This is a genomic window from Streptomyces sp. NPDC058579 (assembly GCF_042718575.1).
Classification (GTDB): Bacteria; Actinomycetota; Actinomycetes; order Streptomycetales; family Streptomycetaceae; genus Streptomyces.
Genome location: NZ_JBHXPI010000001.1, coordinates 589292 through 646962 on the forward strand (window position 1 = coordinate 589292; position 57671 = coordinate 646962).

The following is a 57671-nucleotide window of genomic DNA, read 5'->3' on the forward strand; positions in this document are numbered from 1 at the left end:
GGGGACGAGATCCCCGGCCTGGTCGCGGGCGAGGCGGACCGGTACTTCCCGCGCACCGCGCTCCCCGAGCACCAGGGCCGCATGCTGCTCGCCCACTCGCCGTACCGGGACAGCGAGGGCGCCCTGCGCCACCAGGAGACCTCGCTCTACCGCGCCCCGTCCGGGGCGTGGGTCTTCGCCTCGGGCACCTTCGCCTGGTCGCCCGCCCTGGACCGGCCGGGCCATGTCGACGAGCGGATCCAGCGCGCCACGGCGAACCTTCTGGACAGGATCTGCAAGCGGGACTGATCAGCCGAGGGACTGACCAGCGCGTTCCAGGGGCCGATGGTCCGGCGGCCGGGCGGGTGCGAGAGAATCGACCTGTTCCTGGATCAACCTACGCGGAGGAACCGTGTCCGGATTCGTAGAAAAGCCCGAGCCCGTTCAGGTCCCGGGCCTGACCCACCTCCACACGGGCAAGGTGCGCGACCTCTACCAGAACGAGGCCGGCGAGCTCGTGATGGTGGCCAGTGACCGCATGTCCGCGTACGACTGGGTCCTGCCGACCGAGATCCCCGACAAGGGGCGGGTGCTCACCCAGCTCTCCCTGTGGTGGTTCGACCTGCTCGACGACCTCGTCCCGAACCACGTCATCTCCACCGACGTCCCGGCCGGCGCCCCCGCCGACTGGGCGGGCCGCACCCTCGTCTGCAAGTCCCTGAAGATGGTGCCGGTCGAGTGCGTGGCTCGCGGCTATCTGGCCGGCTCCGGCCTGGTCGAGTACAAGGAGTCCCGTACGGTCTGCGGTCTCGCGCTCCCCGAGGGCCTCACCGACGGCTCCGAGCTGCCCGCGCCGATCTTCACCCCGGCCACCAAGGCCGCCGTCGGCGACCACGACGAGAACGTGTCGTACGAGGAGGTCGCCCGCCAGGTCGGCGCGGAGACCGCCGCCCTGCTGCGCCAGACGACGCTCGCCGTCTACGGCCGGGCCCGGGACATCGCCCGCGAGCGCGGGATCGTCCTCGCGGACACCAAGTTCGAGTTCGGCTTCGCGTCCACCGAGGAGGGCGAGCGGCTGATCCTCGCCGACGAGGTGCTCACCCCCGACTCGTCCCGCTTCTGGCCGGCCGACCAGTGGCAGCCGGGCCGCGCCCAGCCCTCGTACGACAAGCAGTTCGTGCGCGACTGGCTGACCTCCCCGGCCTCCGGCTGGGACCGTACGAGCGAGCAGCCGCCGCCCGCGCTCCCGCAGGAGATCGTGGACGCGACCCGCGCCAAGTACATCGAGGCGTACGAGCTCCTGACCGGCAACGCCTGGCGGTAGAAACCCGGAACGCACGAAGAAGCCCCCGGTCCGAGAGGACCGGGGGCTTCTTTCATGGAGCGGACGACGAGATTCGAACTCGCGACCCTCACCTTGGCAAGGTGATGCTCTACCAACTGAGCCACGTCCGCATGCGCCGTAGCGCGGGGCCAACTATACCCAACCTTTCTCGCGTGCGAGACGCACCGCCGTATGACGGTTCTCGGCACCGAGCTTCGCGGCGGCCGAGGAGAGGTAGTTCCGGACCGTCCCCTGCGAGAGCGAGGCCCGCTCGGCGATCTCCGCGACGGGCGCGCCGTCGGCCGCGAGTTCGAGGACCTCGGCCTCGCGCGCGGTCAGCGGGGAGTCCCCGGCGGCGATCGCGTCGGCCGCCAACTCCGGGTCCACGTAACGGTTTCCGGCGTGTACGGCACGGATGATCTCGGCAAGTCGCTGGGCGCTGACGGTCTTCGGCACGAAGCCCCGCACGCCGGCCGCGAGGGCCCGCTTGAGGTGGCCGGGGCGGCCGTGACTGGTGACGATCATGGTGCGGCAGTCGGGCAGTTCGTCCCGCAGGGCTGTGGCGACCCTCACACCGTCGAGGCCCGGCATCTGCAGATCGAGGACGGCGACATCGGGCCGGTGGGCGCGGGCCATGGCGAGCGCCTCGGGTCCCGTGGCGGCCTGGGCGACGACCGCGAGATCGTCCTCAAGGGCGAGCAGCGCGGCGAGCGCGCCCCGGATCAGATGCTCGTCGTCGGCGAGCAGCACGCGTACGGTCACGACTCCGCTCCCCGCCCCTGTACGGGGACTGGCACCAGCGCCGTCACCTGGAACGTGCCGCCGTCGTCCGGTCCCGCCTCCAGGGTCCCGTCCACCGCCGCGAGCCGCTCCCGCAGCCCCGCGAGGCCCGAGCCGCGCTCCATCACCGCCCCTTCCCGTACGCCGTCGTTCCGTACCGTCAGCAGCACCGAACCGTCCTTCTCCCGCAGCGAGATCGCGCACCGCCGCGCGTCGCCGTGCCGCAGCACGTTGGTCGTCGTCTCCCGCACCACCCAGCCGAGCACCGACTGGACGCCGGCCGGGAGTTCCATGGGCACCGGGTCGATCGCGCAGTCGATGCCGGCGGCCCCGAGCACCCCGCGCGCGCCCTCCAGTTCGACGCGCAGGTCCGCCTCCCGGTAGCCGCGCACCACGTCCCGTACCTCCCGCTGGGACTCCTGCGCGATCCGCTGCACCTCGATCATCTGGTCCACGGCCTCGGGCCGTTCGCGCCGCGCGAGCTGCACGGCGAGCTCGCTCTTGAGGGCGATCACCGAGAGGTTGCGGCCCATGACGTCGTGCAGGTCGCGGCCGAAGCGGAGCCGTTCCTCGGCGACCGCGAGCCGGGCCTTCAGATCGCGGGAGTTCTCGAGCTCCCAGACGATCTTCATCAGCCAGCCGGAGAACCCGCAGGCCGCGGCGAGGCCGCCCCCGCCCAGGATGATCGCGACGGCGTAGCCGAGGCCCTCGCCCGGGTGGATGCCCATCGCCACGACGGCGACGCCGGTCGCGAGCGCGCCGGCCGGGACGACGTACAGCATCCGGCGGGGCCTGCGGACGCAGAGCACGAGGCTGCCCATGGCGAAGGTGATCATGCCGGTGACGACGGCGGCGGCGACGGCGGGGTCGCGGAGCACGCCCGTGGCCCGCAGCGCGAGCACCGTCAGCGCGCCGCCGGCCGTCAGGACGACGACCGCGATCGCGAGCCGGACCGGCCGCTCGCGCCGGTCCAGGGCCCAGTCGAGGGCCCGCGAGGAGAGCACGGCGTTCAGCACGGCGTGCGCGCAGACGAGCAGCGTCAGCGCGAAGCCGAGGGGGGTGGTGAGCGGGTTGTACCTGGAGTCCGCGATCGGTACGAGACCGATGGCGGCGATCTCGATCAGCATGAAGAAGTGGAAGCTCCACCGGGTGTACAGCTCGACCTTGGCCGCACTGCCGCGCCCGCTCCACCACCCCGTCAGCCTGGACACGCGCCCGGCCTCCCTCTCTTGCCTTCTAGCGTCGCGGTTCCCAGCGGAACCACTTCTGGACAGCAAACACGGTGATCACGCCCCAGGCCAACGTGTTGAGCGTCGCGGTCAGCAGGTCCCGGGGTTCGCCGACGCCGAGCCAGCCGGCCCGGACGAACTCCATGACTCCGGTGAACGGCAGCAGTTCGGTGATGCTCGCGGCCAGGTCGGGGAGGACGTCGCGGGGCACCATGAGCCCCGAGCCCATGGCCGAGATGAGGAAGAACGGCAGCGTGGTGAGGCCCGCGCTCTCGACGTTCCGCGTGATGGCGGTGGTCGCGGCGGCGAGCCCGGCGAGCAGCAGGATCGCCGCGAGCAGCCCGAGCACGAGCAGGTCGGGCCTGCGCGGCGCGGGCACGTCGAGGACGAGGGCGCCGCCGACGGTGAGGACGGCGCACTGGAGCAGCGCGATGGCGGCGGACGGGAGCGCGGTGCCGCCGAGGATCTCCAGGTCGGTCGCCTCGCCGGTGCGCAGCCGCTTGAGGACCAGCTCCTCGCGCCGGGCCACGAGGGCGGAGACCAGGCCCATGTAGACGACGAGGACGAGGATCATCCCGGTGCCGCCGATGAGGGTGGTGCCCGCCATGCCGCCGGGCAGCTCGCCGGGCTCCATCTGTCCGAGCGAGGACCGCAGCACGAAGATCATCAGCAGCGGCATGAGCAGGGCGATGAAGAGGTTGTTCTTGTTCCGCCCGAGCAGGGTGAGTTCGGCCCGCCCGAGCGCGGTCATACGGCGTGCGGTGGCGTTCATCGGGCGGTCTCCAGGTCCACGTTCGGGTCGAGGGCGTCGGTGCGGGAGGCGATCTCCAGGAACGCCTCTTCGAGGGTGGCCGAGCGGGCGTCGAGCCCGTCGAGCCGTACGCCGGTCTCGCGGGCCCAGTCGAGGAGTTCGCCGAGCGCGTCCTGCAGCGCGTGCGTACGGATCTCCACGCGCCGCCCCTGCGCCGCGGCCTTGAGCCCGAGCGGGAGCCGGCCGGGCTCCACGCCCTCGGGGAGGGCGAAGCGGATGCGGGCTGGCCGGGCGGCGGTGACCTCGGCGGGGGTGCCGGAGAGCACGATCCGCCCCTTGTTCATGATCGCGAGCCGGTCGGCCAGGGACTCGGCCTCCTCCAGGTAGTGCGTGGTGAGGAGCACGGTCGTCCCCTCGTCGCGGAGCGCCCGGACCAGGTCCCAGGTGTCGCGCCGGCCCTCGGCGTCGAGGCCGGTGGTCGGCTCGTCGAGGAAGAGGACCTCGGGGCGGCCGAGGAGGGCGAGCGCGAGGTCGAGCCGCCTGCGCTCGCCGCCGGAGAGCTGTTTGATCCGCACCCGGTCGCGGGAGCCGAGGCCGACGGCCTCCAGGGCCTCGCCGGCCGGCCGGGCGCCGGTGGTGCAGCCCGCCCACATCCGTACGGTCTCGGCGACGGTCAGGTCGGACGGGAAGCCGCCCTCCTGGAGCATCACTCCGATCCGGGGCCGGACGGCGGCCCGTTCGCGGTACGGGTCGTGGCCGAGGACGCGGACGGTGCCGCCGCTCGGCGCGGCAAGTCCCTCCAGGAGCTCGACGGTGGAGGTCTTGCCGGCCCCGTTGGTGCCGAGCAGGGCGAAGATCTCGCCCTGGGGGACGGCGAAGGAGATTCCGTTGACGGCTTCGTAGCCGCCGGAGTAGGTCCGGCGGAGGCCCTCCGCCACGATCACATCGGTCATGGTTCAAGGCTCGCGGTCCGGCGGGCGGATCGGCAGTGCGCGCTGTCATCGCTGCGCATGACAAATGTCAGGCGCCGTACGGCAGATAGGACGAACCGCAGACGCGACGAACGGCAGATACGACGAAGGCCCGGTTCGTGAGAACCGGGCCTTCGATCAACGAGCGGACGACGAGATTCGAACTCGCGACCCTCACCTTGGCAAGGTGATGCTCTACCAACTGAGCCACGTCCGCATTGCTGCCGCTCAGCTCTCACTGGGCGGTGCGAGCACCACTGTACCCGATGCACCGGAGTGCTCGGTAATGCGATGCAGAGCGGGTGACAGGAATTGCACACTGCGCCTTCCCCCTGGAAGGGGGATGTTCTACTACTGAACTACACCCGCACGCTGCGTGAGGTTCGGCCCTGCGGCCTTGCCCCTCGGCGTGATCCAGACTCTAGCCGATCAGCGGGGGTGTAACGCAACTCGGTTCCCGGCGCGCGGCCCGGCGGGCCGGTCCGTGGGCTCAACTGGCCTCGCGGAAGGCTTCGTAGACGCGCTTCGGGATGCGGCCGCGTGCGGGCACGTCCATCTTGTTGGACTGGGCCCAGGCGCGGACCGCCGCCGGGGCGGGGGTGAGGGTGGTGTGCTTGTACGAAGCCACGGAGACGGGTGCGCCGCCGGCGCGGGCCGCGGCGGCCTTGCCGGTCAGCTTCCGGCCGGCCGCGAGGTAGGGCGCCAGCGCCTTGCGCAGTTTCTTTGCATTGGCGGGATTCAGGTCGATCTCGTACGACTTCCCGTCCAGGCCGAAGGCAACCGTTTCCGCTGCATCTCCGCCGTCGATGTCGTCGGAGAGAGTGACCACTACTCGTTGAGCCACGGATATCGGTCCTTTCTTGCGGCGTGCCGTGATCGTCTTGGCGGGTGTAGCGCCTCTGACGTGCGGCGACACCGACTTTACGGCTGCCCCGGGCCAATGCTGCTTTCCTCTGTATTCCTTTGTACAGCGGTAGGCGTCGCATTGTGAAGCCCAGCCAATTGCATCAGCGTGTCTCGCCGCAATGGCCCGCGCAATATTTCACTTGAATTTTCCGTGGGGATCTTCGGAGATCTTCGGGAGGCTTTGTAGGGTCCTCCAGTCCTCTACCCGCGTAGAATTTGGAGGCAGGTACGCTGAGGGAACCGCCCACGCAACACACCACCGGGAGTGCCAGTGGCACGCGTCGTAGTCGACGTCATGCTCAAGCCGGAGATCCTCGACCCCCAGGGCCAGGCCGTGCAGCGTGCACTGCCCCGCCTCGGATTCGAGGGAATCGCCGACGTCCGCCAGGGAAAGCGCTTCGAGCTGGAGGTGGAGGGACCGGTCGACGAGGCCGCCCTCGCCCGCATCCATGAGATGGCCGAAACCTTCCTCGCCAACACCGTGATCGAGGACTTCACCATCAAGGTGGAGTCCACGGAGACCGCCGGGGCCTCCTCGTGACCGCACGCATCGGCGTCGTCACGTTCCCCGGAACGCTCGACGACCAGGACGCGCTGCGCGCCGTCCGCCTCGCGGGCGCCGAGCCCGTCTCGCTCTGGCACCGCGACAAGGACCTCAAGCAGGTCGACGCCGTGGTCCTGGCCGGTGGCTTCTCCTACGGCGACTATCTGCGGGCCGGAGCCATCTCCCGCTTCTCGCCGGTCATGGAGCCGCTCATCGAGCAGGCGAAGGCGGGCATGCCCGTCCTCGGCATCTGCAACGGCTTCCAGATCCTCACCGAGGCCCATCTGCTGCCGGGCGCGATGCTGCGCAACAACCACCTGCACTTCATCTGCCGCGACCAGAAGCTGCGGGTGGAGAACGCGGAGACCGCCTGGACCGCCGACTACGAGCAGGGCCAGGAGATCCAGGTCCCGCTCAAGAACATGGACGGCCGGTACGTCGCCGACGAGCGGGTGCTCGACGAGCTGGAGGCCGAGGGGCGGGTGGCCTTCCGCTACCTGGACATGAACCCCAACGGCTCGCTCCGCGACATCGCGGGCATCACCAACGCCGCGGGCAACGTGGTCGGCCTCATGCCGCACCCCGAGCACGCCGTCGAGCCGCTGATCGGCACGGGCCGTACCGACGGCCTCGGTTTCTTCACCTCGATCCTCAAGAAGCTGGTCAACGCCTGATGAGCCTCGACACCGTCAAGCACGCCACCGAGACCCCGGACAGCGAGCAGCCCTGGAAGGAGCTCGGCCTCAAGGAGGACGAGTACGCGCGCGTCCGCGAGATCCTCGGCCGCCGTCCCACGGGTGCCGAGCTGGCCATGTACTCCGTCATGTGGTCCGAGCACTGCTCGTACAAGAGCAGCAAGGTCCACCTGAAGCAGTTCGGCGAGAAGGTCCCGGAGAACGACGCCATGCTCGTCGGCATCGGCGAGAACGCGGGCGTCGTGGACGTCGGCCAGGGCTACGCGGTCACCTTCAAGGTCGAGTCGCACAACCACCCCTCGTACATCGAGCCCTACCAGGGCGCGGCCACCGGCGTCGGCGGCATCGTCCGCGACATCCTCGCCATGGGCGCCCGCCCGGTCGCGGTCGTGGACCCGCTGCGCTTCGGCGCGGCCGACCACCCCGACACCAAGCGCGTGCTCCCGGGCGTCGTCGCGGGCATCGGTGGGTACGGCAACTGCCTGGGCCTGGCGAACATCGGCGGCGAGGTCGTCTTCGACGAGTGCTACCAGGGCAACCCGCTGGTCAACGCCGGCTGCATCGGCGTGATGAAGCACGAGGACATCCACCTGGCCAAGGCCTCGGGCCCCGGCAACAAGGTGATCCTCTACGGCGCCCGTACCGGTGGCGACGGCATCGGCGGTGTCTCGGTCCTCGCGTCCGAGACCTTCGACGACACGAAGCCGACCAAGCGCCCGGCGGTCCAGGTCGGCGACCCGTTCCAGGAGAAGCTCCTCATCGAGTGCACCCTGGAGATCTTCAAGGAGAAGCTGGTCGCCGGCATCCAGGACCTGGGTGGCGCCGGACTCTCCTGCGCGACCTCCGAGCTGGCCTCCGCCGGCTCCGGCGGCATGCGGGTCGACCTCGACCGGGTCCACCTGCGCGACGCGACGCTCTCGCCCGAGGAGATCCTCATGAGCGAGTCGCAGGAGCGCATGTGCGCGATCGTCGAGCCGCGGTACGTCGACCGCTTCCTGGAGATCTGCGAGAAGTGGGACGTCATCGCGGTCGTCATCGGTGAGGTCACCGACGGCGAGCGCCTGGAGATCTTCTGGCACGGCGAGCAGATCGTGGACGTCCCGCCGCGCACGGTCGCGCACGAGGGCCCGGTCTACCACCGGCCCTACGCCCGCCCCGAGTGGCAGGACGCGCTCCAGGCCGACGACGCGAACAAGCTGCCCCGGCCGCAGAACGGCGAGGAGCTGAAGGACCAGGTCCTGAAGCTGGTCTCCTCCCCGAACCAGGCGTCGAAGTCCTGGATCACGGACCAGTACGACCGGTTCGTGCAGGGCAACACCGTCCTCGCCCAGCCCGAGGACGCGGGCATGGTCCGCATCGACGAGGAGACCAACCTCGGCGTGGCCATGGCGACCGACGGCAACGGCCGGTACGCGAAGCTCGACCCGTACGCGGGCGCGCAGCTCGCGCTCGCGGAGTCGTACCGCAACGTGGCCGCCTCCGGCGCCAAGCCGCTGGCGATCTCCAACTGCCTCAACTTCGGTTCGCCCGAGGACCCGGCCGTGATGTGGCAGTTCGCCGAGGCCACCCGTGGTCTCGCGGACGGCTGCCTGCAGCTCGGCACTCCGGTGACCGGCGGCAACGTCTCGCTGTACAACCAGACGGGCGAGGTCGCCATCCACCCGACGCCGGTCGTGGCCGTGCTCGGTGTGATCGACGACGTCAACCGCCGTACGCCGATCGCCTTCGCGGAAGAGGGCCAGCTCCTCTACCTGCTCGGCGACACGCGTGAGGAGTTCGGCGGCTCGGCCTGGTCCGAGGTCATCCACCAGCACCTCGGCGGTCTGCCGCCGGCCGTGGACCTCGACCGGGAGAAGCTGCTCGGCGAGATCCTGATCTCGGCCTCCCGCGACGGCATGATCGACGCGGCGCACGACCTGTCCGACGGCGGTCTGGTCCAGGCGGTCGTCGAGTCCTGCCTGCGCGGCGGCACGGGCGCGCGCCTGGTCGTCCCGGAGGGCCTGGACGCCTTCACGTTCCTCTTCAGCGAGTCGGCCGGCCGCGCGGTCGTGGCCGTCCCGCGCAGCGAGGAGCTCCGCTTCACCGACATGTGCGGCGCGCGGGGTCTGCCGGCGGCGCGGATCGGTGTCGTGGACGGCGAAGAGATCGATGTGCAGGGCGAGTTCAGCATCGCGCTGAGCGAGCTGCGCACGGCGCACGAGGCGACGATCCCGGGCCTGCTGGCCTGACGGCTCGTACACGTACGCAGGGGGAGCCCCCGTCCGGACCTTCGGGTCCGGGCGGGGGCTTTCTCGTTCCCAGGTTGCCTGTGATTACGTAATTACGTAATCTACGAAACATGGAGCTTGAGGAGCGGGTCGCCGAGCTTGAACGGCGCATGGCGGAGCTGGAGGGGCGGGCGGATCACCCCGCGCCCGAGATCGCCGACGGGACGTTCTGGGCGCTGGAAGGGCTCAAGGCGGAGATCGCCCGGGCGGGCGCGCGGGGCGAGGACGGCGCGGTGCTGTTCACGGGCACGGTCCGGCTGCCGACCGAGGAGCGGTACGAGTGGCAGTTCGGCGCCTTCACCGAGCGGCTGCTCGACGAGGACTGGGCCGAGACCGCCGAGTCCTTCGCCGCGCTCGGCCACCCCGTACGGCTCCGGCTGCTGCGGGAGATCCTCGGCGGCCGGCGCACGGCGGCCGAACTGGCGGAACTCGAAGAGATCGGCACGACCGGCCAGATCTACCACCACCTGCGCCAACTGACCGGCGCGGGCTGGCTCCACACCACGGGACGGGGTCGCTACGAGGTGCCGGGAGCCCGGGTCGTCCCGCTCCTGGTGGTCCTCACCGCCGCCCGTCCGTAGTCACCGTCGCTCAGGAATCACCGTCGCTCAGGGGGAACGTTCATGTCCGCACGCAAGCTCGCGGTGGTCGCCCACCGCTCGCTCTGGCTGCTGTTCGTCGTCCAGGCCGTCGCCTCGGTCTTCGTCGAACCGCCGTATCCGTACTGGATGGGCTGGCTGCCCGCGCTCGCCGCCATGGCGGTCGGCGTCACCCTCTCCCGGACCGCCCGCCGGGAGGCCGCCGCCCCGCGCGCCGCGATCGAGGTGGACCCGCCCGTCACCGGCCGCTGGTCGGCCCTGAACAGCCCGGCGGACCGCACGCCCAGCCACGGCACCCACCAGTACGGCCAGACCTACGCCATCGACATCGTCGAGGAGGACGAGGACCGGCCCCGCCCGGCCTTCGCCCCGCTGTGGCCGGTGGTCCGGCCGAGCCGGGACTTCCCCGCCTTCGGCGCCCCGCTGCTCGCGGTCGCCGACGCGACCGTCGTGCACGCCGAGGACCGCCAGCGCGACCACCTCAGCCGCAACTCGCTGCCCGCCGTGGCCTATCTGATGCTGATCGAGTCGGCCGTCCGCGTCCTCGCCGGCGCGCGCCGCGTCACCGGCAACCACCTGGTCCTCGACCTCGGCGACGGTACGTACGCGATGTACGCGCACCTCGAGCGCGGCTCGCTCACCGTCCGCGCGGGCGACCGGGTGGCGGCGGGCCAGGAACTCGCCCGGTGCGGCAACTCCGGCAACTCCACCGAGCCGCACGTGCACTTCCAGCTGATGGACGGCCCGGACCTGGACACGGCCCGGGGCGTGCCGTTCACCTGGCGCGGGGTCGGTGTGCCGAAGAACGGCGAGACGTTCCTCGTGGGCTCTTCGTCCTACTCGCCCTGACCCCAGAAGGCGTCGGCCTCGTCGATGTCCTCCACGCACTCGTCGATGTCCGTGACCTTGCCGCCCATGATCGTGAAGAACAGGCCGCCCCTCATCTCGATGCCCCGGTCACCGCGGTCGCCGTGCCACTTGTGGACGGCCATCACATGACCCCGGCCGTCCGGGTACATGCCCTGCATCTCGGCGGTGAAGGTGTTGCCGGTCAGCTCCATGCACTTGGCGTACATGCCGAAGATCGCGTCGCGGCCCTTGAAGTGCCCCGATATCTGGCTGCTGCCCGGCACGTGGTGCGTGCAGTCGGACGTCATCATCGTGGCGAGCGCGTCCATGTCTCCTCTGGAGAACGCCTCGTAGCCCTTGCGCACGAGCGTCACGTCAGGGTGTTCGGCCATGGTCCTTCGCCCCTCTCGGAAGCCCTCTTCCAGTCTCCGACTACTCTCGCCCCCATGCCACCGGCCAAGAAGCGCACCCGCAGCTACGACTCCGCGAAGACCAGGGCCGCCGTGCTCGCCCAGTTCGAGAACGTGCGGAAGGCCGTGGAGGGGCTCACGCCCGAGCAGCTCGACGGGCCGACTCGGCTCGGGGAGTGGACCGTACGGGACCTGGCGGCGCACATGTCGATGGCGGTCGGCGCCGTCGCCCGCGCGCTCGGCGAGCCCGAGCCGGCCGAGCGCGAACTCGCCCTGCTCGACTGGCCCGCGCTCACGGCGACGGCCGCCGCGGGGATCGACGAGGACACCCGCGCGATCGACTCGGCCGACCTGGCGGGCCTGTTCGCGCGGACGGCCGCGCTGTACGAGGAGCGGATCGCGGGCGTCTCCGACGAGCGGCTCGTCCGGATGCGCTTCGGCGCGATGCGGCTCGCCGACTTCCTGGTGACCCGTGCCGTCGAACTCGTCGTCCACACCGACGACCTGAACGCGGCGACCGGCCTGGAGATCCCGTACGACCGGCAGGCCCTGGCCGCCTGTACGCGGCTGCTCGCCGACGCCCTCGCGGTGAAGGCGCCCGGCGGGGCGGTCGAGGTGCGGATCCCGCCCTTCGCGGTCGTCCAGTGTGTGGAGGGCCCCCGGCACACCCGCGGCACCCCGCCCAACGTCGTCGAGACCGACCCGCTCACCTGGATCCGGCTCGCGACCGGCCGGGCGCGGTGGGCCGAGGAGCTGGACGCGGCGCGGGTCGGCGCGAGCGGGGAGCGGGCGGACCTCGCCGCCCTGCTGCCGCTGATGGGGTGACTCCCCGGAGCCGTACGGAACCGTCCGTACCGTTCGCCCGTCCCATCCCCATGCTGAAGACACGCACCACCGCAGCCACTGCCGTCCTGGCCTCGCTCGTCGTGCTCTCGGCGTGCGGCACCCAGAAGTCCGGTTCCGATCCCGGTGCCGGAACCGTCGCCCCCGACGTGCCCGTCACCGGTGTCCACTGGAACTTCGAGACCGTGACGACGGAGGGCAAGGAGAGCCGGGCGCCCGACGGCGCCCACCTCGCGATCGCCGCGGACGGCAAGGCGTCGGGGAACAGCGGCTGCAACGGCTTCGGGGCCGATGTGTCCGTGCAGGGCGACACGGTCACCGTAAAGCAGGGCCAGGGCACCGAGATGGCGTGCCCCGGTGAGCGGGGCGCCTTCGAGGCGGTGCTCCAGAAGGTCCTCGACGGCTCGATGAAGGCCCGGGTCGAGGGCGACCGGCTCACCCTCACCTCGCTCGACGGCAAGAACGTCGTCGCCCTCACCTCCGAACCGCCGGCCCCGCTCAACGGCACGACCTGGACCGTCGACTCCCTGCTCTCCGGCGAGACGGCCTCCTCGGTGCCCCAGGGCAGCGAGGGCAAGGCCACGTTCGTCATCGACAAGGACGGCAAGGTCCGGGGGAACCTGGGCTGCAACCGGTTCACGGCCACCGCGAAGGTCACCGCCACCACGCTCACGGTCACCGGACCGGTCGCGACCACCCGGATGATCTGCTCGGGCCCGCAGATGCAGCTGGAGACCAAGCTGTACGAGCTCCTCGACGGACCGCTCTCGTACAAGCTCGGTCACCGCACGCTGACCCTCACGGGCGCCGACGGCGAAGGCTTCTCGGCGACGACGCCCGCACCCAAGAGCTAGCTCGGGTACGGCAGCAGCCCCGCGTCCGTCCGCTCCCACGCGGCCCGCAGCTCGGCCAGGCGCTCCTGGTCGAACGGCGCCCGGTCCGCCTGCTCGCGGGCGTCCTCGGTGAGGTGGAAGAGCTGGTCACGGCCGCTCTTGCCGCGGTAGTACTTCCAGTCGCCGCGGCGCAGCGCCCGCTCGCCCCGGACCCGCCAGAAGAGGTCCCGCTCGCGGACCCGCTCGCCCCGCAGCAGGTGCCCGGCGAGGCTCGTCCCGTCCAGCGGGTACGCCGGGTGGGGGCGGGCGCCGCCCAGTTCGAGGAGGGTCGCCGTCCAGTCGGGGGTGTAGACGGGCAGGTGGCTGACCTGGCCGCCGTCGATGCGGGCGGGCCAGCGCAGGATCGACGGGACGCGGATGCCGCCCTCCTGGAGCGAGCCCTTGTTGCCGGCCAGCGGCCAGTTGTAGGAGAAGCGCTCGCCGCCGTTGTCGCTGGCGAAGAAGACGAGCGTGTCCTCCTCCTGCCCGGACCGCTTCAGCGCGGTGAGGACCTTGCCGATCGAGCGGTCGAGGTCCTCGACCATCTCCTTGTACTTGGCTATGGAGCCGCCGTCCTGGTGCCAGAGCGCGCTCCGGTCGCCGGCCTTGATCCGCCGGACGATCTCGGCGCTCGCCTCCTCGTCGCCGTCGGCGATCCAGGGCCAGTGCGGGGTGGTGAAGTTCAGGTTGAGCAGCCAGGGCCTGTCGTGGTCCCTGGCCACGTACTCGCTCGCCCGCTCGGTCAGGATCCGGGTGTAGTAGCGCAGGTCCTTGTACTGCGCGTCGCCCTCGTAGAGGTCGTACTCGCCGCCGAGGCCGAGCTTGGAGTAGTACTCCAGGGCTCCGCCGAAGTTGCCGAAGAACTCGTCCCAGCCGGAGCGGGTGGGGGAGTAGTCGGGCAGGTAGCCGCAGTGCCACTTGCCGATCAGCGCGGTGGCGTAGCCGGTCTCGCGCAGCCGGGAGGCGAGCGTCGGGTGGGTGGGCTCCAGGCCGACGGACTTGTCGGCGATCGGCTCGGCGAGCCCGCCCTTCGTACGGCCGGGGAAGCGGCCCGTGTAGAGCGAGAAGCGGGTCGGGGAGCAGGTCGCGGAGCCGGAGTAGGCGTCGGTGAAGCGGACGCCCTGGCGGGCGAGGCGGTCGAGGTGGGGCGTACGGATGTGGGGGGAGCCGTACGAGGAGAGGTCGGCCCAGCCGAGGTCGTCGCCGAGGATGAAGAGGATGTTCGGCCGCCGGGAGCGCCGCCCGGTCGCGGCCCGGAACTCCCGCTCCTGCGCGGTCCCGGCCTGCGCGGTCCCGGCTCCGGCGCCGAGCGCGCCTACGGCGGCCGCTCCGACGGCGGCCCCGCCGAGGGCGCGTCGGGACAGGGGTGTCTTGGGCGTGGGCATGGAGGCTCCTTGGAAGGTGCGGGTACGCGTGAAGGGGGTGCGGGCCCGCGAGGGCGCGCGGCGGCGCGGCCCGACCCGGACGGGGGCCGTGGCTCGGCGCGGAGCTACAGAGCTGTGGTGCTCAGGAAGAAGCGCCCCTCAGCGGATGGGGGCCAGGAGTGGCCAGGAGTGGCTAGGCGCAGCGACAGAGCGCGCCGGCGACACGGACCAGGTCGACGTGTCGGCGCGCCACGAGGGTGACCGAGCGGTCACGCAGAGGCTGCATGGTGCTGGAGCCTGGCCGAACCGCCGTACCCCTGTCAACGCCCGTCCCGCTCCCTGGGACGGCCGTCTCACGAACGAGCGCCCCACGCGCCGAACGGCCGCAGTTCCATGCGTTCTCCGTCACACCCGGAGCCACCCGAGCCCGTTCCTACCCATCGGTAGCGCGGATCGCGGCCCTCGGCGCCGACCCCTCGGAGCCCTTCTGCCCCTTGGCTCCCGGGGGCCTCACGGGCGGCCCCACCAGGGCTTGTGGATCAGCTTGTGTGATCACACCAATCCGGGACCCCGCGCAATTCCCCAATTCGGACCAGTGGTCGACCTCCCCTACACTCGGGAACGTGCCACGTGGTGACGGTCGACTCAATCACGATCTGCTTCCCGGCGAGAAGGGCCCCCAGGACGCTTGCGGCGTCTTCGGTGTCTGGGCTCCGGGTGAAGAGGTCGCAAAGCTCACGTACTTCGGGCTCTACGCCCTCCAGCATCGGGGCCAGGAGTCCGCGGGTATCGCGGTCAGCAACGGCTCCCAGATCCTCGTCTTCAAGGACATGGGCCTGGTGTCCCAGGTCTTCGACGAGACCTCTCTCGGTTCCCTCCAAGGTCATATCGCGGTCGGTCACGCCCGCTACTCGACCACCGGTGCCTCCGTGTGGGAGAACGCGCAGCCGACGTTCCGGGCAACCGCCCACGGCTCCATCGCGCTCGGCCACAACGGCAACCTGGTGAACACGGCCCGGCTCGCGGAGATGGTCGCCGACCTCCCCAAGCAGGAGGGCCGGACCACCCGCGTCGCGGCCACCAACGACACCGACCTGCTCACGGCGCTCCTCGCCGCGCAGGTCGACGAGGACGGCAAGCCGCTCACCATCGAGCAGGGCGCCGCGAAGATCCTCCCCGAGTGCCGGGGCGCCTTCTCCCTCGTCTTCATGGACGAGCACACCCTCTACGCGGCCCGTGACCCGCAGGGCATCCGCCCGCTGGTCCTCGGCCGTCTGGAGCGTGGCTGGGTCGTCGCCTCCGAGTCCGCCGCCCTCGACATCTGCGGCGCCAGCTACGTCCGCGAGGTCGAGCCGGGCGAGCTGATCGCGATCGACGAGAACGGCATCCGTACGTCGCGATTCGCGGAAGCGAAGCCCAAGGGCTGTGTCTTCGAGTACGTGTACCTGGCCCGCCCCGACACGGACATCGCCGGCCGCAACGTCTACCTCTCCCGCGTCGAGATGGGCCGCCGCCTCGCCAAGGAGGCCCCCGTCGAGGCCGATCTGGTCATAGCGACGCCGGAGTCCGGCACGCCGGCCGCGATCGGATACGCGGAGGCCTCGGGCATCCCCTTCGGCGCCGGTCTGGTGAAGAACGCCTACGTCGGCCGGACCTTCATCCAGCCCTCGCAGACCATCCGCCAGCTGGGCATCCGGCTGAAGCTGAACCCCCTCAAGGACGTCATCAAGGGCAAGCGCCTGGTCGTCGTGGACGACTCGATCGTCCGCGGCAACACCCAGCGCGCCCTGGTCAAGATGCTCCGCGAGGCCGGCGCGGCCGAGATCCACATCCGGATCTCCTCGCCGCCGGTGAAGTGGCCCTGCTTCTTCGGTATCGACTTCGCGACCCGCGCGGAGCTCATCGCCAACGGCATGTCGATCGAGGAGATCGGCAAGTCGCTCGGCGCCGACTCGCTCTCGTACATCTCCATCGACGGGATGATCGAGGCGACCACCATCGACAAGCCGAACCTCTGCCGGGCCTGCTTCGACGGCGAGTACCCGATGGAGCTCCCGGACCCCGAACTGCTCGGCAAGCAGCTCCTGGAGACCGAAATCGCCGCCGGCCCCGCCGCCACCGCGGCCGCCGACGCGCTGCGCCGCCCGTAACACCCCCGTCGTAACGACACGAAAGCTCTGAACCCATGTCTCAGACCACCGGTGCCTCCTACGCTTCCGCGGGCGTCGACATCGAGGCGGGTGACCGCGCCGTCGAGCTCATGAAGCAGTGGGTCAAGAAGACCCAGCGCCCCGAGGTCCTCGGCGGCCTCGGCGGCTTCGCCGGCCTCTTCGACGCCTCCGCGCTCAAGCGCTACGAGCGTCCGCTGCTCGCCTCCGCCACCGACGGTGTCGGCACGAAGGTCGACATCGCCCGCCAGATGGGCGTCTACGACACCATCGGCCACGACCTGGTCGCGATGGTCATGGACGACATCGTCGTCTGCGGCGCCGAGCCGCTCTTCATGACCGACTACATCTGCGTCGGCAAGGTCCACCCCGAGCGGGTCGCCGCGATCGTCAAGGGCATCGCCGAGGGCTGCGTCCTCGCCGGCACCGCCCTCGTCGGCGGCGAGACCGCCGAGCACCCCGGTCTGCTCGGCCCGGACGACTTCGACGTCGCAGGCGCCGGTACGGGCGTGGTGGAGGCGGACCGTCTCCTCGGCCCCGATCGCATCCGTACGGGTGACGCCGTCATCGCGATGGAGTCCTCCGGCCTTCACTCCAACGGGTACTCGCTCGTCCGCCACGTCCTCTTCGACCGGGCGGGCATGAGCCTCGACCAGCGCGTCGAGGAGCTCGGCCGGACCCTGGGCGAGGAGCTCCTGGAGCCGACGAAGATCTACTCCCTGGACTGCCTGGCGCTCACCCGGACCACCGAGGTGCACGCCTTCAGCCACATCACGGGCGGCGGCCTGGCCGCCAACCTGGCGCGGGTGATCCCGGACGGGCTGCACGCCGTGGTCGACCGTGAGACCTGGGCCCCGGGCGCGATCTTCGACCTGGTCGGCAAGGCCGGACAGGTCGAGCGCCTCGAGCTGGAGAAGACCCTGAACATGGGCGTCGGCATGATGGCCGTCGTCCCGGCCGAGTCCGTGGAGGTGGCCCTGGCCACCCTGGAGGACCGGGGAGTCGAGGCCTGGGTCGCGGGCGAGATCACCGAGCGCGGCGAGCACACGACGGGCGCGGAGCTCATCGGCGACTACGCCGTCTGATCAGGCACGGCATCCGGCACGGTGGGTGGGCACCGCCCACCCACCGTCCGGTGAACGCGTCCCGCGCACGCGTCCCTGCACGCGTCTCGGAGACGCACAGAAACCCGGTCCGGGTATCCGGACCGGGTTCAGTGTGTTGAGCAGCGCTCTTTAAGAGGTCAAGCGCGACGCTGGGACGACGCGTCGGGACCGGACTCGTCGTCCTCGTCCTCGTCGTCCGTGTTGTAGAGATCCGCGTACTGCGCGTACGGGTCGTCTTCCTCGTCGTCGTCCTCGAACGGCTCGCCATTCGGCGGCTGGCTCGAAGTCGAAGCGCCCAGCTCGTTGGCCAGACGCGACAGGTCAGTCCCGCCGCTGCTGTACTTCAGCTGGCGGGCGACCTTGGTCTGCTTGGCCTTTGCCCGGCCGCGCCCCATGGCTCGACCCCCTCGGTGACGGGGCTCGGCGGCCCCAGAGTCTTGACACGCGTTCATGAGTCGGAACGGGCTCTCGGAGGAGAGACCGGTCCGTAGGGCTTCAACGGTACCTGCTTCCGTGGCCATACGGTACGCCGCACGCATCACATGCCTCGGTACAGAACCTGCGAGGAGCCCCGTCCTCGCTGGTCAATCGCGATTTTAACCTCTTCTTGAGGGCCGACCCGCCGACTGGGGTGAGTCATCTCTCGATTGGGGTGAACCTACAAAGTTCACCCCTCCGAGCCCCGCCCCGGCCCCGGCCGCGTCCCGAGCGTGTCCCGGCCGCGTCCCGGCGGACCGGCCCGTCAAGAATCGGCCATCGTTCAGCCTCGGCGGGCGTCCGCCATCCGCTGCTCGGCGATCCGGTCGGCGGCAGCGGCCGGCGGGATGCCGTCCGACTTCGCACGAGCGAAGATCTCGAGGGTGGTGTCGAAGATCTTCGTGGCCTTGGCCTTGCACCGGTCGAAGTCGAAGCCGTGCAGCTCGTCGGCGACCTGGATCACGCCACCGGCGTTGACCACGTAGTCGGGCGCGTAGAGGATCCCGCGGTCCGCGAGGTCCTTCTCGACGCCGGGGTGGGCGAGCTGGTTGTTGGCCGCGCCGCAGACGATCTTCGCCGTAAGGACCGGCACGGTCTCGTCGTTCAGGGCGCCGCCGAGGGCGCACGGGGCGTAGATCTCCAGGCCCTCGACGCGGATCAGGGCGTCGGTGTCCGCGACGACCTTGACCTGCGGGTGCTTGTCGGTGATCCGGCGCACCGACTCCTCGCGGACATCGGTGACGTACACCTCGGCGCCGTCCGCCAGGAGGTGCTCGACGAGGTAGTGGCCGACCTTGCCGACGCCCGCGACGCCGACCTTGCGGTCGCGGAGCGTGGGGTCGCCCCAGACGGTCTGGGCGGAGGCGCGCATGCCCTGGAAGACGCCGAAGGCGGTCAGGACGGAGGAGTCGCCGGCGCCGCCGTTCTCGGGGGAGCGACCGGTGGTCCAGGTGTTCGTACGGGCGACGACGTCCATGTCGGCGACGTAGGTGCCGACGTCGCAGGCGGTCACGTAGCGGCCGCCGAGGGAGGCGACCATGCGGCCGTAGGCGAGCAGCAGCTCGTCCGTCTTGATCTTCTCGGGGTCGCCGATGATCACGGCCTTGCCGCCGCCGTGGTCGAGGCCGGCCATGGCGTTCTTGTACGACATGCCCCGGGAGAGGTTCAGCGCGTCGGCGACTGCCTCGGCCTCGGAGGCGTACGGGTAGAACCGGGTGCCGCCGAGGGCGGGGCCCAGGGCGGTGGAGTGGAGGGCGATGACGGCCTTGAGGCCGGAGGCGCGGTCCTGGCAGAGCACGACTTGCTCGTGGCCACCCTGCTCCGAGTGGAACAGAGTGTGCAGTACGTCAGCAGCAGGAACGCCGGTCACATCGGTCACGGTGGTGACTCCCAAGTACGAAGCGGCGGTTACTCCGGCCCTCCATGCGGGTGGTGGCGGACCGGTTCGGCACGAGGGTAAGTCCTACGCGGGCGTAGATCCGCCCCAGTGCGCAGGATCACCCCCTCTCGGAGTACCTCCGTGGAAGGATCGCGACATGTCGGTCGCCTCTTCGGTCCTCGTCCCGTACGCCTCCTATCTGCGCATCTACGAACCTCTGGCGGCGTTCCCCGAGCCGGAGCGCGGGCACTGGGCGCGGTACGCCCGAAGAGAGCGGACGCCGACGGCCCAGGACGAACTGCGTCGCTCGCTGGCGGACTTGCTGCCCACCCCGCCGGTCCCGGTGCCGGTCCACGAGAGCGAGGACGCCTTCGTCGCCGAGGTCGACGGGGTGGTCGTGGTCTGCCCGTGGCGGACCCGGATGCGGGCCCTGCTGGCCGTGGAGGAGCTGGGGCGGCCGCGGGACGCCGAGCCGGGGCGGCCGCCGCTGCCGGCGTCGGTGCTCGACGCGATGCTGCCGCCGGTGGTGCGCGCCCAGGTGGCGGCGGACCACGAGCGCTGGCGGGAGCGGAACCCGGACGCCCGGCCGTGGATCCGTACGGCGGTCTGGCAGGTGCCGGTGCGCTGGTTCACGCTCTTCTCGGACGAGGAGCGGGAGTACGTGCCCGGGGACAAGGAGCGGGGCGTGGCGCCGGTGCTCCGCTACCGGACGCCGATGGTGCAGGCGCGGCGGCGGCTCGCGCGGGCGCTGCGGACGCTGCGGGAGGCGATCGACGAGGGTCCGATGACCGAGGGCCTGGTCGAGGTGGGCCGGTGGCTGGAGGAGTTCCATCCGCGGGCGCTCGTGGAGCTGGACTACGGCGGTCTCGTGCACGCGCTGTCGGCGGAGTGGCTCGCGGCGGACCGGTCGGCGGCCGACGCGGCGGAGGGGGTCGCGGCGCTGCGGGACGGCGACGGGGAGGCCGCGAGCGAGGCGTACGGGCGGCTCGCGGAGCGCTGGCGGGAGATCCGAAACCTGCAGTTCGCCAACTGACCATCGACAGGACATGTCTCCCTGATGTAAATGATCATTAAGCGGCTTGTGTGTCCGGCGGGACCTTGGTGTGGGGGCGCCGGGACGTAGGTGTGGAGTGTGCCGGGACGTAGGTCCCGATCCGGGCCTTTGGCTCAAGCGTGACGGATAGCACTTACTGCGCCCTTGCGTCCTTCACCCTCCCTCGTGCCAAAATAGGACAAGGAGTCCGGGGAGGGTTCCTTCCGTCCAACTATGGGCGGAACGCTCAGCATTGCACTCTATGGGGGGTCTGAGGACTCCTGATCGCTCTGTGACTGATCGTCACAGCGGCGTGACTGTCCGTTATGGCATGGTCCATCGACTTCCGCCGCTGATGAACACCTGCGAGGGCAATTCCATCGGTTTGGCCGACGTGGCTGGACGGATGGTGTAGTTGTAGTGCCGAGGACAAGCCGTTCGTCCTATAACCGACTCGGCCCGCTTCTGCCATTTCGGGCAACGCGGGCCAAGGTGCAGAATTTAGAGGAAAGAACCGAGATGGTTCGGTTCTCCCGAGGAGGCCGCTCATGACCGCTCGCACCCCTGATGCCGAGCCGCTGCTGACCCCCGCCGAGGTTGCCACGATGTTCCGCGTGGACCCGAAGACGGTGACCCGTTGGGCCAAGGCAGGCAAGCTCACGTCCATCCGCACGCTGGGTGGACACCGCCGCTACCGCGAGGCTGAGGTCCGCGCTCTGCTCGCGGGCATTCCGCAGCAGCGCAGCGAGGCCTGAGGTACGCGCAACACCCTGTAAGACCGGGCAATTCCGGGTCCCCCAACCTGGACCGCCCACCCAAGCTCTGCCGACCAGGCGCCTGCCCCAACAGGCTCTTCGTCATCGATCGCGCTGGACTCCGCCGGGTCCAGCGCGATCTTTTTTGTGCCGGCTCCCAGCTCCCGCTGTGCGGTGCAATTGCACATATTAAATGGGGCCGGTGTAGGGAGGGTGTAAGTGCGTGGGTTTGTAAAACTCTTTCGGTGACTCCCGTCACACTGGCGAGGGCTTGCCAAGGACCAGCCTGCCACCGTCGGCGCCTTCGCCAACGAGCCGTTGGTCACGGGCCGGTGGGACTTTCGTCCTCGGTCTCCTCCGCGCCCCGGTCCAGCTCCATGGCGAGCCGCTGGAGGCGGTGGCAGACCGAGCAGTGGCGTGTGAGGTGTCCGTGGCGGGACGCGGCCGCCAGATGGGCGCGCAGCAGCGCCCGTATCTCGTGTCTCGCTGCCGATGCCGCGGCCATGCGTGACCACCTCCGGTCCGGGCCCCCGATTCCCTGATGTCTGGGGTACCGGGGTCGGCCCGACGCCGTCAATACACCGGGAGGCAACGAAGAAGGCCCGCACCGATCGGTGCGGGCCTTCTTCGAAGAGCGATCCTGACGGGACTTGAACCCGCGACCTCCACCTTGACAGGGTGGCGAGCTAACCAACTGCTCCACAGGACCTTGATTCGCGGCCCTCAGTGGGGGCTGCGAAGAAGACTGTACAGCAGGTCAGAGGGTCTGGTCGAACCGGCGCAAGGCGACACCCCCTGCGGGGCCTTCCCGGTCCGGTCCTCACCCGTCCTCTTACGGGGCCGCGGCGTCGATCGCCTTGACGATCCGCTTGTCGGAGACCGCGTGCGCCGTGCCGAGCGCGTGGGCGAAGTAGCTGACCCGGAGCTCCTCGATCATCCAGCGGATGTCGGTGACCTCCTTCGGCACCGGCCGTCCCCGCGGGAGCTGTTCGAGCAGCCAGGCGTACTCGTCGAGCATCTCGTGGACCTTCTCCATGCGGGTGGTGTCCCGCTGCACGCCGGTCGGCATCTGCTGGAGCCGGCGGTCCACGGCCACCAGGTAGCGCATCAGGTCCGGCAGCCGCCTGAGCCCCGTCCTGGTGACGAAGCCCGCGGGCATCAGCCAGGCGAGCTGCGTGCGCACGTCCGCCAGGTTGTTGATCAGGGCCAGGCTGTTCGTGGCCTTCAGGCGGCGCTCGCAGGCCTGCCAGGCGGCCAGGATCTGCTGGACCTGATCCACCGTCCGTACGGTCGTGTCCACGAGGTCGGCGCGGACCTTGTCGTACAGCTTCCGGAAGGACTCCTCGTCCCAGACCGGGCCGCCGTGGTCGGCGATCAGCTTGTCCGCCGCGGCGGTCGCGCAGTCGTCGAAGAGCGCCTGGATCGAACCGTGCGGGTTCCGGGAGAGGGCGAGCTTCTGCTGGTTGGTGAGCTTGTCCGAGGCGAACTTCGCCGGGTTCACCGGGATGTTCAGCAGGATCAGCTTCCGCGTCCCCTGCCACATGGCCCGCTCCTGCTCGGCCTCCGTGTCGAAGAGGCGTACGGAGACGGTGTCACCGGCGTCCACGAGCGCCGGGTACGCCTTGACCGGCTGGCCGGCCCGCCGGGTCTCGAAGACCTTCGTGAGCGTGCCGATCGTCCAGTCGGTGAGCCCTGTGCGCTCCAGGGACTGCCCGGAGCCGTCAGGGCCGCTCGTGGCGGCCGCGGCGGCCTGGGAGAGGGCCTGGCGGGCCTTGGGGCGCAGTTGCAGCTTCAGGGCCTCCAGGTCCTTGTCCTCGGCCAGCTTGCGGCGCCGCTCGTCGACGATCCGGAAGGAGATCTTCAGGTGGTCGGCGATCCGGGACAGGTCGAAGTCGTCCGGGGAGACCGGCACGCCGACCATCCGGTGCAGCTCGCGGGCGAGCGTCACCGTCAGCGGCTCCTGCAGCGGGACGGCGGTGTCCAGGAAGCGGGTCGCGAAGTTCGGCGCCGGCACGTAGTTGCGGCGGATCGGCTTCGGGAGCGAACGGATCAGCTCCGTCACGATCTCCTCGCGCAGCCCCGGGATCTGCCAGTCGAAGCCCTCGTCCGTGACCTGGTTGAGGACCTGGAGCGGGATGTGGACGGTCACGCCGTCGGCGTCCGCGCCCGGCTCGAACTGGTACGTCACCCGGAACTTCAGCGGCCCCTGCCGCCAGGAGTCCGGGTAGTCGGCCTTGGTGACCCCGGCGGCCTTCTCGGTGATGAGCATCTCGCGCTCGAAGTCGAGGAACTCCGGCTCCTCGTGCCGCTTGTGCTTCCACCACGAGTCGAAGTGCGCGCCGGACACCACGTGTTCGGGGACGCGCTTGTCGTAGAAGTCGAAGAGGGTCTCGTCGTCGACGAGGATGTCCCGGCGGCGGGCGCGGTGCTCCAGCTCCTCGACCTCGGTGAGGAGCTTGCGGTTGTCCGCGAAGAACTTGTGGTGCGTGCGCCAGTCGCCCTCGACGAGCGCGTTGCGGATGAACAGGTCCCGGGAGGCCTCGGGGTCGATCCGCCCGTAGTTCACCTTGCGGTCGGTGACGATCGGCACGCCGTACAGGGTGACCTTCTCGATCGCCATCACGGCCGCCTGGTCCTTCTCCCAGTGCGGCTCGCTGTACGTCTTCTTGATCAGGTGCTGGGCGAGCGGCTCGATCCACTCGGGCTCGATCTTCGCGTTGACCCGGGCCCAGAGCCGCGAGGTCTCCACCAGCTCGGCGGACATGATGAAGCGTGGGGGCTTCTTGAAGAGCGCCGAGCCGGGGAAGACCGCGAACTTGGCGCTGCGGGCGCCCAGGTACTCGTTCTTGGCGCCTTCCTTCACGTCCTTCATGCCGATGTGCGAGAGCAGACCGGCGAGGAGCGAGGTGTGCACCGACTGCTCGGGCGCGTCCTCCTCGTTGAGGTGGATGCCCATCTGCTTGGCGACCGTACGCAGCTGCGCGTAGATGTCCTGCCACTCGCGGATGCGCAGGAAGTTCAGGTACTCCGACTTGCACATCCGGCGGAAGGAGCTGGAACCGCGCTCCTTCTGCTGCTCGCGGATGTACCGCCAGAGGTTGAGGAAGGCGAGGAAGTCGCTCGTCTCGTCCTTGAAGCGGGCGTGCTGCTGGTCGGCCTGGGCCTGCTTCTCGGCCGGCCGCTCGCGCGGGTCCTGGATGGAGAGCGCGGCCGCGATCACCATGACCTCGCGTACACAGCCGTTCTTGTCGGCCTCCAGGACCATGCGGGCCAGGCGGGGGTCGACGGGCAGCTGGGAGAGCTTGCGGCCCTGCTCGGTCAGCCGCTGTCCCTTCTTCCCCTCCTGGGAGGACTTCTCCGTCAGCTCGAACGCGCCGAGCTCCTGGAGGAGCTGCACGCCGTCGCGGATGTTGCGGTGGTCCGGCGGGTCGATGAAGGGGAACTTCTCGATCTCGCCGAGGCCGGCCGCGGTCATCTGGAGGATGACGGACGCCAGGTTCGTACGGAGGATCTCGGCGTCCGTGAACTCCGGGCGGGAGAGGAAGTCGTCCTCGGAGTACAGCCGGATGCAGATGCCGTCGGACGTACGGCCGCAGCGGCCCTTGCGCTGGTTGGCGCTGGCCTGGCTGACCGCCTCGATCGGCAGCCGCTGGACCTTGGTCCGGTGCGAGTAGCGGGAGATGCGGGCGGTGCCCGGATCGATGACGTACTTGATGCCCGGGACGGTCAACGAGGTCTCGGCCACGTTCGTCGCGAGGACGATCCGGCGGCCTGAATGGGCCTGGAAGACGCGGTGCTGCTCGGCGTGGGAGAGCCGGGCGTAGAGGGGCAGGACCTCGGTGCTGCGCAGCTGCTTCTTGTTGAGTGCGTCGGCGGTGTCGCGGATCTCCCGCTCGCCGGAGAGGAAGACGAGGACGTCGCCGGGGCCCTCGGCCTGCAGCTCGACGACGGCGTCGCAGATCGCGGTGATCTGGTCCCGGTCGGCCTCCTCGGAGTCCTCCTCCAGGAGCGGCCGGTAGCGGACCTCGACGGGGAACGTACGGCCGGAGACCTCGACGATCGGCGCCTCGCCGAAGTGGCGGGAGAAGCGCTCGGGGTCGATGGTCGCGGAGGTGATGACGACCTTGAGATCTGGGCGCTTGGGCAGCAGCTGGGCCAGATAGCCGAGCAGGAAGTCGATGTTGAGGGACCGCTCGTGGGCCTCGTCGATGATGATCGTGTCGTAGGCGCGCAGCTCGCGGTCCGTCTGGATCTCGGCGAGCAGGATGCCGTCCGTCATCAGCTTCACGAAGGTCGCGTCGGGGTTCACCTGGTCGGTGAAGCGGACCTTCCAGCCGACGGCCTCGCCCAGCGGGGTCTTCAGCTCGTCGGCCACGCGCTCGGCGACCGTACGGGCCGCGATCCGGCGGGGCTGGGTGTGGCCGATCATGCCCCGGACGCCCCGGCCGAGCTCCATACAGATCTTGGGGATCTGCGTGGTCTTTCCGGATCCCGTCTCACCGGCGACGATCACGACCTGGTGGTCACGTATCGCCTCCAGGATCTCGTTCTTCTTCTGCGAGACGGGCAGCTGCTCGGGGTACGTGATCGCGGGCACGCGGGCGGCCCGCGCGTCGACGCGCTCCTTGGCCTTGCCGGCCTCGGCGGCGATCTCGTCCAGGACGGCCTCACGGGCCTCGGGCTTACGGATGCGGCGGGCGCCCTCGAGGCGGCGGCCGAGCCGGTGGGCGTCCCGCAGCGAGACCTCGGCCAGGACGGTCTGGAGGGCGGCGAAGGAAGTAGACATACGGAATCCAGGATCGCACCCCGGGCCGAGAACGGGCGAACCGATTTCCCTCAGGTGCGACCCGTAATATTTCGGGCACGGCGGCCGGGGATCCGGTCCGACCGTCCGATCCGACCATCCGATCCGGCCATCCGAGAGGCCCCCATGTCCCGCACCGCCCGCGCGCTCGCGGCGCTCGCCGCGCTGGTGGGCGTGGTGCTCGGGGTGCTGGTGTGCGGGGCGGGCACGGCGGTGGCGGAGTCGTCCTCCGTTGCGGTCGCCGGGAGCGCGTCGCCGGGCTGCGGTCAGGGGAAGAGCGTCGACGGCGCCGCCCGCCCGGCCACCCCGCCGCGTCCGAGCGGCTTCGGCGAGCTGCTGCCCGTGCTGGCCGGGGAACGGGCCGCCGGGGCCGGGGCCTGGGGCTGTGACCAGGACATATGTGAGCTGTCGCCGGGCCCGGAACCGCCGGAGCTGGTGCCTCCGTCACCTGTGGAGCTGTCGATCCTGCGCGTCTAGAGGGCTGGCCGTCCGCGTGTCGTCCACCCCTCTTCTCCCTGTTCAGGAGCGTTTCCGCATGTCCAAGTCCAAGCCGATCATGATCATCTCCGGGGTTGCCCTGGCCGCCGTCCTTGCCGGGGTCGTCTCGTTCACCGCGGGCGCGCCCGACTCCGGCGGCTCGTCCGGTCCCTCGGCCGCCGAGGTCTCCGCCGACCCGTCCGCCGGTGTCTACCCGGAGCTGGAGGCCTACGCCCGCCGCGACGCCGCCGACAAGCTGGCCATGGGGCGGGCCGACGCGCCCGTGGTGCTCATCGAGTACGCCGACTTCAAGTGCGGCTACTGCGGGAAGTTCGCCCGGGACACCGAGCCGGAGCTGGTGAAGAAGTACGTCGACAACGGCACCCTGCGCATCGAGTGGCGGAACTTCCCGATCTTCGGTGAGGAGTCGGAGGCGGCGGCCCGGGCGTCGTGGGCGGCGGGGCAGCAGGGCCGGTTCTGGGAGTTCCACAAGGCCGCATACGCGGAGGGCGCCAAGGAGAAGGGCTTCGGCAAGGACCGCCTGGACGCCCTCGCGAAGGAGGCCGGGGTCCCCGACCTCGCTCGGTTCGCGAAGGACACGGACGGCGCGGCGGCCCGCGCGGCGGTGAGCAAGGACCAGGAGCAGGCGTACTCGCTCGGCGCCACCTCCACCCCGTCGTTCCTGGTCAACGGGCGGCCGATCGCCGGCGCGCAGCCGATGGAGGCCTTCACGGAGGCGATCGAGGCGGCGGCGAAGACGGCCAAGCCGTCGAAGCCGTCGAAGCCGTCTCAGTCGGCGAAGACCGAGGGCGGGACGGGGGAGTGACCTCCGACATCGGCTATCTGGCCGCGTTCCTCGGCGGCCTCCTCGCGCTCCTCAGCCCGTGCAGCGCCCTGCTGCTCCCGGCCTTCTTCGCGTACTCGATCGACTCGAAGAGCCGGCTGCTCGCCCGTACCGGCATCTTCTACGCCGGCCTCGCGACCACCCTCGTCCCGCTCGGCGCGGCCGGCTCGTTCGCCGGGCGGCTCTTCTACGGCCACCGGGACCTGCTGGTGGCCCTCGGCGGCTGGACGATCATCGCGCTCGGCGTGCTCCAGATCCTCGGGATGGGCTTCGCCTCGCGTCGGATCGCAGAGGTCAGCGGCCGCATCCGGCCCACGACGGCGGTCTCCGTGTACGCCCTCGGCCTGGTCTACGGCCTCGCCGGCTTCTGCGCGGGCCCGATCCTCGGCAGCGTCCTGACGGTGGCGGCGCTGAGCGGCAGCCCGGCGTACGGCGGCCTGTTGCTCGCGGTGTACGCGCTGGGCATGGCGGTGCCGCTGTTCCTGCTCGCGCTGCTCTGGGAGCGGTACGACCTGGGCCGGCGCCGCTGGCTGCGGGGCCGTACGGTCCGGGTCGGCCGGTTCGAGCTGCACACGACCTCGCTGCTCTCGGGGCTGTTCTTCGTGGTGCTCGGCGCGGTCTTCCTGCTCTTCGACGGCACGACGGCCCTGCCGGGGCTGCTGTCGGTGGACGACTCGTTCGCGGTGGAGGAGCGGGTGGCGTCGGTGGGCCGTTCGGTGCCGGACTGGGCGCTGCTCGTGGCGGTGGTGGCCGTGGTCGCGGTGGTGCTCGCGGTGCGCGGGTGGCGCGGACGGCGGGCGGGCCGGGAGGCCTGAGGGGGTGGGGGTACGGGCTGAGGCTCGTACCCCCGTCTACGTACCTCTGTCCGCCGTGATCCTGTCCGCGTACACGAAGAAGGCCCCGTTCTTTCGAACGGGGCCTTCTGATTGTGGCTGGGGCCGGGGTCGAACCGGCGACCTATCGCTTTTCAGGCGATCGCTCGTACCAACTGAGCTACCCAGCCACGAGATCATTTCTGACCTCAGCGATCCTGACGGGACTTGAACCCGCGACCTCCACCTTGACAGGGTGGCGAGCTAACCAACTGCTCCACAGGACCTTGCGATGCGCGAGAACAAGTCTCGCACAGGATGTTGCGTGCCCCCAACGGGATTCGAACCCGTGCTACCGCCTTGAAAGGGCGGCGTCCTGGGCCACTAGACGATGAGGGCTAGAGGCTCACCTGAGCGCTTCGCAGCGCGTCGGGGACGTGAGAAGCATATGGGATGGCGGCCGCTATCGCCAAAACGGTTTCACCTGGGGGGACAATGGCCGGGTGCTGGAGATGACGCGTGAGGAGTTCGAGGAGCTTGTCGCCGAGGCCCTGGACCGGATTCCGCCGGAGCTGACGCGGCTGATGGACAACGTCGCGGTGTTCGTGGAGGACGAACCCGCGCCGGACGACCCGGAGCTGCTCGGGCTGTACGAGGGGACTCCGCTGACGGACCGGGGCGAGTGGTACGCGGGCGTGCTGCCGGACCGGATCACGATCTACCGGGGGCCGACGCTGCGGATGTGCGAGTCGCGGGAGGACGTGGTCGCGGAGACCGAGATCACCGTCGTCCACGAGATCGCCCACCACTTCGGCATCGACGACGAGCGGCTGCACGCGCTCGGCTACGGGTGATGGGCTGACCGGCCGATGGGCTGACGGGCGGATGGGCTGACGGCCCGCTGTCGACGGCACGTGGTCGCCGTGGGGGCGTGTCCCTTGTGGTGCAAAGGGAGTTGGGCAGCGAAACGCGGTCTTCCGCCCGCTGTTCCCGCCCTTTGTGTCCTGGAGGTGCCCTCCGTGCGCCATTTGCCAACCCGTGTGAGATGGGCCGCGACCGCGTTGGCGGTGGCGGCCTGTGCCGGTCTGAGCGGCTGCATGAGCGTGAGTGACGAGGGCGCGAAGCCGGCGCCCAGCAAGTCCGCGGGAAAGCAGGGCGAGGCGGCCGAGTCCGGCGGGGGCGCCGGGTTCTCGGGCCGGCACGGCGGAACCGGCCGGGACACGTCCGGGAAGAGCGGCCCCGACGCGGCCGGAGCGGGTGCGGAGTCGCCGGTGCCGAGCGGCTCGCCGACGGCCTCGGGGAAGCCCCCCGTGGAGGCCCCGGCGGGCGGATCCTCGGGCGGCAAGCCGAAGCCGGGCGGGCAGGAGCCTGGCGGGCCGGGCGGCGGCGCGGGCGAGCCGACCCCGCCGGGTGGCGAGGTCACGCCACCGGTGGACCCGCCGGAGCCGACGCCAGAGCCGACCGTGGAGCCGAGCCCGAGCCCCACTCCGGAGCCCACGCCGGACCCCACCGACTCGCCGACCGCGACGCCGGGCGCGGACACCCACATGGGCGCCATGAGGGCCGCCGACGGCCCTGGTGCGCAGGTGGAGCCGGAGGCATCACCGCAGGTCGGACCGGCGTGAGGGCCGGTGTGACGCAGTCCGGTTTGCCATAGGTGGGGGAGGGTGCGTATGGTGGTAGATCGTTTGATCCCATTGCCCGGCGCCGACACAGAAGAGCGCCGCGTGGCGCGTACTCTCCCTAGCCGTGGCTGGACCGCATTGAGGCGGTCGAATTGCGAATTTCACGGAGTTGACGGGCGCGTGCCGAGACTCCGGAAGGTTTCGCATTTCGCATGTCCATTTTCAGTCCTGACCACACCGTCATGCCCGAGAACGACGAGATCGTCGAGGCCGTAGAGGCCACCGAGATCGTCGAGTCCATCGAGATCGTCGAGACGGACGACACCGACGGCATCGACGCTTCCGAGGCCGAGGCCTCGGAGCCCACCGAGCCCACCATCACCTTCGCCGACCTCGGCCTGCCCGAGGGCGTCGTGCGCAAGCTCGCGCAGAACGGTGTGACCACGCCCTTCCCGATCCAGGCGGCGACCATCCCGGACGCCCTGGCCGGCAAGGACATCCTCGGCCGCGGCCGTACCGGCTCCGGCAAGACCCTCTCCTTCGGTCTGCCGACCCTGGCGCAGCTGGCCGGCGGCTCCACCGAGAAGAAGAAGCCCCGCGCGATCATCCTCACCCCGACCCGCGAGCTCGCGATGCAGGTCGCGGACGCGCTGCAGCCGTACGGCGACGTGCTCGGCCTGAAGATGAAGGTCGTCTGCGGCGGTACGTCGATGGGCAACCAGATCTACGCCCTGGAGCGCGGTGTCGACGTCCTCGTCGCCACCCCGGGCCGACTGCGCGACATCATCAACCGTGGCGCCTGCTCGCTCGAGAACGTCCAGATCGCCGTCCTCGACGAGGCCGACCAGATGTCGGACCTGGGCTTCCTGCCCGAGGTCACCGAGCTGCTCGACCAGATCCCCGGCGGCGGCCAGCGCATGCTCTTCTCCGCCACGATGGAGAACGAGATCTCCACGCTGGTCAAGCGCTACCTGACGAACCCCGTCACGCACGAGGTCGACAGCGCGCAGGGCAACGTCTCGACCATGTCGCACCACGTCCTCGTCGTGAAGCCGAAGGACAAGGCGCCGGTCACGGCCGCCATCGCCGCCCGCAAGGGCCGCACGATCATCTTCGTCCGCACCCAGCTGGGCGCCGACCGCATCGCCGAGCAGCTCGTCGAGTCCGGCGTGAAGGCCGACGCGCTGCACGGCGGCATGACGCAGGGTGCTCGTACCCGCGTGCTCGCCGACTTCAAGGACGGCTACGTCAACGCGCTGGTCGCCACCGACGTCGCCGCCCGAGGCATCCACGTCGACGGCATCGACCTGGTCCTGAACGTGGACCCGGCCGGTGACCACAAGGACTACCTGCACCGCTCGGGCCGTACGGCTCGTGCCGGCAAGTCCGGTGTCGTCGTCTCCCTGTCGCTGCCGCACCAGCGCCGCCAGATCTTCCGGCTGATGGAGGACGCGGGCGTCGACGCCTCGCGCCACATCATCCAGAGCGCCGGCGCGTTCGAGCCGGAGGTCGCCGAGATCACCGGTGCGCGTTCGCTCACCGAGGTCCAGGCCGACTCCGCGAACAACGCGGCCAAGCAGGCCGAGCGTGAGGTCGCCGACCTCACCAAGCAGCTGGAGCGTCTGACGCGCCGCGCCACCGAGCTCCGCGAGGAGGCCGACCGCCTGGTCGCCCGTTCCGCGCGCGAGCGGGGCGAGGACCCGGAGGCCGCGGTCGCCGAGGTGACGGAGGCCGCCGAGGCCGAGGTCGCCGCGGCCGTCGTCGCCGAGCCGGCCCAGGAGCGCCGCGAGGAGCGCACCCCGGCGTTCCGCGACGAGCGTGGCAACTACGAGCGCCGTGACCGCGGTGGCGACCGCGGCGGTGACCGTGGTGGCTTCCGTCGTGACAACGACCGTCCGTCGGGCGGCTTCCGCTCGGGTGGCGACCGTCGTGACGACAACCGTGGCGGTGGCTTCCGCCGTGACGACCGTCCCTCGGGCGGCTTCAACCGCGACGACCGTCCGTCGGGCGGCTTCAACCGTGACGACCGTCCGTCGGGTGGCGGCTTCCGCCGCGACAACGACCGTCGTGACGACAACCGTGGCGGTGGCTTCCGTCGCGACGACCGCCCGACCGGCGGCCACCGCGGCAGCGACCGTCCGTTCAACCGCGACCGTCGCGACGACCGCCCCTCGGGCGGCTTCCGCGCGGGCAGCAGCGACCGCCCGTACGCCCGTCGTGACGACCACCGCGGCGGCGACCACCGCGGCACCGGCTCGACCGGCGGCTCCTCCTTCGGCCGCCGCGACGAGAAGCCGCGCTGGAAGCGCAACGGCTGATCTGGCGTAACACGCTGATCGCTGAAGACTGAGCAGGGCCCGTACGACACTTCGGTGACGTACGGGCCCTGCTTCTTTGAACGGGTTCGAAACTCGCTTCCGAGGCCTGTGGGGCGGCTGTTAGCATCGGCGCGTTCGCATGGGGGTGGTGCGGCCGGGGGGCCGCGAACCGAGTTCTGTTCAGCGCTGGCGTCGCCATCTCCCGTGCCTCTTCTTTCATGCCTCAGGGGAGGACCCGAGTGCTTCGTAGCGCTCTTCTACGCCATTCCATCGCGACCGTCACGGCCGCGACCCTGCTCGCGGGCATCGGCCCGCTGGCCACGACCGCCGTCGCTGCCGACGGCCCCGGAGTCGTCTTCCCGGGTTCGGTCGCGCAGCAGCCGCGCACCGTCGTCCCCCTCGCCGCGGGGGCTACCGGCTACCTGCGCTACGAGCAGGGGCGCGGCCACTTCTGGAGCACGTACGCCGGGAACTACTCCACGCCGCTCTCGGTCGAGGAGGAGGGGCCGGAGGCGGACGGTCGCTACGGCGCCGGCATCGACGGCTACGCGATGTTCTCGCCGGACTGGACTTCCACCTCTCATCTGGTCCGGGTGGTGGACAGGCTGCCCGGTGGCGGAACGGCCCATTTCTACATTCCGAAGACGCACCGGTACGTAGGTGCGTTCGGGACCACCGTGGTGACCTTCACCCAGGCCACCCTGTCCACCCCGCGTGTCTGGCACCTGCTCCGGCTGGTGAACGGCTCGGTGCAGGACACCCCGGTGACCGGCTGGCCCGAGGGCGCGCTGCCGCCGGCCCACCCGATCGCCGGTACGGCGGACGGCATCCTCACCACGTACCAGGTGGACGGTGTCTCCCGTACGGCATGGCTCGACCTCGCCTCGGCGCAGGTACGGACCGTTCCTCAGGACGCGGCCGCCCAGCCGGTGTCCACCGTGATCGGCCCGACCGAGATCGTCGTGTGGGACAAGGGCGGCAAGGCACATTCCTACGCCAAAGGCGACGCCGGGGCTTCCGGTCCGCTCGCGCTGACCGCGACGACCGAACTGCCCCACAGCGAGGGCGATGTACTGCTCGGTGTCGTCGGCGGCCGGCTGATCGTCGGGCGCGCCTCCGGTCAGGGCTCCACGGCCCCGTACCGCGTCGTCTCCGTGCCGCGCGCGGGCGGGGAGGAGACCACGCTCTTCGCGCACGGGCGCGCGCAGGCGCTCGCGACGCCGGACGGCGGGCTGCTCCTCGTCGCCGGGGCGACGGCCGACGCGCTGAGCCTCCAGCGGCTCACGGTGGACGGGGACGGCACGGCCGCGGCCGAGCTGGTCGATGTCACCCCGGTCACCTCCAAGCCGAGGGCGTTCACCTTCAGCCACGGGCAGCTCGACTCCCTGGAGCGGATGCCGGACGAGACCAACACCTACCGCTCGCGGACGGTGTCGGTCACGGGCGCGCTGACCGCGGGCCCGACGCGGGACCGTGGCACCTTCGGCTTCGACCTCAGCGGGTGCACCGACGAGAACGTCTGCCAGGAGAACTTCCCGACCGGCGACGGACGTCTCGTCGTCCAGGGCGACTTCGGCGGTGTTCCCGTGGTCGTCGAGGACGGCGCGACCTCCGGGCGGGCGGTGACCACCGAGCTCACCGACGTCCAGGTCGGAGACGCCTCGGGGCGATACGCCTTCGTCGGCGGACACGACGAGTCCGGTGAGTGGGTGACGTCCACCGTCGACCTGGACACGGGCAAGCGGCTGGCCACGCTCAAGGTCCCCTCCTTCGACTGGGACCTGCAGGGCGACACCCTCTGGGCGGGCGGCGAGGCCGGGACGGTCGTCGGCTACGACGTCCGGACCGGTGCGGTGAAGCGCACGGTCGACCTGGGCTCGGGTTGCCGGGCGGAGTCCATCAAGGTCACCGCTCACTGGCTGAGCTGGGACTGCGCCGGACAGGTTCGCAAGGCAGGCGTCTACGACCTCGACAAGAACGTCAACAAGTCGTTCACCGAGCGGTTCACCACGCTCGGCGACGGCTATGTGGTCCAGTCGGACGGCCGGGACCTGAAGGTCACCGACTTCCGTGGCGCGGAGCCCGTCCTCAAGGCGACCTACCAGGTCTCGGAGGACAACTGGCAGCACGGCCCGTGGGCCGTCGACACCGCCACCGGCCGCCTGGCCTTCCAGGACAACGCCGCCGGTGACGTCCGGGTGGTCGACCCCGGTGTGCCGGCCTCGCCGCTGGCCAGGATCGACGCAGACGCTCCGACGACCCAGGCGGTCAACGGCGGCAAGTCGCCCTGGAAGCCGCGCTGGTGGCTGACCAAGCCGGCCGCCTCCTGGTCCCTGGAGCTCAAGAGCGACAGCACGGGAGCCGTCGTCCGCACGCTCTCCGGCGGCGAGGCACGAGGCGTCGTCAAGGCCGCGTGGGACGGCAAGGACGCGGGCGGCAAGCCGGTCGCGGACGGTGGGTACACCTGGACGCTGACGGCGAAGCCGGCCGACGGCCAGGGCGCGGACCTCGTCCTCACGGGCGGCGTCAAGCTGAGCGGTTCCGTGCCGGCGTGGCGGGACATGGCCGGTGACGACCGCTTCGGCGATCTGCTGGTGATGGATTCGGCGGGTCTGGTGTCGCTGTACAAGGGCAACGGCGCCGGTGGTGTGGCCGCGCGGACGCCCGGTACGGGTGCGAAGTTCCCGTCGACGGCGGTCCTGGTACCGACCGGTGATGTGAACGGTGACGGCTGCAACGACGTGTATGTGCGGGTCGGTGACGAGCTGCGTTCGTACCGGCCGGGTTGTGGGCAGATCGTTTCGGCTTCGTCGCCGTACACCTCGGTCGGCAAGGGCTGGGGCCAGTTCGATGTGCTGACGTCGTCGGGTGATGTGAACGGTGATGGTTTCAAGGACCTGATCGCGCGCCAGACGTCGACGGGTGACATGTACTTCTACCCGGGTACGGCGGATCACCGTCTGGGTGCGCGGGTGAAGATCGGTACGAACTGGAAGCTGTACGGGAAGATCGTGGGTGCCGGTGACCTGAACGGTGACGGGCGGGGCGATCTGTTGGGTATGGACGCGTCGGGTGTGCTGTGGCGCTACTACGGCACGGCGACTGGTGGTGTGACGGCCCGGGTGAAGGTCGGTGCGGGCTGGGGTGGGTACAACGCCCTGGTGGGTGTCGGTGACCTGACGGGTGACGGTCGCGGTGAGCTCCTTGCCCGGGACACGACCGGCAAGCTGTGGCGGTACACCAACCTCGGCAACGGCCTGTACGCGGGCCGGGTCATGATCGGTACGGCGGGCTGGAACGGCTTCAAGGGCCTGTACTGACGCGTGGTGACGCGTGACCTGTGATTCGGGGCCCGGACGGCGGATGTTCGCCGTGCGGGCCCCGCTTCGTTGAACGGGTTCGAATGCGGTGGGGGCGGGGACGGAATCCCGGCTGCTGGGTGTCCGTCGCGGCTGTTACTGTCGGCGCTGTTGACATGGGTGGGAAGCGTCGGCCAGGGGGCCCGGCGACATGGTCTTCCACCCTGTTTCCTCATCTTCAGGTTTCCCGGGGAGGGACCCTCTTTGGCACGCTCTTCACGCGCGCGTGATCGCCGTGCGCGTACGGCCGTCGTGGCTGCCGCGCTCGTCGCCTCGGTGGTCGGCGCGATGCCGGCCACCGCCGTACCGAACGCCGCGCCGAACGTCGTACCGGCGGCTCTGCCCGCCGCCGTCCCGCCCGGCGACCAGCTGGACATCACGCCCAACTGGCGGACCGTCCCGCGGCACGCGACCGTCAAGGCGGTCAGCGGCAACGGGTACGTGCACGAGACCGAGGACTCCGACGAGAGCTCAAGCGGCGAGCTTTCCTGGACCGACTTCTCGACCGGGCAGACCGTGTCCCTCGGGTACGGCTCCGGCAATCCGGCGTTCGCCGAGACCGGGGTCGGCGGGCGGTACGCGTACGTCGAGCGCGGCGCCGGCAACCACTTCGTACGCGACCTGGCCGCGGGCACCGAGCAGCCGCTGGCCCTGCCGCGCGACGCGAGCCTGCGGGGGCTGCTCGGCGACACGCTGCTCTTCCAGCAGTACGAGTCCGAGAACTCGACCCAGACGACCACGGGCTACTACCTGCGCCGTGCCGGGGACGCGACGGAGACCAAGATCCCCGTCACCGGCTTCCCCGAGGGCGCCGACCTGCACATGGCGCGGCTCGTCGCGGGTGACGACACCGCCGCCGTGATCCGCTTCGGCCGGTCCACCACCGACGCGTACGACCTGACCGACCTCGGCGTCGTCGACCTGCGGACCGGGCAGATGACGGTGATCGCCGCGCCCACCTCCGCCGGGGAGAGCATCCTCGTCGCGCCGGTGGCCCTGAGCGCCGACCGGATCGCGTGGGTCGATCGGGACCGTCAGGTGCACCTGCGGGAGCGGTCCGCCCTGAACGGCGCCGAGCGGACGTTCGCGCTGCCCGAGGGCCTGAGCCCCGCCCGTATCGGCCTGGTCGGGGACTGGGTCCTCGCCGTCGGCGAAGCCTCGGGCACGGACGCCTCGCTCCAGCGGCGCCTGGTCGCGCTGGCGCCCGACGGGCGCTCGCAGACGCTTCTGGAGAAGGCCGAGCCGGAGATCAATCAGATCGTCGGCGGCGGGGCGGCCGGTGTAGCCGTCGTCGGTGGCTCCTCCGCGACCGACTGGGCGCTGCTGAAGGCCGTCCCCGGCAAGGGCGGCGGCGCTCCGGTCCTGGAGAAGCTGCGCCGCGTCGAACCACTGGCGACGGCGGTCCAGTCGCTCGCCCTCGGCGCGGGCCGGCTCTCCACCCTGGAGCAGAACGGTCAGCTGGGCCGGGGCTTCTTCGCGCGGAACCTGCCGGTCGGCCCGATGCACACCGGCCAGTCGGAGCCCGTTTCGATCGGGGCCGTCGGGTCCGAGGAGCGGCTGGAGAGCACGACCCCGCTGTTCGACTCCGGCGACGGCCGTACGGTCCATCTGGCCCGCGGCTTCGACGGCATGGAGGTGGTCGGGCGGCGCTCCGCCAAGGAGTCCACCCGCGCCGCCACGGGCAAGAACACCGGCCGGCTCGCCGACGCCTCCGGCCGCTGGGCGGTCTTCCAGAGCGGGCGCCCGAGCATCCCCGGCAACCTCGTCGCGGACGGGGAGACCCTCGTCGTCGACCTGGACGCCGCGCCCGGCGCCGCTCCCGTCGTCCGGACGCAGCCGCAGACGGCGGCGGCCCTGCGCGGCGACACGCTGTTCGCCGGTACGGCCACCGTGGGCCAGGTGTCCCGTACGGACCTGGTCACGGGCAAGGACCTCGGCACGGTCGCGACCGGCGCCGACTGCGCGCCGACGGAGCTTCAGACGGCGGGCCGCTGGCTGTACTGGTCCTGCGCCGGGTTCTCCAAGCAGGGCGTGGTCGACCTCCAGAAGGGCACGAAGGTCGCGCTGCCCAGGGGCTCGTACAACGGTGGCCTCCTGGGCGACGGCTTCGTCGTGGACCAGGGCTCCGGCTCGTACCTCCGGCTGATCGACTTCCACACGGGCACGGCCGCCGCGCCGCGCCCGCTCGTGGACTCCGCGCCCGTCCAGGGCGCGCGCCGGGAGGCGTGGACGGTGGACCGCTTCGGCGGGGCCGTGGCGTACAAGGACGCGGAGAACCGGATCCACGCGGTCTGGACGAGCGTCCCCGCCTCCGACCTGACGGCGACCGCGGCGAGCACCCCGGCGACCGCGCGGGCGACGGACGGCTGGAAGGCGTCCTGGTCGCTGTCGAAGCCGGCGTCGTACTGGCAGCTGACGTTGCGCCGGAAGGTGGGCGGCGCGGTGGTCCGTACGTACGACGGCGGTGAGACGCGCGGCCGGATCGCGGTCGGCTGGGACGGCAAGGACGCCGCGGGACGGCTGGTCACGGACGGTACGTTCACGTGGTCGCTGACCGCCAACACGGCCGATGGCGAGGGCCTCGACCTGACCCCCTCGGGCACGATCTCCGTGACCGGCGGCAGGGTGGTGCCGTGGCGGGACCTCGCCGGGAACGACGGCTTCGGCGACCTGCTGGTGATGGACCAGGCGGGACTGGTGTCGCTCTACCGGGGCAACGGCTCGGGCGGCCTGGCCGCGCGGACCAACGGCACGGGCGGGAAGCTCCCCAACACGACGCTCCTGGTGCCGGTCGGGGACATGACCGGCGACGGCTGCAACGACGTGTACGGGCGTGTCGGCGACGAACTGCGCGGGTACCGGACGGGCTGCGGGGCGATCGTCTCGGATTCCTCGGCGTACACGCTGCTCGGCAGGGGCTGGGGCCAGTACGACGTGCTGACGTCGCCCGGCGACGTGAACGGTGACGGTCACAAGGACCTGATCGCGCGCCAGACGTCGACCGGTGACATGTACTTCTACCCGGGTACGGAGGGCACCGCTGTGGGCGCTCGGGTGAAGATCGGTACCAACTGGAAGCTGTACAAGAAGATCGTGGGCGCCGGTGACCTGAACGGTGACGGGCGGGGCGATCTGCTCGGCGTGGACGCGTCGGGTGTGCTGTGGCGCTACTACGGCACGGCGAACGGTGGTGTGACGGCCCGTGTGAAGGTCGGCGGCGGCTGGGGGGTCTACTCCTCCCTTGTGGGCGTCGGCGACATCACGGGCGACGGCCGCGGTGAGCTCCTCGCCCGGGACACGACCGGCAAGCTGTGGCGCTACACGAACCAGGGCAACGGCCTGTACGCGGGCCGCGTCATGATCGGCACGGCCGGCTGGAACGCCTTCAAGGGCCTGTACTGACGGACCCCGCCCCCTGGGCCTGCGGGCTCAGGGGGACGCCCCGGGGAGACGCCCGGGGAGACGGGGCCGTGTCGGATACCCGATCGGTTCCCGGGAGCGATACGGCTATGCTCGGGGGTGTTGTGCCGAGGGCCATTAGCTCAATTGGCAGAGCAGCGGACTTTTAATCCGTTGGTTGTCGGTTCGAGTCCGACATGGCCTACACCTCGCAGCAACGAGGAAGCCTCCTCCGACCTGCGCGCGAGCGCCCCATCCGACATCTTGGGATGGGGCGCTTCACTGTGCCCGGGGCCGTCCACCTAGGATCACCCGCAAGGCGGGGTCGTAGCGCAGAGGTCGTCGCGCGCGGTCTCCAAAATCGCGAGGACGCCGGTTCGAATCCGGCCGCCCCGCCCCTTCGCGAGCCGCGAGCCGCGAGCCGTGGTTCGGGCTTCGTCGTTGGCAGTTGGGTGGGGCGGCACGTAGTTTTCGGGGCATGAGTGCCCCGCCTATACGCGAGACCGAGCAGGTCGTAGACCTCCGGGACTCGGACGTTCTTCCCGGACCGCGTAAGGCTGGGGAAGGGGCGGTCTCCAAGGGGCTCGGCTCCGGGTGGGTGCGTGGGGGTGGCACCGGGGTCCTGTGTTTTCTCGTGTGCTTCGCGCTCGGGTTGCAGTCGTGGACCGCGCTGCGCGTGACCGGGTTCGATCTTGGGATCTTCGATCAGGCCGTGCGGGCGTACGCGCATTTCGAGCTGCCCCGGTCGCCGATCAAGAGCGTCCACCATGAATTCCCGCCGGACTTCACGCTCCTGGGTGACCACTTCACCCCGCTCTTGGCCCTGCTGGCCCCGCTCTACTGGATCTGGGACGACCCGCGCTCGCTGATCCTCGCCCAGGCCCTGCTGTTCGCGGCGGGCGTGCCGGTGGTGCGCCGGATCGCGCGGCACTGCTTCGCCGGGGCCGCCCCCGCCGTCGCGCGCCGGGCGGCCGACGTGAGCGGGCTCGTGTACGCGGTGGGCTGGCCGCTCCTGAACTCCTCGTACACCGGCTTCCACGAGGTGGCCTTCGCCGTACCGATCACGCTCCTCATGCTGGAGCGGGGCCTCGCCCGGCGCTACGGAGGCGCGGCCCTGTGGGCGGTCGCCCTGTGTCTCGTGAAGGAGGACATGGGGCTTGTGGTCGGGGTGTTCGGGGCTTTGCTCGCCGTGCGCGCGCACCGGGCCCGGCGGGCGAGTGGCCGCGCGGTCGGGATCGCGCTGCTTCTGGGTGGGCCGTTGGTCGTCGGCTTGGTCGTCGGCTGGTTCCTGCCGGCCATGGGCAGCCCGCCCGGCTACTACTGGAGTTACGGCCGCCTCGGGGCGGACGGCGGCGAGGCCCTGCTGACCGTACTGACCGAGCCGTGGGTGCTGGCGGAAGTCGCGTTCACGCCGTCCGTCAAGGTGCTGATGCTCGCGTGGATCCTGGGAACGCTCGCGTTCCTGCCGGTCGGGTCACCGACGCTGCTGCTCGCGGTGCCCCTGCTCGCGGAGCGCATGCTCTCCGACAACCCGAACCACTGGCCGGTGGTCAATCACTACGACGCCTTCCTCTGGCCGATCCTGCTCACGGCCGCCCTGGAGACCCTTGGGCGGTTGCGCGGCAGGTGGGGTGCGCGGATGGCCGTCGTCGCTGTGACCCTCAGTACCGCCGCCGCCCTCGTCGCCGGCCTCGGCCTGCCCATCAACCCGGGTTCCTGGCAGCCCCGTCCCGACAAGCGCGCGCTCGCCCGCGCTGCCGAACTCATCCCGGACGGCGCGACCGTGGAGGCCGACAACACCGTGGCCCCGCGGCTGACGTCCCGTACGCGCGTCGTCCTCGTCGACGCCACGCCACGCGGGGCGGACTGGGTCCTCCTCCGCGTCAACGACCGTACCTTCCCCTTCGCCTCGCTCGACGAGCAGCGCCGGCGGATCGACCTCCTGCTCGACCACGGGTACGAGCAGGTACGGAACGAGGACGGCGCCGTCCTCCTGCACCGCGTCCGGAACCTCCCGATCCCCGGCATGCGCGTACCCGGCCCGGACAGCACTCCCGTACGCGAACAGGTGCCGTCCGATGTGGGCCGAAATCCCTTCCTCCGCTAGTCGCCAGTCGCCAGTCGGTAGTCGCTAGTCGGTCAGCCACCTGCCGTCGCGCATCAGGCCGCGCGCCGGGACTTCGTCCGCCTCGCGCCAGGCCTGGACGCGGCGCGGGGTGATGCGGAACCAGCTGTACGGGGTGTCCACGTCACGCCGCGGGTCGAAGCCCGTGCGTGCCGCGAACCGGTCGCCCTGCTCCTGGGAGAGCGCGTCCATCGCGAAGACCTCGACATCGCCGTCGATCATCGTGACGTCGCGGGTGCCGCCGAGCGCCAGCCGGGCGGCCCGGGTCGCGGTCAGGTTCCGGCCCGTCGGGCTGTTCGCCAGAGTGGCTACGAGCAGGGCCTCGCCGTCCCAGTCGAAGGAGAGCGGCACCAGGTAGGGCGCGCCGTCCGCCGAGGCGCTCGCCACCCAGACGTCCACGTCGTGGGCCAGGCGGTGCTCGGTGTCGCGGCGCCGCTCGGTGCGGGAGCGGGGGGCCGGGGAGGTGCTGCCGGTGCCGGTGCCGGTGCCGGTGCCGGTGCCGGTGTCGGTGCTGGTGCTGGTGCTGGTGCTGGACATGGGTGCTCCTGCCGGGGGATGGCTTGTCTTGTGGGCACAGCTTCCACGCCGGCCCCGGGCGCGCGCTTCCGTGCTGAACACCCAACGTCCACCGACGCGTTACGGATAATGACGCCGTGACCAGTCCCGAGATTTCGCCCCGGGAAGCCGACGTGCTCGCGCTTCTCGGCGAGCACCTCAGCAACGCCGAGATCGGCGCCCGGCTGTTCCTCTCCGTTCGTACCGTCGAGTCCCACGTCTCCTCGATGCTGCGGAAGCTGGAGGTGCCGGACCGGCGCGCGCTCGCCCGGCACGCCATCGCCCTCGCGCTCGCCGACGCCCGCGCCGGCGAAGGTGCTTCCCGTACCGTGCCCGCTCCCCTTCCCGCCCCGCTGACCGCCTTCATCGGGCGGGTGCGTGAGCGGCGGGAGTTGGCCGAGGCCGTGCGGGCGCATCGGCAGGTGACCGCCGTCGGGCCGGGCGGTGTGGGCAAGACGCGGCTCGCGCTGGCGGTCGCGGCCGACGTCGCCGACGAGTTCGCCGACGGCGTGTGGTTCGTCGACCTGGTCCCGGTCACCGAGGAGAAGCGGGTCGGCGCGGCGGTCGCCGCCGCCCTGGGCGTGGGCGAGCAGCCGGGCGGCGGGATCGACGACGCGGTGCTCGCCGCTCTCGCGGACCGGCAGGCGCTGCTCGTGCTCGACAACTGCGAGCAGATACGGGACGGGGGCGTCGCACCCTTCCTGGAACGGCTGTTGACGGCCTGCCCCCGCGTGCGCGTCCTCGTGACGAGCCGGGCCCGGCTCCTCGTGCCCTTCGAACGGGCCTTTCCCGTACCGCCGTTGTCCCGTGCCGGAGCCGACGAGTCGGACGCCGTGGCCCTGTTCCTCGACCGGGCGGGCGCCGTCGGCGCGGCCGCCGTCGTCGGGCTCCTGACGGATCCGGCGGTACGCGCACGGGTCGTCGCCCTCTGCGAACGGCTCGACGGCATGGCGCTCGCGATCGAACTCGCCGCCGCCCGCTGCGCCACGCTCGGGCTCGACGGCCTCACGGCCGGCCTCTCCCAGCAGCTGCGCCTCCTCGCCGGCGGCCCCCGCGCCACCGACCGGCACCGCTCGGTACGGGCGGTCCTCGACTGGAGCCACGACCTGTTGGAGCCCGCGGACCGGTCGCTGTTGCGCCGCGTGTCGGTCTTCGTCGTGCCGTTCACGGTCGAGGCGGCCGCCGAGGTCGCCGGGTTCGCCCCGCTCGAACCCGCCGACGTCGCCGACGGCCTCGGCCGGCTCGCCGAGCAGAGCCTGCTCGCGGTGGTCCCGTCCGAGACCGGCACGCGGTACCAGGCGCTGGAGACGATCCGCCAGTACGGTACGGAGCGCCTCGCCGACGCCGACGAACTGGACGCCGTCCGTACCCGGCACGTGGGCTGGTGCCTGGCCCGCGCGGCTGAGCTGGTGGAGCCGGGCGGTGAAGGGGCCGCGGAGGGCGCGGCCCGCGCCGACTGGCGCGCCCGGTTCGACGCCGTGGCCGACGACCTCCGCGCCGCCCTCACCTGGTCCGCAGACGCAGATGCCGACGCTGACGCCGACGCCGACCGCCCGGACCGGCGCGCCGACGCCCACCGGCTAGCCCGCTCCCTGGCCGGGGCCGCCTTCATCCGCACCCTGCTCGGCGAGGCGCAGCAGCGGTACGAACAGGCCGCCGCGCTGGCCAGCGATCCCCCGCGAGCGGTCGACGCCCTCCGGCAGGCCGCCGCCGTCGCCGGGTGTCGCAGGCTCGGCGACGACATGCTCCGCCTGCACCTGGCCGCCGCCGAGGCCGCCCGCCGCGCCGGGGACACCGCCGGGGCCGGTCGCGACCTGGCGGCCGCCGCCACCGTCGCGTACCGCTTCTCCAGCGAGTTCACCCTCGTTCCGTCCGCCGAGGACGTGACCGCGCTCCTCAAGGAGGCGGGCGAGCTGGCCGGTGACGACCCGGCTGCCGAGGCGGCCGTCGCGCTCGCCGAGGCGGCCGTGCTCGCGGACGCGTTCGGCGCGGTCCAGGGCGGCACCGACAACACGGCGTCGGCGACTGTCGCCCGCGCCGAACGGGCCGTGGCGCTCGCCCGCCGCACGGGCGACCCGGTCGCGGAGTCCGCCGCCCTCGACGCGCTCTCGGGCGCCCAGTGCTGGGCCGGCGAGCCGTTCGCCGCCGCCGCTGCCGCCCGGCGCCGCATCGACATCCTGGCCGGGGACGGGGGACCCCGTCCCCCCGCCCGTACGCACGAATCCCCCGCCCGTACCCACGAATTCATGGACGCCCTCGCCATGGCCGCAGGCACCGCCCTCGGCGTGGGCGACCTCCCGGCCGCCCGCCTCTGGGGCGGACAGCTCGCCGCCCACCCGCTCCTGGCCGAAGTGGGCCACCACGCCACGTCCTGGCTCCTGGTCGCGGACGCGTTCGCCGGCCACGGCGACGAGGTGCTCACCGGCAGCGCGCGGTTCCTGGACGCGTGGGAGCAGAGCGGCCGCCGCCGCTCCTTCTCCCTCGGCCCCGCCGCCGCGTCGGTCGCCCTGGTCCACGGCCTGCGCGGCGACCACGACGCCCGGGCGGACTGGCTCGCGATCGTCGACCGGGCGGGTACGGGGGACGAGTACCGCCACGGCTACGGCGCGGTCCTCGACGCCCAGCTCCTGCTCCACCGGGGCGACCCGGACGCCGCCCTCGAACGGCTCGCGCCCGAGCCGGAGCAGGTGTGGAAGTGGGTCTCCTGGATCTGGCTGCACTGGTACGTGACGCTTCGCGCCGAGGCCTCGGCACTCGCCGGCCACCCGGACGCCCGCGCCCGGGTGACCGCCGCGCGTACGACCGTCGCCGGGAACCCGGTCGCCTCCGCCCATGTCGACCGGACCGAGGCGCTGCTCGACGGCGACGTACCGCGGCAGCTCGCCGCCGCCGCGGCGTTCGAGGCGGCCGGCTGCCGCTACCAGTCGGCCCGCACCCTGCTCCTCGCGGGCGGCGACCACGCCGTCGCCGGTACGGCCGCGCTCGCCGCCCTCGGTCTCGGAGGCTAGTTCGTACAGTTCGTACCTACGGGACTCAGATGCCCAGCGCCTCCAGCCGCTCCGGGTCGGCGATGATGTCGATCTGCGTGATGCGGTCGCCGACGATCGTGAAGGCCATGAGCCCGGCCGCCCGGCCGCCGTCCACGTACGAGACGATGCCCGGCGCGCCGTTGACCAGCACCTCCCGGTACTCGCGGCGGAAGCGCGCGAAGGTGAGCGCCTGGCTGATGACCGCCTCGGCGCCGCGCACCAGCTTCGAGAGCCCCGCGAGCGCCTTGCCGCCGTCCGCCCGCAGCAGCACGTCCGGGTCCAGGACCGCGAGCAGGCCCTCGAAGTCGCCGCCCTGCGAGGCCGCCATGAAAGCGTCGACCACCTCGCGCTGGCGCGTGATGTCCGGCGCCGGGCCGGGCGCCGCGCCCTGGACGCGACGGCGGGCCCGGCTGGCGAGCTGGCGCGTCGCGGCCGGGGTGCGGTCCACGATCGGGGCTATCTCGTCGAAGGACACCGCGAACATGTCGTGCAGGACGAAGGCGAGCCGCTCGGCCGGGCCCAGCGTGTCCAGGACCACGAGCAGCGCCAGGCCGACCGAGTCGGTGAGCAGCGCCTCCTCCTCGGGGTCGGTCGCGCCGCCGCCCGCGCCGCGTACGAGCGGATCGGGCACGTAGTACTCCAGCGGGTCCTCGCGGCGCGAGGCGCGCGAGCGCAGCATGTCCAGGCAGACCCGGCCGACGACGGTGGTGAGCCAGCCGCTGAGGTTCCGTACGTCACTGGTGTCGGAGCGGCTGAGCTTGAACCACGCCTCCTGGACGGCGTCCTCGGCCTCGCTCAGCGAGCCGAGCATCCGGTAGGCGACCGCCTTGAGGTGGGTGCGGTCGGCATCGAAGCGCGCGGCCAGGAGGTCTTTGTCGTCCATCGGTGCGTCTCCCTCGTTCGTTCGTTCGTCCGTACGTATGGGTCGGAATCGCCGCGTGCCCTCATATGTATGACGGTCGGCGTCCCCGTGAAGTGACACCTCACGGCCCTGAAACGACCCTGAACAGACCCCGATGAGCCCCCTATGAGGTCCCGAAAAGCCCACGACGAGGTCCCGGCGAGGTCCCGACTAGGCCCTGACGATGCCCCGAAACGTCCGCTGCGTGAGATCCCCTGTCGTCCCCCGCCCAACGCCCGGATTTCCCCGGCGGAGAACTCCCACCGCCGGGATTTGCCACTTCAGCGCCGTGATCTTCGACCGTAGATTTTCATGCATGACGACAACCGCGCAGGTCAACGCCGTACTTCGTACCCCGCCCGCCTCTCCCCAGGCCGCGGCCGCGTACTTCTCCGCCAGCCTCGCCTTCCACGCCGACGTCTCCGACGTCGCGAGCGCCGTCGCCGCCGGCGGCGACCTCGGCTTCGTGGTCCTCGACTCCCGCTCGACCGCGTCCTGGGACCAGGGCCACGTCCCCGGCGCGATCCACCTGCCGACCGCGCTCATCGCCGAGCAGGCCGAGCAGCTGCTCGACAAGTCCGTCCCCGTGGTCACGTACTGCTGGGGCCCCGGCTGCAACGGCGCCACCCGCGCCGCGCTCGCCCTCGCCCAGCTGGGATACCAGGTGAAGGAGATGCTCGGCGGCTTCGAGTACTGGGTCCGCGAAGGCTTCCCGTACGAGACGTGGGAAGGCCCCGAGAAGAAGGACGCGGACCCGCTCACCGCCCCGGTCGACGGCGAGGACTGCGGCTGCTGAGAGGGCGGCCGGGAAACGGATTAGGGGATCGGCTCACCATGCCGTAAGGTCATATTCACCGACGCGGGGTGGAGCAGCTCGGTAGCTCGCTGGGCTCATAACCCAGAGGTCGCAGGTTCAAATCCTGTCCCCGCTACTCAGTAGCAACGAAGGCCCGGATCCAGTCACTGGATCCGGGCCTTCGTCGTGTCCCCCTGCCTCGTGTCCCCCTGCCCCGCATCCCCCACATGGCCGAGCGGGGGTCGCAGAGCGGCGCGGCTCCCGCCACCCTGGGGAGGGCGCGGTACCGTCCGTCGCCGTGCCGTGTACGGACCGGGCAGGAGACCACAGGTGGGGCAGGGCCAGGGGCAGGGGCGGGAACGAGGGCCGGACCGGGGGCACGGGCGGGCGAAACGACAGGCGAACGGGCGGGCGAAGGGGCCGACACGACCGCCGCTGAACGGGCGGGCCCAGGGACTGGGGAACGGCTCGCGCAACGGCCTCTCCCCGCGCGCCCCGCGCCGGCGGGCCGAGCGGGCCCGGCGCTTCATCCGGGCCCTGCCGCCGCTGGTGATCCTCGGCGGGATCGTCTTCGACCTGGCCACCCCCGCCGCGTACACGGCCTCCCCGATGTTCTCCGCCGCCCCGCTCATCGCCGCCCCCTTCTTCTCCATGCTGACGACGCTGCTCACCGGCATCGCCGCCGTCCTCGCCGGCATCGGGCTGCACCTCTACAACGGCACCGCCAACGACATCCCCGCCCTCACCGAGACGCTGACCGTCGTCACCGTCTCCGCCCTCGCCCTGCTGATCAACCGGGTCGTGCGGCGCAGCGGCGAGCGGCTCGCCTCGGCGCGGGTGATCGCGGAGACCGCGCAGAAGGCCGTGCTGCCGACGCCCGCCGAGCGGATCGGCGGGCTCCAGGTCGCCGCCCGCTACGAGGCCGCGCAGGCGGACGCGTTCATCGGCGGGGACCTCTTTGCCGTTCAGGACACGCCGTTCGGGGTCCGCCTCGTGGTCGGGGACGTGCGCGGCAAGGGGCTCGACGCGGTCGAGGCGGTCGCCGTCGTGATCGGCGCCTTCCGCGAGGCGGCCGAGCAGGAGGCCTCCCTCGAGGGGGTCGCCCAGCGCCTTGAACGGGCGCTGGCTCGCGAGGGGACCCGCCGCTCCGGACTCGACGCCTTCGAGGGGTTCACCACGGCCGTCCTTGCTGAGATCCCGCGCGGGAACGGGCGGGTACGGGTCGTGAACCGGGGCCACCCCGAGCCGCTGCTGCTGTACGCGGACGGGGGCCTGACCCACCTGGAGCCGACCGAGCCCGCGCTGCCGCTCGGCATGGGCGAGCTGGCCGTCTGGCCGGACCGGGCCGACGAGGCCCCGTACCCGCCCGGCGCCACGCTGCTCCTCTACACCGACGGGCTCTCCGAGGCGCGCGATGCCTCGGGGGCCTTCTACGAACCGGCCGAGCGGCTCGCCGGGAGGATCTTCCCCGGGCCGGAGGAGCTGCTCGACGCGCTCGTCGACGACGTCCGCCGGTACACGGGCGGGGGCTCCACCGACGACATGGCGCTGCTCGCCGTGAGCCGGCCGGGAGCGGGGCAGCCGGAGCGGCGCCGGACGATGCCCGTGGTGCCGTGACGTACGCCCTGACGCACCCCTGACGTACGCCGTGACCTTGCGTAGTGGAGGCGTACCGCTCCGATAACAATTGACGAACCATCAGATTCGGGGTGGCGGCAAGACTCCGTACTGAAGCGGGCTCAAATCGGGCTGTACCAGCTCAATCTTGGGAATGATCAACAGGAACAGCTTGGAATCCGGCCCTCGTGTCTATTAACGTTCGATAACGCAGCGCGGTCGTCCCAGCCGTCGTAAGAGACGGCACCGCGCGCGTGCGCCGAATCCTGAAAGGGAACCGGGGAACCACTACTTGGGGTGAATCGGGCACCTTCGCACTCGTGCGGAACCGCCCGTAGGAGACCTTCCTGCTCCGAACCCGTCAGCTAACCCGGTAGGCGAGAAGGAAGGAAAGGAGCACGCCTCCGTGGCGTCCAACAGCCCTGCCCCCGACGGTCTTTCTGACGGGTTCAACGCGTTCGGTGCCCGTGGTGCCGCCGGGACGGACGACAACGCGACGACGTTGGGGGAGTGGAACCCGACCGAGGACTCCCTGCGCCAGCAGGCCCGTTCGGGTGGCCGCCACCGCGTCGTGAAGCAGCGCTCCGGCTTCGCCCGTTCCTCCACCGTCCTCGGCGTCGGCGTCATCGCGGCCGTCGGCGCGGGCGGCATGGCGACCGCCAAGGAGAAGCCCCCGGTCTCGATATCGCTGCCCGACCTGAACCTGCCGGACGCCTCCGAGCTGCCCGGTGTCGGCGAGCTCATCTCCGACGGCGGCGACGGCGCGGGCGGTTCGGACTCCGGTACGACCAACCCCCAGCCGCTCACGGCCACCCTCGCCCTGCCGGCCGACGGCGTCGAGAAGGCCGGAAGCGGCCAGTCCGCCTCCGCCTCGACCGCCGACGCCGGTGAGGCGCTGCGCGCCCGCATCCTGCAGCAGGCCGAGCAGCAGCAGGCCTCCGCCGACGCCGCCGAGAAGGCCGCGGCGGAGAAGGCCGCCGCCGAGAAGGCCGCCGTCGAGGCCGCGGCCAAGGCGGACAAGGCCGAGAAGGAAGCGGCCGCGGCGAAGAAGAAGGCCGAGGAGGAAGCGGCGGCGAAGGCCGAGGCGGAGCGCCTGGCGAAGCTCGCCGCGAGCTACTCGCTGCCCACGTCCTCGTACACGATCACCTCCACGTACGGCCAGTCCGGCTCCATGTGGTCCTCCGGCCAGCACACGGGCCTCGACTTCGCGGCGCCCACCGGCACGCCGGTCAAGGCCGTGCACGGCGGCACCATCAAGTCGGCCGGCTGGTCGGGCTCGTACGGCTACCGGATCGTCCTGGAGCTCGAGGACGGTACGGAGGTCTGGTACGCGCACCTGTCCTCGATGACGGCGAGCGTCGGCCAGACCGTGGGCACCGGCGACACGATCGGGCGCGTGGGCGCGACCGGCAACGTGACCGGCCCGCACCTCCACCTGGAGGTCCACACCCCGGGCGGCGCGGGCATCGACCCGGCGGCCTGGCTCGGAAGCAAGGGCCTCTCGGTCTAGGGACGTCCAAGGACCCCTCCCGAGGCCTTACGACTCCGGCAGTCCTGGCGGCACCCCCCCCACGTCAGGGCTGCCGGAATACCCGTACCGGGGGCGGTCGTTGTACCGTCCCATGACCTCACTGCGCCCTCTGGGCACTTCCGACCTGAACGTCTTCCCCCTCGCGCTCGGCGGCAACGTCTTCGGCTGGTCCTCCAGCGAGGAACAGTCCTTCGCGGTCCTGGACGCCTACACCGCCGCGGGCGGCAACTTCGTCGACACCGCCGACATGTACTCCGCGTGGGCCGAGGGCAACCAGGGCGGAGAGTCCGAGACGGTCATCGGCAAGTGGCTGGCCTCCCGCGGCAATCGCTCCGAGGTCGTCATCGCCACGAAGGTCGGCGCGCACCCCCGGTACAAGGGCCTCGCCGCGACCACGATCAAGGGCGCGGTCGAGGAGTCGCTGCGCCGGCTCGGGACCGACCACATCGACCTGTACTACTCGCACTTCGACGACCCGACCGTCCCGGTCGAGGAGATCGTCACAGCCCTCGACCAGCTGGTGAGGGAGGGCAAGGTGCGGGCCGTCGCCGCCTCCAACATCTCGCCCGAGCGGCTCCAGGCCTCCCTCGACTTCGCAGAGACCGAGGGCCTCGCCCGCTACGTCGCCCTGCAGCCGCACTACAACCTGCTCTCGCGCGACACGTACGAGGGTGAGCTCCTGGCCACCACCGAGCGGGCCGGGCTCGCCGCCGTCCCGTACTTCGCGCTGGCGTCCGGCTTCCTCACGGGCAAGTACCGCGCCGGGAAGACCGTCGACAGCGTCCGCGCCGAGGGCGCCGCCGAGCACGCGAAGACCGAGCGGGGCCGGCGGATCCTCGCCGCGCTCGACACCGTGGCCGAGGCGCACGGCGCGGAGCTCGCCACCGTCGCCCTGGCCTGGCTCGCCTCCCGCCCGACCGTCGTCGCCCCGATCGCCTCGGCCCGCACGGTCGAACAGCTCCCGGCCCTGGTGGCGGTGGCCGACCTCCACCTGACCGAGGCGGACCTCACGCTCCTGACGGAGGCGTCAGCCGCCTAGGCGGCTCTCCTAGCTCTGGTACGGGTTGTAGCCGCCGTAGTCCAGGTACTGCGGCGGCGCCCACACCCGGCCCGTCGCCCGCGCCGCGTAGGTGAGCGCGGGTGAGGCGACCGGCTTGCGCTGCCAGAGGTGGTGGAGCAGCTCCTGCTCGCGCGCCGTGAAGTCGGGGACCTGTGCGCCGCGCTGGGCGCGGTGGCGCAGGAAGGCGAGGGTCGTCGCGAACGCCTCGTACTCGCCGACGGCCGTCGCGGCCGGCCCGCCGTACGTACGGCGGGCGAAGTCGCGGGCGACCGAGCGGGCCCGCATCGAGGAGAGCGCGAGCGGCTCGGCCGGTGAGAGCCAGCCTGCCGCCGCGTACGCCGGAAGCTGCCCGGATATCGTGCGCAGCTCGCGCTGCCTGCTCCATATCGCGAGCCAGGTCAGCAGGCCGAAGGCGGGCACCATGAACATGCCGTAGACGAGGATGAAGCCCAGCGGCCCGAGGATCATCGCGGAGCCGTTCCACAGGGCGTGCATGAGCATGGCGAGGAGCAGCCCGGCGAGCGGCAGCAGGACCCGGCGGGTCCGCAGGAACTTCCGCCGGGAGGTGGCCAGGGCGGCGAAGGCGAAGCCGAGGCCGGTGAAGACCGTGAAGAGCGGATGCGCGAACGGCGACATCACGATCCGTACGAAGAAGGTGCCCGCGGTCATCGAGCCGAGGCCGCCGGAGCCGAGGTCCTGGTCCTCGCCGAAGGCGTTGCCGAGATAGAGGATGTTCTCGGTGAAGGCGAAGCCGGTGGCGGTGAAGCCCGCGACCACCACCCCGTCGACGAGGCCGGTGAAGTGCCGTCGGCGGAAGAGGAAGATCAGCAGGATCGCCGCGGCCTTGGCGCTCTCCTCCACGACCGGGGCGACGACCGTGGCGCCCCAGGACTCGGCGGAGGCGGGGTCGGCGGTGGCGGTCGCGATCCAGCGGACCGCGAAGGAGTTGGCGAGGATCGCGACGAGCGTCGCGGCGCACGCGCCCCATGCGAAGGCGAAGATCAGGTTCTTCCACGGGCCCGGCTCGACCCGGTCCAGCCAGCGGAAGGCGGCCATCAACAGCGGTACGGGCAGGACCGCGAGGCCGAGGCCGACGAGGAAGCCCTCGGTGCCGGTCTGTTCCCGGACGATCGCGAGGATCACGAGCGCGCAGAGCGCGAGCACGGTGATCACGGCGACGGCCCGGACCACCTTGCTGCGCCAGAAGGCGCGACGAGGCCTGTAGCGCCACTGCGCGCGGTCCGGAACGGCCGTGAAGGCCGGCTCCTCGGTGTCCCGAGTGGGGACGGGAACATGGTTCGACACGTGATCGACCCTAACGAGGAGTACTGACACCTGCGACGGAGTTCTCCGACAACTGCCGCTTCCTGTGGAAAAGCAGAGTCAAACCCGAAACTCCCGCTGAGCTACTTCCTGTGGAAAAGCAGGTCGTGCACGAGATGCCCCTTGTCCAGGCCCTGTCCCTCGAAGCGGGTGAGGGGGCGGAAGTCCGGGCGGGGTGCGTAGCCGCCCTCGGGCCGGGTGTTCTCGAAGTCGGGGTGGGCGGAGAGGACTTCGAGCATCTGCTCGGCGTACTCCTCCCAGTCCGTGGCGCAGTGCAGCACGGCGCCGGGCTTCATCCGGGTCGCGAGCAGCGTGAGGAACTCGGGCTGGATCAGCCGCCGCTTGTGGTGGCGCTTCTTCGGCCAGGGGTCAGGGAAGTAGACGCGGCAGCCGTCGAGGGCGTCGGCGGTGAGCATCTCGCGGAGCAGGATGATCGCGTCGCCGTTGGCGACCCGGACGTTCTCGAGGCCGCCCCGGTCGGCGAGACCGAGGAGGTTGCCCTGGCCGGGGGTGTGGACGTCCACGGCGAGGATGCCGGTGCCGGGGTCGGCGGCGGCCATCTGGGCCGTGGCCTCGCCCATGCCGAAGCCGATCTCCAGGACCACGGGCAGGCCGCCGAACATGTCGTTCAGGTCGAGGACCCGCTTGCCGTCGATGTCGAGACCCCAGTCGGGCCAGCGCTTGAGCATCGCCTCCGCCTGCCCCGTGGTGACGCGGCTGCGGCGCGGCTGGAAGCTGCGGATCCGCCGCTCGTGGTGCGAACCGGCGGGATCGGGCAGCGGTCCTTCCCCGGGGGCGAACCTCTGGCTGCCCCGCTGGAAGACGGGCTCCGGGCGGGGCTGGGGGTGGGCGGCGGTTTCACGGGACTCAGACACAATGCGACCAATTCTACGGTCCCGAAACCGCACCTCCGTGGGGTGGCCGACTGGGGTGGCCGACTGGCAGTGGGCCGACCCAGCCGACTCGGTGCGGCCGGCTACAGCAGGGCCAAGGCCCTCCGAGCCACCTCGCGGCCGATCGGCAGCGACGCCGTCGCCGCCGGTGACGGCGCGTTCAGGACGTGCACCGTCCGGTGCGCCTCACGGATCAGGAAGTCGTCCACGAGCGTCCCGTCGCGGAGCACCGCCTGTGCACGCACCCCCGCCGGAGCCCGGCGCAGATCCGTTTCCTCCACGGACGGGAGCAGCCTGCGCACCGCCTCCGTGAAGGCACGCTTCGACAGCGAGCGGCGCAGCTCGCCCGCTCCGTACCGCCAGTGCTCCCGGGCGATCTGCCACGCCCCGGGCCACGCCAGCGTGCCCGCCAGGTCGCCGGGCCGGACGACCGACCAGTCGTACCCCTCCCGGGCCAGCGCCGGCACCGCGTTCGGCCCGACGTGGACGCCGCCGTCGACGCCCCGGGTGAGGTGGACGCCGAGGAAGGGGAAGGCCGGGTCCGGGACCGGGTACACCAGGCCTCGGATCAGCGAGGGGTCGGCCAGCTCGTAGTACTCGCCGCGGAAGGGCACGATCCGCATGCCCGGATCGTCGCCCGCGAGCCGCGCGACCCGGTCGCACTGCAGCCCCGCGCAGTTCACCAGGGCCCGCCCGCGCGCCACCGTCCCGGCCGCCGTGCGGACGGCGACGCCCCAGGGCCGCCGGTCGACGGCGGTGACCTCGGAGCCGTACAGGATGCGGGCGCCGGAGGACTCGGCAAGCTGCTCCGCCACCGCGCCGTAGTCGCAGATTCCCGTCGTGCCGACGTGGATCGCGGCGAGGCCCCGCACGTTCGGTTCGTACTCGGCGATCTGGGCGGGGCCCAGTTCCCGCACCGGGATGCCGTTCTCCCGGCCGCGCTGCACGAGCGCGTGGAGCCGGGGCAGCTCGTCGCGGCCCGTGGCGACGATCAGCTTGCCGGTGACCTCGTACGGCAGTCCGTACTCGGCGCAGAACTTGACCATCTCGGCCGCGCCCTTGACCGCGAACCGTGCCTTCAGGGAGTCCGGGCGGTAGTAGATCCCGCTGTGGATCACCCCGCTGTTCCGCCCGGTCTGGTGGCGGGCCGGGCCGTGCTCCTTCTCCAGGACGGTGACGCGGGTGCCGGGAGCGGCGCGCGTCAGGGCGTACGCCGTCGACAGACCGACGATCCCGCCGCCGATCACGAGCACGTCGCAGTCGACGTCGTGCCTGTACACCTGCACCACCTCCCACCCCGATAGTGCACTGACCCACTGACAGAGCGGCTAAACCCCCTGGGCCACGTGTCACGTCGAGCTCATCCCAGGGTCATGCCGCGCTCATGCCGGGGCCATCAGGAGCGGCCTGGCCCGCTCCCGCAGCTCCATGACCCTCGGCTCGTCCCCGTACGGTTCGAGCCGGTGCAGCAGGTCCCGTACGTACTCGGTGGTGCGGGCGGACGAGATCCGGCCGGCCACCTCCACCGCGCGCGTGCCGGCCGCGCAGGCCGCGTCCAGGTTGCCCGACTCCAGCTCCGCGACCGCCGAGACCACGAGCCGCAGCCCGTGCGAGCGGACGAACTCCTCCGTCGGCCGGGACAGCGCCTGCTCGGTGAAGCGGCGCACCTGGCGGGGCGCCTTCAGGTCCCGGTAGCACTCGGCGGCGTCCGCGCAGAACCGGTCGTACGAGTAGAAGCCCAGCCACGACGGGTCGGCGTCGCCCTCCCGCGAGCGCTCCAGCCACCCCTCCGCGGCCTTGAGCGCGGCCCCGGCCGCCGTGCCGTCGCTCGCCTTCGCGTGCGCGCGGGCCTCGACGAGCCGGAAGAAGGACATGGTGCGGGCGGTGGCGAGCCCCCGGTTGCGCTCCAGGGCGGCCTGGGCGAGGTCGACGCCCTCGTCGGCGAAGCCCCGGTAGGTGGCCTGGAGGGACATGGAGGCCAGGACGTAGCCGCCCAGGGGCACGTCGGCGGCGGCGCGGGCCAGGCGCAGTGCCTGGATGTAGTAGCGCTGGGCGGCCTCCTGCTGGCCGGTGTCGAAGGCCATCCAACCGGCAAGCCGGGTCAGCTCGGCGGTCGCGCCGAAGAGCGCGCGGCCGACCTCGTCCGAGTACGAGGCGAGCAGCAGCGGGGCCGCATCGACGCGTAAGCACTCCGGGACCATCGAGGAGCGCCAGTCGCCGCCGCCGTACTTGGAGTCCCAGCGGCGCGCGTCCTCGGCGGCCTCCCGGAGCTTGGCGACGTCGCTGTGGCCCACGCGCGCGTGGGGGCCGGTCTCGGGTCCTTCGCCGGCCGCCGGTTCCTCGACCGGCTCCAGCAGGCGCTCCACGGAGGAGTCGGCGGGCGTTATCAGCCACCGGGAGGCGGGGGTCGCGTAGGCGCTGACCGCGAAGGATCCGGCCAGCGACTGCCAGATCCCGCCGCCCCCGGCCCGCCGGCCGGCCAGATCGAGCCGGTAGAGCTCGGTGGCCGAGCGGACCGCCTCGCCCACGTCGCGCGGGAAGGCGAGCCCTACCTCGGGCGCGGGGTCGGCGTCCGCGAGCCCGATCTCGTGCAGCGGCACGGGCCGGCCCAGCTTCTGGCCGATCGCGGCCGCGATCAGGTGCGGGGCGGCGCCCTGGGGCACCATGCCCTTCGACACCCAGCGGGCCACCGAGGTCTTGTCGTAACGAAGCGTCAGACCGCGCTGTGCCCCGAGGTCGTTGACGCGCCGGGCGAGGCCGGCGTTGCTGATTCCCGCGAGGGCGAGAACCGTGCCGAGCTTTTCGTTCGGCCCGCGTTGCTCCCTGGACATGACGCCACCCCTCGACAACACAAGACGGCCGCCACGACGCCGGGCATAGGCGTGCGGCATTCGTAAACACAGCGTAGTTCGCCGCATCCCGACCGTTAAGGGGCGGAGTTCCGTATGGCGGGATTGTTGTGGGAACAGACGGATGGCCGACAGATGGCGTAGCGGCGTCGGCGGGTCCCCCGCCGTCCCGGCGCGCGTGGGGAGTGCGTGGGGAGTGCGCGGGGGGCCTGCGAAACGGCTTGGGGCGCGTGCTCCGCGTGTGTGGCCGTGCGCCTGGCCGTGCGCTCTCGCCCGGTCGGCGGGGGAGCGCTTCCATGAGTGCTGCGTGGGTCGGCCCACTCGGCTGTGGACCGGTGGGCTGGGGGATACCGTCGCCCCATTCCCCGCGGGCGGCGGACGGCTCCGGGAGGCGGACAGCGCCTCCCGGAGTGCCGGACGCCCTCAGGTTGTCCGGCGCGCCGGGTCCGCGCCACCGCTGGCGCGTTGAGAATGGCCGAATGACGACCGTCGTCGAACCGGTGTCAACTGGCCCATGCCAGGGGCGCATTCGCATTGGCGCGCGCGACCCCGGAGCCCCCTCCGTGCGCTGTTGTCGTGGCAGCATGTTCCTCCACTGAACCGACGTGGAGGCGCCGATGCGATGGCTGGTGGGCTGGAGCAGTGTCGCCGCGAGCTTCGGTACGACGGTTACTGCGGGTACAGCCGGCGCGGCCGGTGCCGTGGGGGACCCTGCGTCCGAGGGGCGCACGGTGCAGCCGGTCGGTGCCCAACTCCTGTGGGGCGACCCCGATCCGCTCTGGGCGGTCGGCGACTGGCGTCCCGACGAGGTCCGCGTGATCAGCATCGACGCGCACACCCGCCTCGCCGTCCTGGGGTGTTGCGCCGCGAGCGACGAGGAGCTGCGGGTCGGGCTGCTCACCGCGCGCGGGGGCGCGCTGCGCCATCTCACCGCCTGGGCGGGCAGCTACACGGCCGTCGTGCGGGTCGGCCGCCGCGTCACCGTGACCGGCGATCTGGCGGGCGCGCGGCCGGTGTTCCACACCCCGTGGGCGGGCGGCACGGCGTACGCGACGGCCGCCCTGCCCCTCGCGGACCTCGTCGAGGCCCAGCTCGACATCGGCCACCTGGCGGCGCTGCTCGCCTGCCCGGAGACCCCGGAGGCGCTGCGCGACTCGACCCCGTACGAAGGCGTGAAGCGGGTGCCGCCCGGGCACGCGCTGATCCTGCGCGAGGGCTCGCGCGAGATCACCGGGTACGAAGCGGTGGCCTCGCTCGCGGTCGCGGCGGCCCAGGTCGAGCCGCGGCGGGCGGTGGAGGGCGTACGGGACGCGCTGGTCGACGCCGTACGGGCCCGGCTCACCGCGCCCCGGCACGCACCGGAGGCGCCCCTGCCGGACCCGGGCCCTGTGCCCGGCATGGGTCCCGCCGAGCGGCGGGCGGCCCGGGGCGGCGGCCCGGCGCCCGGCATCGGCGCGGACCTGTCCGGCGGCAGCGCGTCCGGCACGCTCGCGCTCCTCGCGGCGGGCCTGCCGGGGGTGCCCGGGACGATCCTCGGCCACGGCACGGGCGCGGGGGAACGGCTGCTCGCCGTCACGTTCAACGACCTGGCGACCGGCGGGGGTTCCGACCGGGAGGAGGAACTTGAGCGGGCCCGGGCGATCGCGGCGAACCCGCGGCTGCACCACGTGGTCGTGGCGGCGGGCGAGGAGGCGCTGCCGTACGCGGAGCTCGAGGGGCCGCTGACCGACGAGCCCGGCCCTTCGCTGGTCGTCGCCGACCGGCACCGGCGGCGGCTCGCGGGCGGCAGCGCGGACCACTTCACGGGCCTGGGCGCCCGCCAGGTCCTGGACGCGCACCCGGCGCGCCTCGCCGACCTGCTGATGGACCGCCGGCGCAGACCCCTCGTACGGCCGGTGACGGCACTGGCCAAGGCGGCGGGCCCGTCGGCGGGTTCGATGCTGGTCCCGCTGACGGTCTACCGTGCGGCGCGCCGGCTCGCCCGCACCCCGTACCGGTCGGGCCTGGAGGCGGCGGCGAGGCTGCTGCTCGACGCGAACCGGCCGGGCCCGGGG

At 71.6% G+C, this 57671-nt stretch carries 46 protein-coding genes, 10 tRNA genes and 1 riboswitch (2 of these 57 running past the window's edge); of the genes, 31 read left to right on the top strand and 25 right to left on the bottom strand.

Annotation, left to right across the window (positions count from 1 at the left end; translation table 11 throughout):
• Together ACFWRO_RS02790 and ACFWRO_RS02795 are read left to right on the top strand one after the other, a co-directional pair.
• Positions 1-288: the final stretch of a N,N-dimethylformamidase beta subunit family domain-containing protein gene (locus ACFWRO_RS02790; protein WP_384503607.1), read on the top strand. 1173 nt of this gene lie to the left of the window's left edge; 288 of the gene's 1461 nt are visible here — the last part of the coding sequence; its start codon lies off the left edge, out of view; it ends in the stop codon at positions 286-288.
• Positions 289-391: 103 nt separating this feature from the next.
• Positions 392-1303: a phosphoribosylaminoimidazolesuccinocarboxamide synthase gene (locus tag ACFWRO_RS02795; protein WP_384503609.1), complete on the top strand. Its 912-nt coding sequence runs from the start codon at positions 392-394 to the stop codon at positions 1301-1303.
• Between the two features lie 55 nt (positions 1304-1358).
• On the opposite strand, the gene ACFWRO_RS02800 is transcribed toward ACFWRO_RS02795, so the two are convergent.
• From ACFWRO_RS02800 to ACFWRO_RS02835, 8 genes are all read right to left on the bottom strand, one after another.
• A tRNA-Gly gene (locus tag ACFWRO_RS02800) sits at positions 1359-1434 on the bottom strand.
• Between the two features lie 22 nt (positions 1435-1456).
• Complete coding sequence (locus ACFWRO_RS02805; RefSeq protein WP_384503611.1) at positions 1457-2065, bottom strand: response regulator; 609 nt, start codon at positions 2063-2065, stop codon at positions 1457-1459.
• On the bottom strand, positions 2062-3294 hold the full coding sequence (locus ACFWRO_RS02810; RefSeq protein ID WP_384503613.1) for a sensor histidine kinase: 1233 nt from the start codon (positions 3292-3294) through the stop codon (positions 2062-2064). The genes ACFWRO_RS02805 and ACFWRO_RS02810 overlap by 4 nt, the downstream gene beginning before the upstream one ends.
• Positions 3295-3319: 25 nt before the next feature.
• A complete protein-coding gene (locus ACFWRO_RS02815) occupies positions 3320-4084 on the bottom strand; it encodes an ABC transporter permease (protein ID WP_384503615.1) in 765 nt (254 codons plus the stop codon).
• Positions 4081-5016 (bottom strand): ATP-binding cassette domain-containing protein, encoded by a 936-nt coding sequence (locus tag ACFWRO_RS02820; protein WP_384503616.1) that lies wholly within the window; start codon positions 5014-5016, stop codon positions 4081-4083. The genes ACFWRO_RS02815 and ACFWRO_RS02820 overlap by 4 nt, the downstream gene beginning before the upstream one ends.
• 162 nt (positions 5017-5178) lie before the next feature.
• Positions 5179-5251, bottom strand: a tRNA-Gly gene (locus ACFWRO_RS02825).
• A gap of 80 nt (positions 5252-5331) precedes the next feature.
• Positions 5332-5403: transfer RNA gene (locus ACFWRO_RS02830), tRNA-Gly, on the bottom strand.
• A gap of 121 nt (positions 5404-5524) precedes the next feature.
• On the bottom strand, positions 5525-5878 hold the full coding sequence (locus ACFWRO_RS02835) for an Lsr2 family protein (protein ID WP_384503618.1): 354 nt from the start codon (positions 5876-5878) through the stop codon (positions 5525-5527).
• A gap of 333 nt (positions 5879-6211) precedes the next feature.
• On the opposite strand from ACFWRO_RS02835, the gene purS reads away from it, so the two are divergent.
• From purS to ACFWRO_RS02860, 5 genes are all read left to right on the top strand, one after another.
• A complete protein-coding gene (purS, locus tag ACFWRO_RS02840; protein ID WP_384503620.1) occupies positions 6212-6481 on the top strand; it encodes a phosphoribosylformylglycinamidine synthase subunit PurS in 270 nt (89 codons plus the stop codon).
• Complete coding sequence (gene purQ / locus ACFWRO_RS02845) at positions 6478-7158, top strand: phosphoribosylformylglycinamidine synthase subunit PurQ (RefSeq protein ID WP_384503622.1); 681 nt, start codon at positions 6478-6480, stop codon at positions 7156-7158. The genes purS and purQ overlap by 4 nt, the downstream gene beginning before the upstream one ends.
• A complete protein-coding gene (gene purL / locus ACFWRO_RS02850) occupies positions 7158-9407 on the top strand; it encodes a phosphoribosylformylglycinamidine synthase subunit PurL (RefSeq protein WP_384503624.1) in 2250 nt (749 codons plus the stop codon). Before purQ ends, purL begins: the two co-directional genes overlap by 1 nt.
• Positions 9408-9517: 110 nt before the next feature.
• Positions 9518-10027 carry an ArsR/SmtB family transcription factor gene (locus ACFWRO_RS02855; RefSeq protein ID WP_384503626.1) on the top strand — a complete coding sequence of 170 codons (510 nt, stop codon included), beginning with the start codon at positions 9518-9520 and terminating at the stop codon, positions 10025-10027.
• A gap of 42 nt (positions 10028-10069) precedes the next feature.
• On the top strand, positions 10070-10894 hold the full coding sequence (locus tag ACFWRO_RS02860; RefSeq protein WP_384503628.1) for a M23 family metallopeptidase: 825 nt from the start codon (positions 10070-10072) through the stop codon (positions 10892-10894).
• On the opposite strand, the gene ACFWRO_RS02865 is transcribed toward ACFWRO_RS02860, so the two are convergent.
• Entirely contained in the window at positions 10882-11286 is a 405-nt protein-coding gene (locus tag ACFWRO_RS02865) for a nuclear transport factor 2 family protein (RefSeq protein WP_384503630.1), read from the bottom strand. The genes ACFWRO_RS02860 and ACFWRO_RS02865 overlap by 13 nt on opposite strands.
• Before the next feature lie 54 nt (positions 11287-11340).
• Here ACFWRO_RS02865 and ACFWRO_RS02870 point away from each other — a divergent pair, with 54 nt between their 5' ends.
• Both ACFWRO_RS02870 and ACFWRO_RS02875 read left to right on the top strand, forming a co-directional pair.
• Positions 11341-12129, top strand: a complete 789-nt coding sequence (locus tag ACFWRO_RS02870; protein ID WP_384503632.1) for a sterol carrier family protein — start codon at positions 11341-11343, stop codon at positions 12127-12129.
• A gap of 50 nt (positions 12130-12179) precedes the next feature.
• Complete coding sequence (locus ACFWRO_RS02875; protein ID WP_384503634.1) at positions 12180-13001, top strand: META domain-containing protein; 822 nt, start codon at positions 12180-12182, stop codon at positions 12999-13001.
• Here ACFWRO_RS02875 and ACFWRO_RS02880 read toward each other — a convergent pair.
• Both ACFWRO_RS02880 and ACFWRO_RS02885 read right to left on the bottom strand, forming a co-directional pair.
• Positions 12998-14404, bottom strand: coding sequence for a sulfatase (locus ACFWRO_RS02880; protein ID WP_384503636.1), 1407 nt, complete (start codon positions 14402-14404; stop codon positions 12998-13000). The two genes, ACFWRO_RS02875 and ACFWRO_RS02880, sit on opposite strands and share 4 nt — an antisense overlap.
• Positions 14405-14576: 172 nt before the next feature.
• Entirely contained in the window at positions 14577-14669 is a 93-nt protein-coding gene (locus tag ACFWRO_RS02885; protein ID WP_361849886.1) for a putative leader peptide, read from the bottom strand.
• 337 nt (positions 14670-15006) lie between these two features.
• On the opposite strand from ACFWRO_RS02885, the gene purF reads away from it, so the two are divergent.
• Both purF and purM read left to right on the top strand, forming a co-directional pair.
• Positions 15007-16533, top strand: coding sequence for an amidophosphoribosyltransferase (gene purF / locus ACFWRO_RS02890; protein ID WP_384503638.1), 1527 nt, complete (start codon positions 15007-15009; stop codon positions 16531-16533).
• Positions 16534-16568: 35 nt separating this feature from the next.
• Complete coding sequence (gene purM, locus ACFWRO_RS02895) at positions 16569-17636, top strand: phosphoribosylformylglycinamidine cyclo-ligase (protein WP_384503640.1); 1068 nt, start codon at positions 16569-16571, stop codon at positions 17634-17636.
• Positions 17637-17794: 158 nt separating this feature from the next.
• Here purM and ACFWRO_RS02900 read toward each other — a convergent pair whose 3' ends face one another.
• Together ACFWRO_RS02900 and ACFWRO_RS02905 are read right to left on the bottom strand one after the other, a co-directional pair.
• Positions 17795-18052, bottom strand: a complete 258-nt coding sequence (locus ACFWRO_RS02900; protein ID WP_352189724.1) for a DUF3073 domain-containing protein — start codon at positions 18050-18052, stop codon at positions 17795-17797.
• Between the two features lie 365 nt (positions 18053-18417).
• On the bottom strand, positions 18418-19512 hold the full coding sequence (locus ACFWRO_RS02905; RefSeq protein ID WP_384503642.1) for a Leu/Phe/Val dehydrogenase: 1095 nt from the start codon (positions 19510-19512) through the stop codon (positions 18418-18420).
• 157 nt (positions 19513-19669) lie between these two features.
• Between ACFWRO_RS02905 and ACFWRO_RS02910 the strand changes: the two genes are divergently transcribed.
• Complete coding sequence (locus tag ACFWRO_RS02910) at positions 19670-20545, top strand: hypothetical protein (RefSeq protein WP_384503644.1); 876 nt, start codon at positions 19670-19672, stop codon at positions 20543-20545.
• 548 nt (positions 20546-21093) lie between these two features.
• Positions 21094-21300, top strand: a complete 207-nt coding sequence (gene bldC, locus ACFWRO_RS02915) for a developmental transcriptional regulator BldC (RefSeq protein WP_003949541.1) — start codon at positions 21094-21096, stop codon at positions 21298-21300.
• 322 nt (positions 21301-21622) lie between these two features.
• Here bldC and ACFWRO_RS02920 read toward each other — a convergent pair whose 3' ends face one another.
• The 3 genes from ACFWRO_RS02920 to hrpA all read right to left on the bottom strand — a co-directional run bounded on the left by ACFWRO_RS02920 (position 21623) and on the right by hrpA (position 26086).
• Complete coding sequence (locus ACFWRO_RS02920) at positions 21623-21805, bottom strand: DUF6274 family protein (protein WP_384503646.1); 183 nt, start codon at positions 21803-21805, stop codon at positions 21623-21625.
• Between the two features lie 130 nt (positions 21806-21935).
• A tRNA-Asp gene (locus ACFWRO_RS02925) sits at positions 21936-22009 on the bottom strand.
• Between the two features lie 123 nt (positions 22010-22132).
• Positions 22133-26086 carry an ATP-dependent RNA helicase HrpA gene (hrpA, locus tag ACFWRO_RS02930; protein ID WP_384503648.1) on the bottom strand — a complete coding sequence of 1318 codons (3954 nt, stop codon included), beginning with the start codon at positions 26084-26086 and terminating at the stop codon, positions 22133-22135.
• A 144-nt stretch (positions 26087-26230) separates the two neighbouring features.
• Between hrpA and ACFWRO_RS02935 the strand changes: the two genes are divergently transcribed.
• The 3 genes from ACFWRO_RS02935 to ACFWRO_RS02945 are packed head-to-tail and all read left to right on the top strand — an operon-like array spanning position 26231 to position 28240.
• The gene (locus tag ACFWRO_RS02935) at positions 26231-26581 is read left to right on the top strand and encodes a hypothetical protein (protein ID WP_384503650.1); all 351 of its coding nucleotides are present in this window, start codon (positions 26231-26233) and stop codon (positions 26579-26581) included.
• Positions 26582-26639: 58 nt separating this feature from the next.
• Complete coding sequence (locus ACFWRO_RS02940; protein WP_384503652.1) at positions 26640-27407, top strand: DsbA family protein; 768 nt, start codon at positions 26640-26642, stop codon at positions 27405-27407.
• On the top strand, positions 27404-28240 hold the full coding sequence (locus ACFWRO_RS02945; RefSeq protein ID WP_384503653.1) for a cytochrome c biogenesis CcdA family protein: 837 nt from the start codon (positions 27404-27406) through the stop codon (positions 28238-28240). Before ACFWRO_RS02940 ends, ACFWRO_RS02945 begins: the two co-directional genes overlap by 4 nt.
• 114 nt (positions 28241-28354) lie before the next feature.
• Here the strand turns inward: ACFWRO_RS02945 and ACFWRO_RS02950 are convergent.
• The 3 genes from ACFWRO_RS02950 to ACFWRO_RS02960 form a co-directional block, all read right to left on the bottom strand.
• Positions 28355-28428 (bottom strand) — tRNA-Phe (locus ACFWRO_RS02950).
• A 22-nt stretch (positions 28429-28450) separates the two neighbouring features.
• A tRNA-Asp gene (locus ACFWRO_RS02955) sits at positions 28451-28524 on the bottom strand.
• 39 nt (positions 28525-28563) lie between these two features.
• A tRNA-Glu gene (locus tag ACFWRO_RS02960) sits at positions 28564-28636 on the bottom strand.
• 104 nt (positions 28637-28740) lie between these two features.
• Between ACFWRO_RS02960 and ACFWRO_RS02965 the strand changes: the two genes are divergently transcribed.
• The 8 genes from ACFWRO_RS02965 to ACFWRO_RS03000 all read left to right on the top strand — a co-directional run bounded on the left by ACFWRO_RS02965 (position 28741) and on the right by ACFWRO_RS03000 (position 41045).
• Entirely contained in the window at positions 28741-29091 is a 351-nt protein-coding gene (locus ACFWRO_RS02965) for a metallopeptidase family protein (protein WP_260230806.1), read from the top strand.
• A gap of 243 nt (positions 29092-29334) precedes the next feature.
• On the top strand, positions 29335-29862 hold the full coding sequence (locus ACFWRO_RS02970) for a hypothetical protein (RefSeq protein WP_384503655.1): 528 nt from the start codon (positions 29335-29337) through the stop codon (positions 29860-29862).
• Between the two features lie 212 nt (positions 29863-30074).
• On the top strand, positions 30075-32180 hold the full coding sequence (locus ACFWRO_RS02975) for a DEAD/DEAH box helicase (protein ID WP_384503657.1): 2106 nt from the start codon (positions 30075-30077) through the stop codon (positions 32178-32180).
• Positions 32181-32419: 239 nt separating this feature from the next.
• Positions 32420-35500: an FG-GAP-like repeat-containing protein gene (locus ACFWRO_RS02980; RefSeq protein WP_384503659.1), complete on the top strand. Its 3081-nt coding sequence runs from the start codon at positions 32420-32422 to the stop codon at positions 35498-35500.
• Positions 35501-35791: 291 nt separating this feature from the next.
• Positions 35792-38941, top strand: coding sequence for an FG-GAP-like repeat-containing protein (locus tag ACFWRO_RS02985; RefSeq protein ID WP_384503661.1), 3150 nt, complete (start codon positions 35792-35794; stop codon positions 38939-38941).
• A 129-nt stretch (positions 38942-39070) separates the two neighbouring features.
• A tRNA-Lys gene (locus ACFWRO_RS02990) sits at positions 39071-39143 on the top strand.
• Positions 39144-39257: 114 nt separating this feature from the next.
• Positions 39258-39335: transfer RNA gene (locus ACFWRO_RS02995), tRNA-Trp, on the top strand.
• Positions 39336-39614: 279 nt separating this feature from the next.
• The gene (locus tag ACFWRO_RS03000) at positions 39615-41045 is read left to right on the top strand and encodes a DUF2079 domain-containing protein (protein ID WP_384503663.1); all 1431 of its coding nucleotides are present in this window, start codon (positions 39615-39617) and stop codon (positions 41043-41045) included.
• A 24-nt stretch (positions 41046-41069) separates the two neighbouring features.
• Here ACFWRO_RS03000 and ACFWRO_RS03005 read toward each other — a convergent pair whose 3' ends face one another.
• Positions 41070-41600: a pyridoxamine 5'-phosphate oxidase family protein gene (locus ACFWRO_RS03005; protein ID WP_384503665.1), complete on the bottom strand. Its 531-nt coding sequence runs from the start codon at positions 41598-41600 to the stop codon at positions 41070-41072.
• A 116-nt stretch (positions 41601-41716) separates the two neighbouring features.
• On the opposite strand from ACFWRO_RS03005, the gene ACFWRO_RS03010 reads away from it, so the two are divergent.
• On the top strand, positions 41717-44626 hold the full coding sequence (locus tag ACFWRO_RS03010; RefSeq protein ID WP_384503667.1) for a LuxR C-terminal-related transcriptional regulator: 2910 nt from the start codon (positions 41717-41719) through the stop codon (positions 44624-44626).
• 25 nt (positions 44627-44651) lie between these two features.
• Here the strand turns inward: ACFWRO_RS03010 and sigJ are convergent, their stop codons facing one another.
• Complete coding sequence (gene sigJ / locus ACFWRO_RS03015) at positions 44652-45530, bottom strand: RNA polymerase sigma factor SigJ (RefSeq protein WP_384503669.1); 879 nt, start codon at positions 45528-45530, stop codon at positions 44652-44654.
• A 334-nt stretch (positions 45531-45864) separates the two neighbouring features.
• Here sigJ and ACFWRO_RS03020 point away from each other — a divergent pair, with 334 nt between their 5' ends.
• The 5 genes from ACFWRO_RS03020 (at position 45865) to ACFWRO_RS03040 (ending at position 50531) form a co-directional block, all read left to right on the top strand.
• Complete coding sequence (locus ACFWRO_RS03020; RefSeq protein ID WP_384503671.1) at positions 45865-46344, top strand: rhodanese-like domain-containing protein; 480 nt, start codon at positions 45865-45867, stop codon at positions 46342-46344.
• 62 nt (positions 46345-46406) lie between these two features.
• Positions 46407-46480 (top strand) — tRNA-Met (locus tag ACFWRO_RS03025).
• Positions 46481-46800: 320 nt separating this feature from the next.
• Positions 46801-47961, top strand: a complete 1161-nt coding sequence (locus ACFWRO_RS03030) for a PP2C family protein-serine/threonine phosphatase (RefSeq protein ID WP_384503748.1) — start codon at positions 46801-46803, stop codon at positions 47959-47961.
• Positions 47962-48208: 247 nt separating this feature from the next.
• A riboswitch (cyclic di-AMP (ydaO/yuaA leader) is annotated at positions 48209-48356 on the top strand.
• An 11-nt stretch (positions 48357-48367) separates the two neighbouring features.
• A complete protein-coding gene (locus ACFWRO_RS03035; protein ID WP_384503673.1) occupies positions 48368-49471 on the top strand; it encodes a M23 family metallopeptidase in 1104 nt (367 codons plus the stop codon).
• Between the two features lie 112 nt (positions 49472-49583).
• On the top strand, positions 49584-50531 hold the full coding sequence (locus ACFWRO_RS03040; protein ID WP_384503675.1) for an aldo/keto reductase: 948 nt from the start codon (positions 49584-49586) through the stop codon (positions 50529-50531).
• Positions 50532-50540: 9 nt separating this feature from the next.
• On the opposite strand, the gene ACFWRO_RS03045 is transcribed toward ACFWRO_RS03040, so the two are convergent.
• The 4 genes from ACFWRO_RS03045 to ACFWRO_RS03060 all read right to left on the bottom strand — a co-directional run bounded on the left by ACFWRO_RS03045 (position 50541) and on the right by ACFWRO_RS03060 (position 55599).
• Complete coding sequence (locus ACFWRO_RS03045; protein ID WP_384503676.1) at positions 50541-51857, bottom strand: PrsW family intramembrane metalloprotease; 1317 nt, start codon at positions 51855-51857, stop codon at positions 50541-50543.
• A 101-nt stretch (positions 51858-51958) separates the two neighbouring features.
• On the bottom strand, positions 51959-52750 hold the full coding sequence (trmB, locus tag ACFWRO_RS03050; protein ID WP_384503678.1) for a tRNA (guanosine(46)-N7)-methyltransferase TrmB: 792 nt from the start codon (positions 52748-52750) through the stop codon (positions 51959-51961).
• A gap of 101 nt (positions 52751-52851) precedes the next feature.
• Complete coding sequence (gene lhgO, locus ACFWRO_RS03055; protein WP_384503679.1) at positions 52852-54048, bottom strand: L-2-hydroxyglutarate oxidase; 1197 nt, start codon at positions 54046-54048, stop codon at positions 52852-52854.
• Positions 54049-54150: 102 nt separating this feature from the next.
• Entirely contained in the window at positions 54151-55599 is a 1449-nt protein-coding gene (locus tag ACFWRO_RS03060) for an MFS transporter (RefSeq protein ID WP_384503680.1), read from the bottom strand.
• Positions 55600-56234: 635 nt separating this feature from the next.
• Here ACFWRO_RS03060 and ACFWRO_RS03065 point away from each other — a divergent pair.
• Positions 56235-57671, top strand: partial view of an asparagine synthase-related protein gene (locus ACFWRO_RS03065; protein ID WP_384503681.1) — the 5' portion only. 705 nt of this gene lie beyond the right edge of the window; 1437 of the gene's 2142 nt are visible here — the first part of the coding sequence; its start codon is at positions 56235-56237; its stop codon lies off the right edge, out of view.

Bases quoted from the DNA above. Each gene is read 5' to 3' on its own strand.
- ACFWRO_RS02880 (WP_384503636.1), bottom strand. From the start codon at position 14,404: ATGCCCACGCCCAAGACACCCCTGTCCCGACGCGCCCTCGGCGGGGCC.
- ACFWRO_RS02920 (WP_384503646.1), bottom strand. From the start codon at position 21,805: ATGGCCGCGGCATCGGCAGCGAGACACGAGATACGGGCGCTGCTGCGC.
- sigJ (WP_384503669.1), bottom strand. From the start codon at position 45,530: ATGGACGACAAAGACCTCCTGGCCGCGCGCTTCGATGCCGACCGCACC.
- ACFWRO_RS02855 (WP_384503626.1), top strand. From the start codon at position 9,518: ATGGAGCTTGAGGAGCGGGTCGCCGAGCTTGAACGGCGCATGGCGGAG.
- ACFWRO_RS02815 (WP_384503615.1), bottom strand. From the start codon at position 4,084: ATGAACGCCACCGCACGCCGTATGACCGCGCTCGGGCGGGCCGAACTC.
- ACFWRO_RS03060 (WP_384503680.1), bottom strand. From the start codon at position 55,599: ATGTCCAGGGAGCAACGCGGGCCGAACGAAAAGCTCGGCACGGTTCTC.
- ACFWRO_RS02875 (WP_384503634.1), top strand. From the start codon at position 12,180: ATGCTGAAGACACGCACCACCGCAGCCACTGCCGTCCTGGCCTCGCTC.
- ACFWRO_RS02970 (WP_384503655.1), top strand. From the start codon at position 29,335: ATGAGCGTGAGTGACGAGGGCGCGAAGCCGGCGCCCAGCAAGTCCGCG.
- hrpA (WP_384503648.1), bottom strand. From the start codon at position 26,086: ATGTCTACTTCCTTCGCCGCCCTCCAGACCGTCCTGGCCGAGGTCTCG.
- ACFWRO_RS02820 (WP_384503616.1), bottom strand. From the start codon at position 5,016: ATGACCGATGTGATCGTGGCGGAGGGCCTCCGCCGGACCTACTCCGGC.
- ACFWRO_RS02900 (WP_352189724.1), bottom strand. From the start codon at position 18,052: ATGGGGCGCGGCCGGGCAAAGGCCAAGCAGACCAAGGTCGCCCGCCAG.
- ACFWRO_RS02940 (WP_384503652.1), top strand. From the start codon at position 26,640: ATGTCCAAGTCCAAGCCGATCATGATCATCTCCGGGGTTGCCCTGGCC.
- ACFWRO_RS03040 (WP_384503675.1), top strand. From the start codon at position 49,584: ATGACCTCACTGCGCCCTCTGGGCACTTCCGACCTGAACGTCTTCCCC.
- ACFWRO_RS02870 (WP_384503632.1), top strand. From the start codon at position 11,341: ATGCCACCGGCCAAGAAGCGCACCCGCAGCTACGACTCCGCGAAGACC.
- ACFWRO_RS02885 (WP_361849886.1), bottom strand. From the start codon at position 14,669: ATGCAGCCTCTGCGTGACCGCTCGGTCACCCTCGTGGCGCGCCGACAC.
- purM (WP_384503640.1), top strand. From the start codon at position 16,569: ATGTCTCAGACCACCGGTGCCTCCTACGCTTCCGCGGGCGTCGACATC.
- ACFWRO_RS02975 (WP_384503657.1), top strand. From the start codon at position 30,075: ATGTCCATTTTCAGTCCTGACCACACCGTCATGCCCGAGAACGACGAG.
- ACFWRO_RS02910 (WP_384503644.1), top strand. From the start codon at position 19,670: ATGTCGGTCGCCTCTTCGGTCCTCGTCCCGTACGCCTCCTATCTGCGC.
- ACFWRO_RS02865 (WP_384503630.1), bottom strand. From the start codon at position 11,286: ATGGCCGAACACCCTGACGTGACGCTCGTGCGCAAGGGCTACGAGGCG.
- purL (WP_384503624.1), top strand. From the start codon at position 7,158: ATGAGCCTCGACACCGTCAAGCACGCCACCGAGACCCCGGACAGCGAG.
- ACFWRO_RS02935 (WP_384503650.1), top strand. From the start codon at position 26,231: ATGTCCCGCACCGCCCGCGCGCTCGCGGCGCTCGCCGCGCTGGTGGGC.
- bldC (WP_003949541.1), top strand. From the start codon at position 21,094: ATGACCGCTCGCACCCCTGATGCCGAGCCGCTGCTGACCCCCGCCGAG.
- ACFWRO_RS03005 (WP_384503665.1), bottom strand. From the start codon at position 41,600: ATGTCCAGCACCAGCACCAGCACCAGCACCGACACCGGCACCGGCACC.
- ACFWRO_RS03020 (WP_384503671.1), top strand. From the start codon at position 45,865: ATGACGACAACCGCGCAGGTCAACGCCGTACTTCGTACCCCGCCCGCC.
- ACFWRO_RS02860 (WP_384503628.1), top strand. From the start codon at position 10,070: ATGTCCGCACGCAAGCTCGCGGTGGTCGCCCACCGCTCGCTCTGGCTG.